Source organism: Mycobacterium sp., from assembly GCF_046091765.1.
Taxonomy (GTDB): Bacteria; Actinomycetota; Actinomycetes; order Mycobacteriales; family Mycobacteriaceae; genus Mycobacterium.
In genome coordinates this window covers 1-40,940 of sequence record NZ_JBJTCF010000055.1, presented here as the reverse complement: position 1 = coordinate 40,940, position 40,940 = coordinate 1, and the positions used below count along the sequence as shown (strand labels likewise).

Here is a 40,940-nt window from a genome sequence, read left to right as displayed (position 1 = left end):
CGGCAGCGGCGGGGGAGGCGGCGGCGTGGAGGGCGGCCCGGGCACCAGTTCGGGCGGCGTGGTGAACGGCTGGGACACCGCATTGTCGAACTGCGCGCAGCCGGGCGCGGCCAGCGCCATCGACACGACCAGCACCGCGGCTGCCAGCCGGCGCCGTCTGGTGGTCGGACCCATGATCGCCAGGTTACGGATCGGGCGAGCGCCGGCGCCACACGGGTGCGGGCGCGCCGGAGCCGATGGGGGGCCGATCCGAGACAATCCGGGGCCAGCCGCCAGCAATCCGGGGTTTTGCGCCGCCCACCCCCTACGCTGGCGGTCATGACGAGCCAGAGCGCCGATTCCGGCTGGCAGCGACCCGAGGACGACGCGGGCCGTCCGGCGTCGGCCCGCCTGGTCGATCCCGAGGACGACCTCGCCGGTCCGCCCTACGGCGGCGATCCCGAGACCACCAAGATCGCGTCCACGACGATCGCTTCGGCCCCGAGTCCCTCCACCGGCTACGGCCTGGTAAACCCGCCCGAGCCGCTGCCCTACGTGCAACCGCGTCCCGAACCCGAGCCGGTCCCCGCGGTCAGCCAGATCGCGCCCGCCGAGGCCGGCGAACGGCCGGGCCGGCGCGGCACCCAGGACCTCGGGCTGCTGGTGCTGCGGGTGGTCCTCGGGGTGATCCTGATCGCCCACGGGCTGCGCAACGCCTTCGGCTGGTGGGGCGGACCGGGTCTGGGCGGGTTCGCCGACTCCCTGGCCGAGGCCGGCTTCCAGCACTCCGGCCTGCTGTCCTACCTGGGGGCGGGCGGCCAGATCGCCGCCGGCGTGCTGCTGGTGCTGGGTCTTTTCACCCCGCTGGCGGGAGCGGTCGGGCTCGGCCTGCTGGTCAGCGGACTCCTCGTGGCGATCGACGCCCAACGCCAGGAGGGCGGTGTCGTGATCCTCGGGTCCGACCGCGTCGAGTACCTGCTGGTGCTCACCGCGGCGATGGCGGCGGTCGTCCTCGCCGGCCCCGGTCGCTACGGCTTCGATGCCGGGCGCGGGTGGGCCCGCCGGCCGTTCATCGGCTCGTTCCTGGCGCTGCTGGCCGGTATCGGCGGCGGCGTGGCGGTCTGGTTGTTCCTGCGCGGCACCAACCCCTTCGGCTGAGCCGGCCCGCGCATCAGCTCCGGTAGGGGTCGGGTACCCGCCCCCCGCTGGCGGCGGTCAGCATCGGCAGGGTCGCGAAGGTGACCGCGGGCAGTCGCAGTTCCGAGCCGTCCAGCAAACAGGCCCGCGCCCAGCGGCCCCGGGTGAACCGCAGGCCCTCGACGCGTGACCACGCCACCGTGCGGCTGCCCAGCAGGGTTCGGGCGGTGACGTTCTCGCGGTCGGCGACGGTGCGCAGCCGCTCGATCCCCACCGAGATCAGAACCGGGATGACCAGCAAAAACAGTGTCCAGATACCGAACACCCGGACGAACACCAGTAGCGCCAGGCCGAAGAACGCGGACGCGAAGTGGGCCATCGGCGAGATCCGGATGACCACCGGGGCGACGGCCCCGCCCGCGCGGGTGCCGGGGCGGTCGCTGGCCATGCCCCATGATCGCACCCGGGGGCCGCACCCGGGGAATTTGACGGCCGCGAACCGGCGAGGATAGCCTTAGCGGCGTGAATAAGGGCGGAGATCTGGTAGTAGGTCAGCGCGTTGGTGCCGCGCTCGTCCCCGCCTGGGCCTAGCAACCCGCACCAACGCGCAACCCTCGTCCAGCAGACGCTGACGGGGGTTTTTTCTTACCCGAACAACGAGACCGAGGGACAGAGGGACAGAAGTGAGCGCACCGGCCACTCGAGCGGTTCAGCCCGTGCCCGACACCGTCGCGGCAAACGGCGAGTCCACGGCGCCCAGACGCGTCGCCCCGCAGCAGATCACCGGCGCCGAGGCGGTAGTCCGGTCGCTGGAGGAACTCGGCGTCGACCTGATCTTCGGCATCCCCGGCGGCGCGGTGCTGCCGGTCTATGACCCGCTGTTCGACTCCACCAAACTGCGTCACGTCCTGGTCCGCCACGAGCAGGGCGCCGGACACGCCGCCAGCGGCTACGCGCACGCCACCGGCCGGGTCGGGGTGATGATGGCCACCTCCGGTCCCGGCGCGACCAACCTGGTCACCCCGCTGGCCGACGCGCAGATGGACTCCATCCCGGTGGTCGCGATCACCGGGCAGGTGGGCCGCAGCCTGATCGGCACCGACGCCTTCCAGGAGTCCGACATCACCGGCATCACCATGCCGTGCACCAAGCACAACATCCTGGTGCGCGAGGGCGACGACATCGCCCGCTCGATCGCCGAGGCGTTTCACATCGCCGCCACCGGCCGTCCCGGCGCGGTGCTGGTCGACATCCCCAAGGACGTGCTGCAGGCGCCGTGCACGTTCGCCTGGCCGCCCCAGCTGGAGCTGCCCGGCTACAAGCCGAACACCAAGCCGCACGCCCGCCAGATCAAGGAGGCCGCCAAGCTGATCAGCGCGGCCCGCAAGCCGGTGCTCTACGTCGGCGGCGGGGTGATCCGCGGCGAGGCCTGCGAGGAGCTCGCCGAGCTGGCTGAGCTCACCGGAATCCCGGTGGTCACCACCCTGATGGCGCGCGGCGCCTTCCCGGACAGCCACCCGCAGAACCTGCGCATGCCCGGCATGCACGGCACGGTGGCCGCGGTGGCCGCGCTGCAGCGCAGCGACCTGCTGATCGCCCTCGGCGCCCGTTTCGACGACCGGGTGACCGGCAAGCTGTCCACCTTCGCCCCGGAGGCCAAGGTCATCCACGCCGACATCGACCCCGCCGAGATCGGCAAGAACCGCAACGCCGACGTGCCGATCGTCGGCGACATCAAGGCGGTGATCCGGGACCTGGTCGACGTGCTGCGCCGCCGGCCCGCCGGCGAGGATCGGATCGGCAATGAGGGCATCGAGGATCCCGACCTGGCCCCGTGGTGGGCCTACCTGGACAACGTCCGCGAGACCTACCCGCTGAGCTACGGCCCGCAGTCCGACGGCAGCCTGTCCCCGGAGTACGTCATCGAACAACTGGGCAAGATCGCCGGGCCGGACGCCATCTACGTGGCCGGCGTGGGTCAGCACCAGATGTGGGCCGCACAGTTCATCTCCTACGAGAAGCCGCGCACCTGGCTCAACTCCGGCGGCCTGGGCACCATGGGCTACGCCATTCCGGCGGCCATGGGAGCCAAGATGGCCTGCCCGGACGCCGAGGTGTGGGCGATCGACGGCGACGGTTGCTTCCAGATGACCAACCAGGAACTGGCCACCTGCGCGGTGGAGGGCGTGCCGATCAAGGTGGCGCTGATCAACAACGGAAACCTCGGCATGGTCCGCCAGTGGCAGTCGCTGTTCTACGGCGAGCGGTACTCCCACACCGACCTGTCCACGCACAGCCAGCGCATCCCCGACTTCGTCAAACTGGCCGAGGCGATGGGGTGCGTCGGGTTGCGCTGCGAGCGCGAGGAGGACGTGATCGACGTGATCAACCAGGCGCGCGCGATCAATGACCGTCCGGTGGTGATCGACTTCATCGTCGGCGCGGATGCGCAGGTGTGGCCGATGGTGGCGGCCGGAACCGGCAACAACGAGATCATGGCGGCCCGCAACATCCGCCCGCTGTTCGACGAGGACAACTCCGAGGGGCGTGCCTGATGCCCGCTTCGTCTGATTCGAAGACCGTCACCCACACCCTCTCGGTGCTCGTCGAGGACAAGCCCGGCGTACTGGCCCGGGTCGCGGCGCTGTTCTCCCGGCGTGGTTTCAACATCCAGTCCCTGGCGGTGGGACCTACCGATCAGAAGGACATGTCCCGGATGACGATCGTCGTCACCGCGGAGGAGACCCCGCTGGAGCAGATCACCAAGCAGCTCAACAAGCTGATCAACGTGATCAAGATCCTCGAGCAGGACGAGGACAACATGGTGGCCCGCCACCTGGCGCTGATCAAGGTTCGCGCCGACTCCGGCAATCGCAGTCAGGTGATCGAGGCGGTGAACCTGTTCCGCGCCAAGATCATTGACGTCTCCACCGAATCGTTGACCATCGAGGCAACCGGTACCGAGGAGAAGCTCGAGGCTCTGCTGCGGGTGCTCGAGCCCTACGGTATCCGCGAGACCGTCCAGTCCGGTGTGGTAGCACTGTCACGTGGTCCGCGCGGGATGTCCGCCTCCAAGTAAAGGAAAGTTGAACGTGGCTGCAATCGAGATGTTCTACGACGACGACGCCGACCTGTCTGTCATTCAGGGCCGCAAGGTCGGGGTGATCGGCTACGGCAGCCAGGGCCACGCGCACTCGCTGAGCCTGCGCGACTCCGGGGTTCAGGTGAAGGTCGGCCTCAAGGAGGGTTCCAAATCCCGCGCCAAGGTCACCGAACAGGGACTGGAGGTCGACACCCCGGCCAACGTCGCCAAGTGGGCTGACGTGATCATGCTGCTCGCCCCCGACACCGCGCAGGCCGAGATCTTCAGAAATGACATCGAACCCAACCTGAAGGCCGGCGACGCCCTGTTCTTCGGCCACGGCCTGAACATCCACTTCGGCCTGATCAAGCCGCCCGCCGACATCACTGTGGGCATGGTCGCGCCCAAGGGGCCGGGGCATCTGGTGCGCCGGCAGTTCGTCGACGGCAAAGGCGTGCCGTGCCTGGTGGCCATCGAGCAGGACCCGACCGGCAATGGTTTGGCTCTGGCGCTGTCCTACGCCAAGGCGATCGGCGGTACTCGCGCCGGTGTCATCAAGACCACGTTCAAGGACGAGACCGAGACCGACCTGTTCGGTGAGCAGGCCGTGCTGTGCGGCGGTACCGAGGAACTGGTCAAGACCGGCTTCGAGGTGATGGTCGAGGCGGGCTACGCCCCGGAACTGGCCTACTTCGAGGTGCTGCACGAACTCAAGCTCATCGTCGACCTGATGTACGAGGGTGGCATCGCCCGGATGAACTACTCGGTGTCTGACACCGCCGAGTACGGCGGCTACCTGTCGGGGCCGCGGGTCATCGACGCCGACACCAAGGCGCGGATGCGCCAGATCCTGCACGAGATCCAGGACGGCACGTTCGTCAAGCGCCTGGTTGCCAACATGGAGGGCGGCAACAAGGAACTCGAGGCGCTGCGCAAGCGCAACGCCGAGCACCCCATCGAGGTCACCGGCAAGAAGCTGCGCGACCTGATGAGCTGGGTGGACCGGCCGATCACCGAGACGGCTTAGGTTCTCTCCGGGGCGCCCGCGCATCCCGGTCGGCGACCGGCGTTAGGGTTACCTAACACATGACGATCGGGGCGAAGCCGTGTCCGTGGGGGGGTCCGTCCGTTTCGCCGAAGGCTGCACCGCGCCCCGCCTAGGGCGGTACGTCGGCCGCGTCGGCGGGCTCGCCGTCGCGCTGGGTGTCGGGATCGGGATCGCGGCCGCCGCGATGCCGGAGGCCTCGGCCGACACCGCGCGGGCGGACTCGACGGCGGCCGGTGGTGCCCCGGAGCCCGGCAAGCGCGGATCGGTCCACGCCGGAGCGAGTGCGGCCGGGACCGCCGTGCAGTCGCGCGTACGGGGTCGCCCCGCGACCGGTGATGCGTCACCGCTGCCGGCGGCCGCCGCCGGATCTGGCGTGTCGCGGCTCGGCCCCGCCGCGGTGGCGCGGCCAGCCGCCACGCAGGCGCGGAACCGGGTCGTCCCCGCGGCGCGTGTCGCCGCGGCGAGCGCCCCCACGCCGATGGAGCACGTCCTCGGAGTCTTCTTCGGCAACGGCACCGCCGCGCACCCGAACGCAGGCCTTCTCGGCGGCGACGGCTACTCCTGGACCGCGGAAACCTGCAGCCAGAGCTGCAACGGCGGTCAGGCCGGCCTGCTGTTCGGCAACGGCGGCAATGGTTTCGGCGGCGGCAATGGCGGGTCGGCCGGACTCATCGGCAACGGCGGCAACGGCGGCGCGGCGGTCGCGGGCGGCGACGGTGGCGACGGCGGCCGCGGCGGATTGCTCAGCGGCAACGGCGGTAACGGGGGCACCGGCGGCGACTCCACGACCGGGCCGGGCGGCACGGGCGGCACGGGCGGTGACACCGGATTGCTGGCTCTCGGCGGCACCGCCGGTGACGGTGGTGCGGGGGGAGTCACGGCCGCAGGGGGCGCCACCGGTGGCGCCGGTGGCGCCGGCGGGGACACCGGGTTTCTGTCCCTCCGGTCGAACGCCGGCCGCGGTGGTTCCGGCGGTGCCGCCACCGGTGCCAACGGCATCGGTGGCCCCGGCGGCAGCGGCGGCAAGGCCGGACTGCTGGCTCTGGTCGGCGATGGCGGTGCCGGTGGTGCCGGCGGTGCGGGCAATGCGTCCGCCGGCAGGGCCGGTTCGGGTGGCGCGGCGGCATTCATCGGAATTGGCGGTGCCGGTGGAACCGGCGGCTGGATGCAGCCGGGCGGGACCGGCGGGCGCGGCGGCTTGTTTGTCGGGACCGGCGGCGCCGGCGGTGTCGGCGGCCCGGGTGATGTCGGCGGAACCGGCGGTGCTGCAGGCTTTTTCGGGACCGGCGGGGTCGGCGGCGCCGGCGGCGCGGCCGGACCCGGGGGGGCAGGTGGCGCGGGCGGACGTATCGGCGGTGCCGGCGGTGACGGCGGCGCCGGTGGCGTGGCGGGCGTCGGGGGGCCCGGCGGTGCCCCCCGGCTGTGGGGATCGCCAGGCGCGCCGGGTGCGCCAGGCGGCGCCCCGACCATTCCGCTGATCTACGACGTGGACACGAACCGGCCGATCGCCACGATCAACGTCTTCGGCCAGACGGTCGACCCCCTGGTCGACACCGGCGCCCTGGGACTCGTCATCCCCTACACCCTGCTCGAGGAGGTCGACCTCGGACCGTCGACCGGTCTGACCGGGTTCATCGAGTACGGCGTGGACCCGACCTACCAGAAGAACTACTACGACATCTATTACGTGCCGGTCAATCTGGGAAACGGGATCATCACCCGCCCGTGGGCCATCGGAGTCATCACCGACGTCGAGTACCTCGAAGACGGGCAGTGGGTGTCGATTCCCCCCGAGGAATGGGCGAAACCCAAGTACAACGTGATCCCGGACCTGGGTGTAGGCATCGGACCCTCATTCGCGAACATCCTCAGCCCGGTCTACGGGCTCCCCGATCCACTCGACAGCGGACTGCTCATGGACGTGTCGGTGGTCGGTCCGTCGATCACCTTCGGCGACAACCCGGTTCCGGGAGTGGCCGAGGTTTCAGGCGGTTGGCGCGGGACGACGCTGAAATACCAGATCATCAGTCCTGACGGCGTACCCGGCAGGCTCGTCACGGCGACGAACACCTATATCGACAGCGGGGGTCTGGGTGGAGCGGTGACATCGGAGGCTCTTCCTCCGGATCTCCCCGGTGTCGCGACTCTGCCCGTGGGCAGCAGCATCGACGTGTACACGGCAGACGGGCAACTGCTCTACCGGACGACGGTCATCCGTTCGGACACCAACGGCGAGACCCTTGTGGATTCCGGCGACGCGACGTACATGAACACCGGCCTGGCGCCGCTTCTGCTGGGGCCGCTGTACTTCGACTACACGGGCCCCGGGACCGTCTGGTGGGACTATTCACCGTCGCAGTGACGGAACACTTAGCCCGAACTCCCGCGTGAGTACCGACCGCGCGGCGTAGTAGCCGCTCATGCCGTGCACCCCGCCACCGGGTGGGGTGGCCGACGAGCACAGGTACGCCCCGGGGATCGGGGTGCTCCACGGGTTGACCCGGGGCGTGGGACCCAGCAGCGCATGCCCCAGCGCGTTGCCGCCCACCCCGATGTCGCCACCGACGTAGTTGGCGTTGTGTCCGGTCATCTGTGCGGCCGGGATGGCGCGCGCGGCCACGACGACGTCGGCGAAGCCGGGCGCGAACCGTTCGATCACCGCGGTGATCGTCGCGGTCGCATCGACGGTGGATCCGGCGGGCACGTGGGCGTACGTCCAGAACGGCCGACGGCCACGGGCGTCGATACGACCCCGGTCGGCGGTGAAGGACTGGGCGGCCAGGATCATCGGCCACTCGGCATGGCGTCCCCGGGCGATCTCCCGTTCGGCATGGGCCATCTGCGCGCGGGTCCCGCCAAGGTGCAGGGTGGCGGCGCCGGCCAGCCGCTCGTCCGTCCACGGAACATCCTGGGAGAGAACGAAATCCACCTTGGCCACCCCCGGCCCGTAGCGGTAGCGGCGCAGCGCGCGGGCGTAGCGGGCCGGCAGTGCATCGCCGTAGATATCCAGCAGCGCGGTGGGCGCGGTGTCGTAGAGGACCACGCCGGGCGGGGGAGAGGTGACCTCGGTCCCGGTCTGCAGCACACCGCCGTGTGCGCGCAGGTCGTCAATCAGCGCGTCGGCGATGGACTGGCTGCCGCCCACCGGGACCGGCCAGCCGACGGTGTGGCCGAGGGTGGCCAGCAGCAGTCCCGCACCCGCGGAGACCGGCGAGGGCATCGGCGCGATGGTGTGCGCGGCCACCCCGGTGAACAGCGCCCGGGCGTCCTCGCCGCGCAGCGCCCCCCAGGCCGGGGTGCCCTGCTCGAGCATCCGCCGGGCCAGCCGTGCGGCTACCGGGAGGCTCGGCGGAAGCGAGCGGCGGTCACCGACCAGGAACCCGACGACGTCGGTGCCGCGGTCGGCCAGCGGTCCCAGCAGGTCGCGCCAGGAGTCCCCGTGCGCCAACTCCGCGCAGGTGCGCTCCAGATCCCGGTAGGCGATGACGGAGCGCCGCCCGGGCAGCGGGTTGGCGTAGGAGATCTGCGGCACGGCCAGGTCGACGCCGCGCGCGCGCAGGTCGAACTCGGCGAAGAACGGCGAGGCCAGCGCCAGCGGATGGATCGCCGAGCAGATGTCGTGACCGACGTCACCGAACTCGGGGTCGGGCAGGGTGCGCGCGCCGCCGCCGAGCGTGGGCTGGGCCTCGAGCACCTGGACTCCGAGCCCGGCGCGGGCGCAGAGGACCGCAGCTGCCAGCCCGTTGGGTCCGCTGCCTACGACGGTGACGTCCATCTGTCGATTAGACCCGATCGCCCGGCCATTACGCTGTCCGCGTGAGCCTGCCCACCCGAACGCCTGTCGTGCTGATCGCCGACAAACTTGCCGAATCGACCGTCGCCGCCCTCGGCGAGGCGGTGGAGGTCCGCTGGGTCGACGGCCCGGACCGCCCCAAGCTGCTGGAAGCCGTGGCCGACGCCGACGCGCTGCTGGTGCGTTCGGCCACCACGGTCGACGCCGAGGTGATCGCCGCGGCGCCGAAGCTGAAGATCATCGCCCGGGCCGGTGTCGGTCTGGACAACGTCGATGTCGATGCCGCCACCGCGGCCGGGGTGCTCGTCGTCAACGCGCCCACCTCCAACATCCACAGCGCGGCCGAACACGCGCTGGCACTGCTGCTGGCCGCGGCCCGTCAAATTCCCGCCGCCGACGGCACGCTGCGTGAGCGCACCTGGAAACGGTCGTCGTTCAACGGCACCGAGATCTACGGCAAGACCGTCGGCGTCGTCGGGCTCGGCCGGATCGGTCAGCTGGTCGCGGCGCGGCTGGCCGCGTTCGGCACCCACGTGATCGCCTACGACCCGTACGTGCCGCCGGCTCGCGCCGCCCAACTCGGCATCGAACTGCTGCCGCTGGACGATGTGCTGGCCCGCGCCGACTTCATCTCGGTGCACCTGCCCAAGACGAAGGAGACCGCCGGGCTGCTGGGCAAGGACGCTCTCGCCAAGACCAAGCCCGGGGTGATCATCGTCAATGCCGCGCGCGGCGGACTGATCGACGAGCAGGCGCTCGCCGAGGCCGTCACGAGCGGGCATGTCCGGGCGGCCGGACTCGACGTGTTCGCCACCGAGCCCTGCACCGACAGCCCGCTCTTCGAGCTGCCGCAGGTTGTCGTCACCCCGCATCTGGGCGCGTCGACGTCGGAGGCTCAGGACCGCGCCGGGACCGATGTCGCCGAGAGCGTCAAGCTGGCGCTGTCGGGCGAGTTCGTGCCCGACGCGGTCAACGTCGGCGCCGGGGCGGTCAACGAAGAGGTGGCCCCCTGGCTGGAGCTGGTACGCAAACTCGGCGTGCTCGCCGGTGTCCTGGGCACCGAGGCGCCCGATCGGCTGTCGGTACAGGTGAGCGGCGAACTGGCCGCCGAGGACGTCGAGGTGCTCAAACTCTCGGCGCTGCGCGGCCTGTTCTCGACGGTGACCGATCAGCAGGTCACCTTCGTCAACGCGCCGGCGCTGGCCGCCGAGCGCGGCCTGGACACCGAACTGGGTACCCGCTCGGAGAGCCCCAACCATCGCAGCCTGGTCGATGTGCGGGTGGTGGCGCCGGACGGCTCGGCGGTCAACGTCGCCGGGACTCTGTCCGGGCCGCAGCTGGTGCAAAAGGTGGTGGGCATCAACGGTCGCAGCTTCGACCTGCGCGCCGAGGGGGTGAATCTGATCCTGCACTACGCCGACAAGCCCGGTGCGCTGGGCAAGATCGGGACCCTGCTCGGCGGGGCCGGGGTGAACATCGAAGCCGCGCAGCTGAGCCAGGACACCAGCGGTTCCGGCGCCACGGTGATGCTGCGACTGGACCGCGACGTGCCTGCCGACGTCCGCGCCGCGATCCGCGACGCGGTGGCGGCGACCACGCTGGAAGTCGTGGATCTGTCGTGAAGCTGGCGGTGATCCCGGGTGATGGGATCGGCCCGGAAGTCATCGCCGAAGCACTCGATGTACTCGACGCGGTGCTGCCGGGGGTGCAGAAAACCGAGTATGACCTCGGCGCGCGGCGCTACCACGCGACCGGGGAGGCGCTGCCGGACTCCGTCCTCGACGAGTTGCGCACCCACGACGCGATCCTGCTCGGCGCGATCGGCGACCCGTCGGTTCCCAGCGGCGTGCTGGAGCGCGGTTTGCTGCTGCGGATCCGGTTCGCCCTCGACCACCACATCAACCTGCGGCCCACCCGGCTCTATGACGGGGTGCGAAGTCCGCTGGCCGGGCATCCGCAGATCGACTTCGTGGTGGTGCGGGAGGGCACCGAGGGGCCCTACACCGGTACCGGCGGTTCGATCCGCACCGGCACGGCCCACGAGGTCGCCACCGAGGTCAGCCTCAACACCGCCTTCGGCGTGGAGCGCGTCGTGCGCGACGCCTTCGCGCGGGCGCAGCGGCGGCGCAAGCACCTGACGCTGGTGCACAAGACCAACGTGCTGACCTTCGCCGGCACCCTGTGGTCGCGTGTGGTCGCCGAGGTCGGCGCGCAGTACCCGGACGTCGAGGTGGCCTATCAGCACGTCGACGCCGCGACCATCCATCTGGTCAACGACCCCGGCCGGTTCGACGTCATCGTCACCGATAACCTGTTCGGCGACATCATCACCGACCTCGCCGCCGCGGTGGCCGGCGGTATCGGGCTGGCCGCCAGCGGCAACATCGACGGCACCGGAACCAACCCGTCGATGTTCGAGCCGGTGCACGGCAGCGCGCCCGACATCGCGGGTAGGGGAGTCGCTGACCCGACGGCGGCGGTGATGAGCGTGGCACTGCTGCTCACCCACGTCGGGGAGGATGCGGCCGCGGCGCGCATCGACAAGGCCGTCGCCGACCACCTCGCCACCCGCGGCGACGCCGCGCTGTCCACCCGTGACGTGGGCGAGCGCATCCGGACGCGTCTGTAGGACGGCGGTCCGCTGCAGCGGTCACCGCGGCCGGTCAGCCGGTACCAGCGGCATGGCGATCAGCGCCGAGAGCGCACACACCGCGAAGGCCGCCGGGTAGCCCGCCGCGCTGATCAGCGCGCCGAACACCGGAGCGGTCAGTCCGCCGGTGAGCAACTGGCTGGTGTTCTGCGCACCGAGTGCGCGACCGCTCCAGAACGGACCGGAGATCTCGGCGATCGCGGTGAACTCCAGCCCGTTGTCACTGACGGTGATCATCGACGCCAGCACCAGCGCCGCCACACTCCAGCCCGAACCCAGCGCGTCGGTGACGGCCAGCAGCGCCATCGACACCGCCGCGGCAGCGGCGATGACGCGCACCGGGCGCAGGCGCGAGCCGACCCGGTCCGACCAGCGGCCCGCCGCGACGCGCCCGCCCGCGCCGAGAATCTGCGCCAGGCCCACCAGCAGACCGGCCGACTCGGCCGACCAGTGACGCACGCTCATCAGCCACACCAGGGCGAAGGTCCACACCACGGCCTGCGGGACAACCAGCAGCACCGACACCAGATGAATGCGCCACAGGGTGCCCCGGCCCCGGTACGGGTTGGCCAGTTGCTCGGCGGGGGCGTCGGCGCGCGCCAGGCGCGGCGCGTCGCGCACCGCGAGCGCGCACGCCAGCGCGGCCGCCGCGCAGATCGCCGCGGGGAACAGCAGCGCGGTGTCCGGTCCGTGGGTCTCGGCCAGCTCCGGCATCACCAGCGCGCCCACGCCGACGCCCAGCGGCTGCGCGGTCTGCCGGATACCCATCGCCAGACCGCGCTGTTCGGCGGGAAACCAGCCCACCACCAGACGCCCGCTGGCGGAGTTGCTGCTGGCCGCCGCCATCCCGCCCGCGAACAGAAACGCCGACATCGCCACCAGCGAGCCGGACAGGGCCGCACCGGCGGCCGCACCCGCGGTCAGTGCCGACCCGAGCGCCAGCACCAGCCGCTCGCCGAGCCGGTCGACCAGGTATCCCCAGGCGATCAGGGTGGGCACCATCCCGAACGCCGGCATCGCCGAGATCAGACCGGCGCGCGCGAGGTCCAGGCCCATCTCCGAGCGCAACGCCGGGATCAGGAAGGCGACCCCGTTGATGAACACGTTGGCGCTCAGGGTCGCGAACAGTCCCATGCCGAGCATCGACCAGCGGCGCAGGGGGCTGATCGGTTCGGCGGCCACGGCGTTCTAGGCTGTCACGAATGCGCCTCGGTCGTGTCGCCACCCCTGACGGTGTCGCGTTCGTCAGCATCGAGTCCGATCCCGACGGCCCGGCCCGGGAGATCGCCGAGCACCCGTTCGGCACGCCGACCTTCACCGGCAGGTCCTGGCCGCTCAGCCAGGTGCGACTGCTGGCCCCCATCCTGGCCAGCAAGGTGGTCTGCATCGGCAAGAACTACGCCGAGCACATCAAGGAGATGGGTCAGCAGGCACCGGCCAACCCGGTGATCTTCCTCAAGCCCAACACCGCCATCATCGGGCCGGGCGTACCGATCCAGCTGCCCGCCGATTCCCCCCGGGTCGACCACGAGGGCGAGCTGGCCGCGGTGATCGGCCGGCCGTGCAAGGACGTGCCTGCCGCCCGCGCCGCGGAGAACATCCTGGGCTACACGATCGCCAACGACGTCTCGGCCCGCGATCAGCAGCAGGCCGACGTCCAGTGGACCCGCGCCAAGGGCCACGACACCTTCTGCCCGGTGGGCCCATGGATCGTCACCGACCTCGACCCGTCGGATCTGGAAATCCGCACCGACGTCAACGGGGAGGTGCGCCAGCACAGCCGCACGTCGCTGATGATCCACGACGTGGCTGCGATCGTCGAGTGGATCTCGGCGGTGATGACGTTGCTGCCCGGCGACCTGATCCTGACCGGCACGCCTGCGGGGGTGGGGCCCCTGGAGGACGGCGACGTCGTCAGCATCACCATCGAGGGCATCGGAACGCTGACCAACCCGGTGGTCCGCAAGGGCGCGCGATGACTGCCGCCACTCGGCCCGTGCGGGTGCGCTTCTGCCCGTCGCCGACCGGCACCCCGCACGTGGGCCTGGTGCGCACGGCGCTATTCAACTGGGCACAGGCCCGGCACACGGCCGGCACGTTCGTGTTCCGCATCGAGGACACCGATGCCGCGCGCGACTCCGAGGAGAGCTATCTCGCGATTCTCGACGCGCTGCGCTGGCTGGGTCTGGACTGGGACGAAGGCCCTGAAGTCGGCGGCCCCCACGGCCCCTACCGGCAGTCCCAGCGCGGCGAGCTCTATCGCAACGTGCTCGAGCGGCTGCGGGAATCCGGTGATGCCTACCCGGCGTACTCCACTCCCGAGGAGGTCGAGGCGCGCCACGTGGCGGCCGGGCGCAATCCGAAACTGGGGTATGACAATTACGACCGCGACCTGAGCCCCGAGCAGCGTGCCGCGTACGAGGCGCAGGGCCGCGCGCCGGTACTGCGGCTGCGGATGCCCGATGCGGACATCGGCTGGCACGATCTGGTGCGCGGCGAGACGACATTCGCCGCCGGCACGGTCCCCGACTTCGCCCTGACCCGGGCCACCGGAGAGCCGCTGTACACACTGGTCAATCCGGTCGATGACGCGCTGATGAAAATCACCCACGTGCTGCGCGGTGAGGACCTGATGCCCTCGACCCCGCGTCAGATCGCGCTGCACCAGGCGCTGATCCGCATCGGGGTGGCAGAGCACATCCCCGAGTACGCGCACCTGCCCACCGTGCTCGGCGAGGGCACCAAGAAGCTGTCCAAACGCGATCCGCAGTCCAATCTTTTCCTGCACCGCGACCGGGGCTTTCTGCCCGAGGGCCTGCTGAATTATCTGGCTCTGCTTGGCTGGGGAATCGCCGAGGACCGCGACGTGTTCACCCTGCAGGAGATGGTGCGCGCCTTCGACGTCACCGACGTCAACTCCAACCCGGCCCGCTTCGACCAGAAAAAGGCCGACGCGATCAACGCCGAACACATCCGGCGGCTCGACCCGGCGGAATTCGCCGCGCGCCTGGGCGCGTTCTTCGACACCCACGGCCACGACACCGGCCTGGACGACGCCGGGTTCGCCGTGGCCGCGCAACTGGTGCAGACCCGCATCGTCGTGCTCTCCGATGCCTGGGAGCTGCTGAAGTTCCTCGACGACGCGTCCTATCGGATCGAGCCGTCGGCAGGGGCCAAGGAACTCGGTCCGGACTCGGCCGCCGTGCTCGACGCCGCCTGCGCCGCACTCGACGTCGTGACCCGGTGGACCGCGCCGGTGATCGAGGAGGCCCTCAAGGGCGCGCTCGTGGACGGGCTGGGCCTCAAGCCGCGCAAGGCCTTCGGCCCGATCCGGGTCGCGGTGACCGGCTCGACCGTCAGTCCGCCGCTGTTCGAGTCGCTGGAATTGCTCGGCCGCGAGCGCAGCCTGCGGCGGCTGCGCGACGCACGAGGGTTTTGATAGTCTGCTCGTCGCTGTCTACAAGCCCGTGGGGTATGGTGTAATTGGCAACACAGCTGATTCTGGTTCAGCCATTCTAGGTTCGAGTCCTGGTACCCCAGCATCCAATCGAGACCGCTGACTGAGCTATGCTTGCGGTCGCCTGTTCTGGCCCCCGTCGTCTAGCGGCCTAGGACGCCGCCCTCTCACGGCGGTAGCGTGGGTTCGAATCCCATCGGGGGTACTTCCCGCCGCGGAACGCTCTGGAGTGCGGCCTTCACCGCGGCGCCGTCGAGCCGGCGACCGGCATCGCGGGCAGGCCCAACTTGCGATGGTCCCAGGACCGGACGCGGCCGGAGGCGATGCGCACCGCGACGCGCTTGTTCATCATCATGTCCACCGCGGGGCGCAAGTCGTCGGTGTAGGGCCCGTTGTAGCGCTCCCAGACGCTGACTCCGACCCGGAAGATCACGTCGGGGTCGTCGGTGATCTCGGCGGTGCCCTCGAAAGACACCCCGCGCAAGCTGTCGTAGGTCACGCCGTCCTCGATAAGGAAGCTCACCCGCGGGTCGCGGCGGATGTTGATCACCTTCTGCGACTTGGCTTTGGTCTCCAGCCAGATGTCACCGTCGAGCAGTCCGTACCACATCGCCACCAGATGGGGCTGGCCGTCGGGTCCGACGGTGGCCAGCGTGCCAGTGCGGCTGCGGGTGACGAAATCGGTGATTTCGGCGGCCGACATCACGATCTGCTTGCGCTGGTTGCCCACGGCAGTCAGTGTTACAGGCCCCGATGCCGGCCGTGACCCCGACGGTTCATAATTGGCCAACGATGAACCCCGCGACGACATCAGCCAGCAAATCAGCCAGAACCTCAGCCAGAACCCTTCCGGAGAAGGTGTGGGCCGAGCACGTGGTTGTGGCAGGCGCCGGATCCGGTGCGGCGCGCGAACCCGACCTGATCTACATCGATTTGCACCTCATCCACGAGGTCACCAGCCCGCAGGCGTTCGAGGGACTGCGGCTGGCCGGCCGCCCGGTGCACCGGCCCGACCTGACCCTGGCCACCGAGGACCACAACGTGCCCACGGCCGACATCGACAAGCCCATCGCTGACCCGGTCTCGCGCACCCAGGTGGAGACGCTGCGGCGCAACTGCGCGGAGTTCGGCATCGAACTGCACTCGATGGGCGATCCCGAGCAGGGCATCGTTCACGTCATGGGCCCCCAGCTCGGGCTGACCCAGCCCGGGATGACGATCGTGTGCGGTGACAGCCACACCTCCACCCACGGCGCGTTCGGGGCGCTGGCGATGGGGATCGGCACCTCGGAGGTGGAGCATGTGCTGGCCACCCAGACCCTTCCGCTGCGCCCCTTCAAGACCATGGCGGTCAACGTCGACGGTCGGCTGCCGCCGGGCGTCGGCGCCAAGGACATCATCCTGGCGGTGATCGCCAAGATCGGCACCGGCGGAGGCCAGGGTCATGTCATCGAATACCGGGGCAGCACCATCGAGTCGCTGTCGATGGAGGGCCGCATGACGGTCTGCAATATGAGCATCGAGGCCGGCGCACGGGCCGGGATGATCGCGCCGGACGAAACCACCTACGAGTTCCTGCGCGGCCGGACCTACGCGCCGCAGGGGCGGGAGTGGGATGACGCGGTCGCCGAGTGGGATCAGCTGCGCACGGACGAGGGAGCCGAGTTCGACATCGAGATTCACCTGGACGCGACGACGCTGAGCCCGTTCGTCACCTGGGGAACCAACCCCGGACAGGGCGTGCCGCTCTCGGCGGCGGTTCCCGATCCGGAACTGATGACCGACGACGCCGAGCGGCTCTCCGCCGAGAAGGCGCTGGCGTACATGGACCTGCGGCCGGGCACTCCGATGCGCGACATCGCCGTCGACGCGGTCTTCGTCGGCTCCTGCACCAACGGCCGCATCGAGGACCTGCGGGCGGTGGCCGATGTGCTGCGCGGGCGCCGGGTCGCCGACGGTGTGCGGATGCTCATCGTTCCCGGCTCGATGCGGGTGCGCGCCCAGGCCGAGGCCGAGGGCCTCGGCGAGATCTTCACCGCGGCCGGTGCGCAGTGGCGCCAGGCGGGCTGCTCGATGTGCCTGGGCATGAATCCCGACCAGCTCTCACCCGGCGAGCGTTGCGCGTCGACCTCCAACCGGAACTTCGAGGGCCGCCAGGGCAAGGGCGGCCGCACACACCTGGTCTCGCCGGTGGTCGCCGCCGCCACCGCCGTGCGGGGGAAACTGTCCTCGCCGGCGGACCTGGACGACTGAGGAGGCCTGGGCGATGGAAGCCTTCCGCACCCACACCGGGATCGGCGTGCCGTTGCGCCGGTCCAACGTCGACACCGACCAGATCATCCCGGCGGTCTACCTCAAGCGCATATCCCGCACCGGATTCGACGACGGGCTGTTCGCCGCCTGGCGCGCCGACCCTTCCTTCGTGCTCAATCAGAGTCCGTTCGACCGCGGCACGGTCCTGGTCGCCGGGCCCGACTTCGGAACCGGATCATCCCGCGAGCACGCGGTGTGGGCCTTGATGGATTACGGCTTCCGGGTGGTCATCTCGTCCCGTTTCGCCGATATCTTCCGCGGAAACGCCGGTAAGGCGGGTTTGTTGGCGGCGGAGGTGGCACCCGACGACGTCGAGTTGCTCTGGAAGCTCATCGAGCAGCACCCGGGTCTGGAGATCACGGTGGATCTGCACAATCGGACCATCACTGCGGCGACGGTGGTCGTGCCTTTCGCGATCGACGACTACACCGCGTGGCGACTACTCGAAGGACTCGACGACATAGCCCTTACGCTGCGCAAACTGTCCGATATTGAGGCTTTCGAGACACGCCGCCCGCCGTGGAAGCCGCGCATCACGCAGTCCTGACGGTGTGACGGTGCGGATGTTTTTCGGCACCGCGCGTGCACTGAATCAGTGGCCGATCGGCTGCACATCGCGGCACGGAACCGGTGCGCGGCGGTAAAAAAATTCCGCAAGCTCTTGTGCGAAACTGCGCGTGCCTCACCCATATCTGGTAGTAGAGGGTTTACCGTGTTGGGCAGTCGGTCCACAGGGGACCACTGTTTGGGAGGATGTGAATGAACAAAGCAGAGTTGATCGAGGTTCTCACGTCTCGGACGAACACTGACCGCCGCCAGGCGACGGAGGCGGTTGAGAACCTGGTCGACGCAATCGTGCGCGCTGTTCAAAGAGGTGACAGCGTGACCATCACCGGCTTCGGGGTATTCGAACGCCGCCGCCGGGCCGCTCGCGTAGCGCGAAACCCGCGAACAGGCGAGACGGTGAAGGTTTTACCAACCTCTGTCCCCGCATTCCGACCGGGGGCTCAGTTCAAAGCAATCGTCTCAGGTGCACAAAGACTCCCGAATGAAGGTCCCGCTGTGAAACGAGGCGCCGCAGATGGCGCAGTTAGGAAGGCTGCTGTGAAGAAAGTTGCAAAGAAGGCTCCGGCCCGCAAGGCTGCCAAGAAGACCGTGCGCAAGGCTGCCAAGAAGGCACCCGCGCGCAAGGCCGTCAAGAAGGCCGTGCGGAAGGCACCTGCCCGTAAGGCTGCCAAGAAGACGGTCCGCAAGGTGGCGAAGCGGGCACCCGCCCGCCGCGGTCGCCGCTACAACCAGGGAGACGAGAACGCCGCGGACCGCAAGGTCCGCGGCGTACTCGCGTTTGAGGCAGCGTTCAACGCGTCGAAGTGACCGCCAGCGGGCTCGGCAGATGGTCCGCCGCGACCAGTCGGCCCGCGGCCACCGACATGATCCAGGTGCTGCCCTTGCGGTTGCGCGACTTGGCCGGCTTGACCTCGTCCCGTGCGCACCACCAGTCGATCAGGTAGGGAATGACCTTGCCCTGGGTACAGATCACCGGTGTTCCGCCGTGTCCGGCGATCTCCAGGACCCGCTTGTGTGCGGCCTTCGGGTTCTCCGCGTAGGCCTCCTCGGTGAGGGCGGCCTCCACCGTGATCGGCACGCCCAGTTCGTCGGCGAGTGGCGTGACGGTTTGGATGCAGCGCAGGCGGTCGGCGGCGTAGATGTCCGTGGCCCCGAACGCCAGCAGTTGAGACACCAGCGACTCGGCCTGCGCGCGTCCGGTGGAGTCCAGCGGTCGCTTGCGGTCTTCACCGCGATACCGGGCTTTGCGGCCGGCGGTGCCGTGCCGGACGATCAGCACCGACTGGGTGTCGAAGGGTCTTTTGACGAACCGGGCGATGATCTTGCGGTCGGCGGCATACGTCAGGCGCCGGGACGCTTCGGTCGGTGGAAGCCACAGCAACTCGTCCACCTCGGGGCCGGGTTCGAACACGCCCCCCGCCGACCGCGCCGCCCAGTAGTGCACGACCTTGGTGCCGCCGGGTATCGGATAACTGACCCGGGCCAGCCGCCGGCCCAGGTGCGCGTGGTGACCGGTCTCCTCGGCGATCTCGCGCGCCGCGGCCACCGGTTCGGTCTCGCCGGGATCGACTTTGCCCTTCGGCAGCGACCAGTCGTCGTACCGGGGCCGGTGAACGACGGCGATCTGCGCTCCGGAGGAGTCCGGGTCGGGTCGCCACAGCACCGCCCCCGCCGCCAGCACCGGTTCGCTACCGGACTTCGGTTTCCTCGATGCTTTCACGGGTGCTCTCGGGTGCTGCTCGGCTGCCGGCCGCCACCATGCCGGATTCCGGCCGAGCCGGAGTCCGGGGGTGACCTCAGGACTGCCGGTGCCTTTCCATCAGCCACACCTGATGGTCGCGCACCTGCCGACCATCCTGCGGCGCGGCGGTCCAGTTGCCGTCCGGCCCCAGTTCCCAGCACCGCGTCGACGGGTGCATCGTCGATTCGAAGACGTCGTCGAGATAGGAGGTGATCCGGCGGTCCTTGACCTGCGCCATGACCTCGACGCGGCGGTCGAGATTGCGGTGCATCATGTCCGCACTGCCGATCCAGAACTCGTCGATCGCCCGGAAGTGCATGATCCGCGAGTGCTCGAGGAACTGGCCGAGGATGGAGCGCACCGCGATGTTCTCCGAGAAACCCCTGACCCCGGGGCGCAGCGCGCAGATGCCGCGGACCACGACCTCGATGCGGACGCCGGCCTGCGAGGCGCGGTAGAGGCCATCGATGACCTGTTCGTCGACCATGGCGTTGGCCTTGATCCGGATCCGGCTGTCGCGGCCCTCGCGATGGGCGGCCACCTCCCGCTCGATCCGCTCCAGGATGCCCTTGCGGATCCCGTGCGGTGCCACGAGCAGATTGCGGTAGCTCACCTTGCGCGAGTACCCGGTCAACGAGTTGAACAGGTCGGTCAGGTCGGCGCCCAGGTCGGGTGCGGCCGTCAGCAGTCCGACGTCCTCGTAGAGCCGGGCCGTCTTCGGGTTGTAGTTTCCGGTGCCGATGTGGCAGTAGCGGCGGATCGTCGATCCCTCCCGGCGCACCACCAGGCAGGTCTTGCAGTGCGTCTTGAGCCCGACCAGTCCGTAGACCACGTGCACCCCGGCGTCTTCCAGGGCTCGTGCCCACTTGATGTTGGCCTGTTCGTCGAAGCGCGCCTTCAACTCCACCAGCGCGACGACCTGTTTGCCGGCGTCGGCGGCCTCGATGAGGGCGTTGACGATCGGCGAGTCGCCGGAGGTGCGGTACAGGGTCTGCTTGATCGCCAGGACGTGCGGATCGGCGGCGGCCTGCTCGACGAACCGCTGAACACTGGTGGAGAACGACTCGTAGGGGTGGTGGACGAACACGTCCCCGTCGCGCAGGGTGGCGAAGATGCTCTTGCCGCTCTCCGCGAAGGCGGGGTGGGTGGCCGGCACGAACGGCCGATCCTTCAGGGCCGGCCGGTCGACCGCGTAGACCTGCCAGAGGGCCGAGAGGTCGAGCAGCCCGGGCAGGTTGACCACGTCGCCGGGATGGACGTCCAGCTCACGCAGCAACAGGCCCAGCATGTGTTCGGACATGTTGCCGGACACCTCCAGGCGCACCGGCGGCCCGAAGCGCCGCCGGGCCAACTCGCGCTCCAGGGCCTGCAGCAGGTCCTCGTCGCGGTCCTCGACGTCCATGTCGGCGTTGCGGGTGATGCGGAAGGCGTGCTTCTCGACGATCTCCATCCCCGGGAACAGCACCGGCAGAAAGGCCGCGATCAGGTCCTCCATCGGCAGGAACCGGATCACCGAGGGCTGCCCGTCGGTGGCCCGTAACCGGACGAACCGGTCGACGTTGTCGGGCACCTTGATCCGGGCGAAATGCTCCCCGCCGTCCTCGGGGGAGCGCACGGTGATGGCCAGATTCAGGCTCAGGCCGCTGACGACCGGGACCGGGTGGGCGGGGTCGACGGCCAGCGGGGTCAGCACCGGGAAGACCTGCTCGGAGAAATAGGTGGACAGTTCGCTGCGATCGGCCTCGGTCAGCTCGGACCACCGGACGATGAGGATGCCCTCCTCGGCCAGCGCCGGGCGGACCGAGTCCATGAAGACCTGGGCGTGGCGGGTGGCCAGTTGCTGGGTGCGTTCGCCGATGAGCTGGAGTTGCTCGCGGGGGGTCAGCCCGTCCGCGGAGCGCACCGACAGGCCCATCTCGTCGCGACGCTTGAGCCCCGCGACCCGGACCATGTAGAACTCGTCGAGGTTGGACGCGAAGATCGCCAGGAACTTCGCCCGCTCCAGCAGCGGCAGTGAGGTGTCGGCGGCCAGTGCGAGCACCCGGCCGTTGAAGTCCAGCCAGCTCAGTTCCCGGTTGAGGTAGCGATCCTCGGGCAGCGGATCGTCGATCGCCGCGGCGGTGGCAGCCGGCGGCGCCTCGGGGGCGCTGTCCTGCCGGTCGGTTTCGGGGGCGGGGGACAAGATCTCCGAATCCGTCATGGGGTCATCATCCCCCATCGGCGGGATCGGTGGATGGCCACCGGTCCAAGACACTCAGTGTTCATCTCGGGGGACGTTCATCTCGGGGAGCTGTGCCGATGGTCGCGACGGCGGCGCGGGTGGCGGGTCCGACACCCAGCCGGCGTGCCTCCTCGAGGTCCTCCGGTGTGTCGATGTCGCAGCGCAGGCCGGGCCAGGGTCCGCAGAGCTCGACCGCGCCGGAGTCGCGGTGCCGGCCCGCCGAGTGCGGTCCGAAGCGTGGATCCAGCGGTACGCCGAAGGCGAAGAGGGCAACGGTGCCGGAGCCCTGCCGGTCGGCGACAAAGCTGCGCGGGTGGGAGCGTGCCGCGGCCAGCGCCTCGCCGAGTTCGCCGTCGCGCAGGGCCGGCAGATCACCCTGGAGCACGGCCAGGGGGACGGCGGGGGCGAACCTGCGGCCGGTCGCCAGCACGGCGTTGTTCAGCGGGTCGGGATGGCGCGGCGGTGTGGGGTCGTCGAACACGTCGACACCCAGTGCGCGGGCGGCGGCCGCCGCACTGCGGTCCGGCGTCACCACCGTCACCGACGTGATCTCCGGTACCGCCTGCGCGGCGGTGATGGTGTCGGCGAGCATCGCGAGCACAACCCGTTCGCGGGCCGACCCCGGGAACAGCGCCGAGAGCCTGCTCTTGGCGAGAGCGAGATACTTGACGGCGATGATCACCGCCACCTCCGACGCGCCGCCCACGGGCGACATCCTGCCAGCGTGGCGCGGTCCCGGCGCGACTAGGTTTAACGGCGTGCGGCACGACGGGACGCCGGGACACCGGTGAGCGGCCAGAAGGACGCCGGGGGTCCCCGGTACGGCGATTCCACGCGGGCGGTGGCGGCGGTGGGCGCCGAGGCCGTCCCGGGTGAGCCGATCGGGGGCGTACCGGTTCCTGCGTCGGCGTTCCATCTCTCCGCTGACGAAGGCGTCGAGTCGCACACCTACGGCCGCCGGTCCAACCCCGGCTGGGACCGCCTCGAGTCGGCGCTGGCCCAACTGGAGGGTGCGGCCGCCGCGATCGTCTTCGGCTCCGGAATGGCGGCGGCGACTGCCGCGTTGCGCACGCTGGTCCGGCCCGGCACGGTGCTCGCGTTGCCGTCGGACGGATACCTTCATATCCGGCGCTATGCCGCCGAAAGCCTTGCCCCGCTGGGTGTCACGGTGCGCGAGGCGTCCGCCGCCGAGCTCTGTGCGGCCGCCGAGGGGGCAGACGTGGTGTGGGCCGAGACCCCGACCAACCCCGGACTGGACGTGGTCGACCTGTCCCGCCTCGCCGGGATATGCCGGCGCAACGGCAGTCGTCTGCTGGTGGACAACACCGCGGCGACGCCGCTGGGCCAGCAGCCGCTGTCGCTGGGCGCCGACCTTGTCGTGGCCAGCGCGACCAAGGCCCTGGCCGGCCACAGCGATGTCCTCGCCGGGTACGTCGCCGGTGACGACGCGGCCTTGATCGAGGCGGTCGCCACCGAGCGCCTGCTGGGCGGATCCATTCTCGGGGCGTTCGAGGCCTGGCTGGTGCTGCGCGGCATCGGCAGTTTCGGGCTGCGCTTCGAGCGGCAGTGCCACAACGCCCTGGCGCTCGCCACCGCCCTGCGCGACCAGCCCGGTGTGCGGGCGGTGCGCTATCCCGGCCTGCCGGGGGACCCCTCGCACCCGGTGGCGGCGGCCCAGATGCGCCGCTTCGGCTCGCTGTTGTCGGTGGAACTCGACGGCGCGGCGGCGGTCCACGCTCTGGTGGAGCGCAGTGACCTGCTCATCGGTGCGACGAGTTTCGGCGGCATTCACACCACGGTGGACCGCAGGGCACGCTGGGGTGACCGGGTGGCGGACGGTTTCGCCCGGATCTCGGCAGGTATCGAGGACACCGACGACCTCGTGTCGGACGTCGGGCGCGCTCTGCAGGCCTGCGCAGGGCTGTAGCCTCTCTAGGTTGTGACTCCCCGGGTCCGCGTCGCGGTCGTCTATGGCGGGCGCAGCTCCGAGCACGCGATCTCGTGCATCTCGGCGGGCAGCATCCTTCGACACCTCGACCCGCACCGGTTCGACGTCGTCGCCGTCGGCATCACCCGCGATGGTGCCTGGCTGCGCACCGACGCCAGTCCGGACGAGCTGGAGATCGTCGACGGGCGCCTGCCGGAGGTGACCGGCGATTCGGTCACCCCGATGGGGCTCGCCGCCGAGGTTCTGGCTTCGGTGGACGTGGTGTTTCCGGTACTGCACGGGCCCTACGGCGAGGACGGCACCATCCAGGGACTGCTGGAACTGGCGGGCCTGCCCTACGTCGGCGCGGGGGTGTTCGCCAGCGCGGCCGGCATGGACAAGGAGTTCGCCAAGAAACTTCTCGCCTGCGCGGGGCTGCCCATCGTTGACCATGTGGTGCTGCGGGCCCACCAGAATTGCGCCGACCCCCGGGACCTCGAGCGGCTCGGCCTTCCCCTGTTCGTCAAGCCCGCCCGCGGCGGATCCTCGATCGGCGTCGGCCGGGTGACGTCGGCGGCAGAGCTTCCCGCCGCGATCGCCGCGGCCCGCGAGCACGACCCGAAGGTGCTCATCGAGGCCGCCATCGACGGACGCGAACTGGAATGCGGCGTGCTGGAGTTTCCCGACGGCTCGGTGCGGGCCAGCACACTCGGGGAGATCAGGGTGGCCGGTCCGGGCGGTGACCGCGAGAGCTTCTATGACTTCGACACCAAGTACCTCGACGATGTCGCCGAGCTCGACGTGCCGGCGACGGTCGACGACGCCATCGCCGATGAGATACGGCGCATGTCGATCCGCGCCTTCAACGCGCTGGACTGTCAGGGTCTGGCGCGGGTCGACTTCTTTCTCACCGGGTCCGGGCCGGTGGTCAACGAGATCAACACCATGCCCGGCTTCACCACGATCTCGATGTTTCCCCGGATGTGGGCGGCCAGCGGGGTGGACTATCCCGCCCTGGTCGCCACCATGGTCGACACCGCGCTGGCCCGCGGAACCGGCCTGCGGTGAGCCTCAGCCCGGCGGACCCGGCCGGATCGGGATCGCCGGCATGCTGCGCTCGATGACCCCGGAGAGGGTCTGGATCGGTGCCGGCCCCGAACCGGTCGGCAGCGTCAGCGCGACGTAGACCGGCCGGTCCACGCTGACCCAGGTGCTGCGCCCGGTGTCGGCGTCGTCGAGGCGAAACCACTGCACCTGATTCACCTGCTGGATCGGCGAGCCGACGACGAACTCCGCCGGACGGCCCAGGCCGCAGCGCAGGATCACCGGATTGCCCTCGGCGCGCCAGGCCGCGGCGCCCGGCGGAGCGGGTTCGGCGACGGTCTCCCGGCGGAAGTCGCCGAGACGGTCCGGCAGGGTGGCGAGCAGCGCCCGGCATTCCGGCGACTCGGCCTGGGGGGCGGGCACCGCCGGAATGCCCACCGGGCCCGACGGGGGGCGGCGGGTGGCGGCGATCCCCAGCACGACGGCCACCGCCAGCGTCGACAGCACCAGCGCGGTGACCACGACGGTCCGGGACGGTCCGTCGGAAGGTTTCTCTGGGGGTTCCTCGGCGGGTTCCTGATCGGGATCGCCCTGCGCGCCGCGCATCTGGAGGTCTCCTCGCCGGCGGTCCTAGACTGACGGCCCCAAGCTACCGCAGGGCCTGCCGGAGGAGACAACCGTGGAAGGAGCCGTCCCCGAGGATCGCGATCCGGCTCCACCTGCGACGGTGTCCGAGGTCGGCGAGTTCGCCGTCATCGAGCACATCCTCGCCGGGCGGCCGGAGGGTGCCGGTGTGGCGGTCGGCCCCGGCGACGATGCCGCGGTGGTGGACACCCCCGACGGACGGGCCGTGCTGTGCACCGACATGCTCGTCGAAGGCCGGCACTTCCGGCTGGACTGGTCCACCCCGCACGACGTCGGCCGCAAGGCGATCGCCCAGAACGCCGCCGACATCGAGGCCATGGGCGCTCGGCCGACCGCGTTCGTGGTGGCCTTCGGCGTGCCGCCCTCGACCGCCGCGTCCCGGGTACGCGAGCTGGCCGACGGGCTGTGGTGCGAAGCGGGTCTGCTCGGCGCCGCCGTTGTCGGCGGCGACCTGGTCGCCAGCCCGCAGTGGGTGGTCTCGGTGACCGCCCTGGGTGACCTCGGCGGGCGGGCCCCGGTGACCCGCGGCGGGGCCCGCGCCGGATCGGTGATCGCGGTGGCCGGTCACCTCGGCTGGTCGGCCGCCGGATTGGAACTTCTGCGGCGCGGCATCGGGGTCACACTGCCCGAGCACCGCCGTCACCTGGTGCCCGAGCCGCCCTACGGCCAGGGTGCGGTGGCCGCCGACGCCGGCGCCGAGGCGATGACGGACGTCTCCGACGGGCTGCTGGCCGACCTCGGGCACCTCGCGGAGGCCTCGGGCGTGCTGATGGATCTCAGCCGCGACGCCCTGGCCGGTGACGTCGAGGCGGTGACGGCCGCGGCCCGGGTGGCCGGCGCCGATCCGTGGTCACTAGTACTCACCGGGGGTGAGGACCACGCCCTGGTGGCCTGCTTTCCCGGCCCGCCGCCGCCGGGATGGCGGGTGGTGGGCCGGGTCCGGCCGGGCCGGCCCGCGGTACTGCTCGACGGGCAGCACCGGTCCGGACCGTCGGGGTGGCAAGCTTTCGACCCGCAGTAGCGCGCAGTAGGTTGTCGACCGTGACGGGGCGGCCACTCGGTGACCTGGTGGACGGCGGGTGGGCCACAGCCCTGGCTCCGGTGGCCGACCAGGTGGCGCGGATGGGTGACTTCCTGCGCGCCGAGGTGGCCGCCGGCCGGCGCTACCTGCCGTCCGGCCCGAACATCCTGCGCGCGTTCACGTTTCCCTTCGATGCCGTGCGGGTGCTGATCGTCGGACAGGACCCCTACCCGACGCCCGGGCACGCGGTCGGACTGAGCTTCTCGGTGGCGCCCGATGTTCGGCCACTGCCGCGCAGCCTGGCCAACATCTTCAGCGAGTACCGCTCCGACCTCGGGTACCCCGAGCCACCCAGCGGAGACCTGACCGCGTGGGCCGCGCGCGGTGTCATGCTGCTCAACCGGGTGCTGACGGTCCAACCCGGCAATCCGGCGTCGCACCGGGGCAGGGGATGGGAGAGCGTCACCGAATGCGCGATCCGCGCCCTGGCCGCGCGCGATCAGCCGATCGTCGCGATTCTGTGGGGCCGCGACGCGGGCACGCTCACGCCGATGCTGGCCGGGCCGCGCAGCGCGGCAATCGAATCCGCGCATCCATCGCCGCTCTCGGCGAGTCGGGGGTTTTTCGGCTCCCGGCCGTTCAGCCGCGCCAACGAACTGCTGGCCGGGATGGGGGCGGAGCCGATCGACTGGCGGCTGCCCGCGGAGGGATTCAGCCCCGGGTGACCTTGCCGGCCTTGAGGCAGGAGGTGCAGACGTTCACTCGCCTGCGGTTGCCGCCGGGGCGGTCCACGGCGTGCACGGTCTGGATGTTCGGGTTCCACCGCCGGCTCGTGCGCCGGTGCGAGTGCGACACCGCCTTGCCGAACCCGGGGCCCTTGCCGCAGACATCGCACACGGCAGCCATGACTCGCTCCTCTTTAGGGGGATGGAAACTCCCAGGATACCGCCGGTGCGTTCGCAACGCCAAAACGGCCTGCACCCCTGCAGCCCCGCGGTGAGGTCCGCGCTGCATTCCGCTGTCGCCGGGTCTGGTTAGGCTGGCGCCGGAAGCCGGGTCGACTCGGAGGTGACGTGAGAGCAGTGGCGACCCTCACCGACCGGCTGGACGGCATCCTGGGCGCCAAGGCGGCGCGGGCACTCGATGAGGTGTTCGGCATGCGCACCATCGACGACCTGCTGCGCCATTACCCGCGTCGGTACAGCAACGGCATGACCGTGCTCGGCGAGGAGCGCGACCCGCCCGCCGAGGGCGAGCACGTCACCCTCGTCGACGAGATCGCGACGGCCGAGACGCGGTGGACCAGCCGTCAGCCCCGCCGGGAATACCTGGTGATCACGCTCAAGAACCGGCGGCCGAAGGTCACCGCGACCTTCTTCAACGCCAGGTACCTTAAGAAGAGCCTGGTGCGCGACACCAGGCTGATGCTCTCCGGTGAGGTGGGGTACTACCGCGGCACCATGCAGCTGACCCACCCCGACTTCCTGGTGCTCGACTCGCCCAAGGGAAGCTTCGGGACGAAGTCGCTCAAGACGATCGCCGATGCCGCCCGCTCGGAGACCGGCGAGTTGTCGATGGCGGAATTCGAGCGCGATTTCTTCCCGATCTATCCGGCCAGCGCCAAACTGCAGAGCTGGGACATCTACGCCTGCGTGCGCCAGGTGCTCGCGGTGCTCGACCCGGTCGCCGAGCCGCTGCCGGACGCCTTTGTGCGCCAGCACCAGCTGATGTCCGAGGACGGCGCGCTTCGGGCCATCCACCTCGCGGAGAACGCGGGCGAGCGGGAACGCGCGCGCGAGCGCCTGACCATCGACGAGGCCGTCGGCCTGCAGTGGGCGCTGGTGGCGCGCCGACACGGAGAGCTGGCCGAATCCGGGCCGGCCGCACCGTACCGTCCGGACGGCCTGTGCGCGGCGCTGACCGCCCGGCTGCCGTTCGAGCTCACCGCGGGTCAGCGCGAGGTGCTCGACGTGATCTCGGCCGAACTGGCCGCGAGCAGGCCGATGAACCGGCTACTGCAGGGCGAGGTGGGTTCGGGCAAGACCATCGTGTCGGTGCTGGCCATGCTGCAGATGATCGACGCCGGCTACCAGTGCGCGCTGCTGGCGCCCACCGAGGTGCTGGCCGTCCAGCACGCCCGATCGATCCGCGATGTGCTGGGTCCGCTGGCGATGGCCGGCCAGCTCGGCGGGGAGGAGGGCGCGACGCGGGTGGCACTGCTCACCGGGTCGATGTCGGCCGGCCAGAAGCGCCAGGTGCGCGAGGAGGTCGTCGCCGGGCAGGCCGGCATCGTGATCGGCACCCACGCGCTGCTGCAGGACGCCGTCGAGTTCGATCGCCTCGGGCTGGTCGTGGTCGACGAGCAGCACAGGTTCGGCGTCGAGCAGCGCGACCGGCTCCGCGCGAAAGCCCCCGCCGGGCTGACGCCGCACCTGCTGGTGATGACGGCCACACCGATACCGCGCACCGTGGCGCTGACCGTGTTCGGTGATCTGGAGACCTCGACGCTGCGCGAACTGCCCCGGGGCCGTCAGCCGATCACGACCAACACCATCTTCGTCGGGGAGAAGCCGCGCTGGCTGGACCGGGCCTGGACGCGGGTGACCGAGGAGGTCGCCGCCGGGCGCCAGGGCTACGTGGTGGCCTCGCGCATCGACGAGGCCGACGGCGAGCAGACCCCTCCGGTCCCGGTCACCGTCGTCGAGCTCTTCGACCGGCTGCGCCGGGGGCCGCTGTCGGGGTTGCGGCTGGGGCTGATGCACGGGCGGCTGCCCGCCGACGAGAAGGACTCGGTGATGACCGCCTTCCGTGACGGTCAGGTCGACGTCCTGGTGTGCACCACCGTGATCGAGGTGGGTGTCGACGTACCCAACGCCACGGTGATGGTGGTGATGGACGCCGATCGTTTCGGCATCAGTCAGCTCCACCAGTTGCGCGGCCGGATCGGACGCGGTGCGCACCCCAGCCTGTGCCTGCTGGTCACGCAGTTCCCGCAGGCCTCCAAGGCCGGCGAGCGGCTCAACGCGGTGGCGAACACGCTCGACGGTTTCGCACTGGCCGATCTGGACCTTCAGGAACGCAAGGAGGGCGACGTGCTGGGTCTGAGCCAGTCCGGGCGGCCGATCACACTGCGCTTCCTCTCGCTCGCCGAGCACCTCGACGTCATCGTCGCCGCCCGCCAACTCTGTGAGTCGGTCTATGCCGCCGACCCGCGCGACGCCGGGATGGCCGCACTCGCCGCACCGTTCACCGGCAGCGACCGCATCGACTACCTGGACAAGGCGTGAAGCGCGCGCCGCTGTGGTGGATGGCGATCCTCGCCGTGCTCGCCGTGATCGTGGCGGTGCAGGTGGTCTCGGCGGCCGGTCGCGCCGACTCGTTGGTGCGCGGCGCAATGCCGACCGTCCAGCCGGGCGTCGATGTGCTGGCCGGACTCACGGCGGTCGAGACCCGGGTGCGCGGCGGGGACTACCGGCGCGCGGCCTTCGGTGACGCCTGGGACGATGCGAACCTCGCCCCGGGTGGGCGCAACGGGTGCGACACCCGCAACGACATCCTCGAGCGCGATCTGACCGATAAGACCTACGTCGAAACCCGGCAGTGTCGGCGGGCCGTGGCCCGGGGCACGCTGCGCGACCCCTACACCAACGCGTCGATCTCGTTCGTGCGCGGCAACCGGGTCGGCGCGTCCGTGCAGATCGACCACATCGTGCCCCTGGCGTACGCGTGGGACATGGGTGCGCGGGGCTGGAGCGACGCGCTGCGCAAGCGTTTCGCCAACGACCCGGCCAACCTGCTCGCGGTGGCGGGACAGGCCAATCAGGACAAGGGTGATCTGCCGCCCGGGCAGTGGATGCCGCCCAACGCGGCGTTCCGCTGCCAGTACGCCATGCAGTTCATCGCCGTGCTGCGCGGCTACGGCCTTCGGGTGGATGCGCCGTCGGCAGCTCAGCTGCGTGACGCGGCAGGCGGCTGTCCGCGACGGTGAGACCGCTGTCAGCGGATGTCAGGACCCCGCCTGCGGATTGGGCCGGAACCGGGTTCCGTCGTCGAGACCACCGAGGCTCTCCATCTCGGCATCGGTGAGGTCGAAGTCGAACACGTCGAGGTTCTCGGCGAGGCGGTCGGGGGTCGACGCCCGCGGGATCACCACGTTGCCCAGTTGGACACTCCACCGGATGAGCGCCTGGGCCGGCGTCTTGCCGTGCGCGGCGGCGATCTGCGCGACTGCCGGGTGACCCAGGAGCGTGCCGGCGCCCAGCGGGCAGGAGGCCTCGGTGACGATGCCCTGCTCGGCGTGCACCGCGCGCAACTCGGACTGGTTGAGCAGCGGATGCACTTCGATCTGGTTGACCGCGGGCGTGAAGAACGAGAGGTCGATGATGTTCGACAACTGCTCGGGGGTGAAGTTGCTGACCCCGATCGACCGGGTGTCGCCAACCTCCTTGCACTTCATGATCCCGCCCCAGGCGTCGATGTACTTGCCGTTCTCCTCCGCCGGCCAGTCGATCAGGTACAGATCTAAATAGTCCACGCCGAGTCGGGCCAGGCTGGCCCGGCAGGCGTCCTGCGACGCCTGGAAGCCCTGGTCGGCGGTGGCCAGTTTGGTGGTGAGGAAAATGCGGTCGCGCGGTATCCCGGACTTGGCGATGGCTCGGCCGACGGCCTCCTCGTGGCCGTCGGCGGGCGACGTGTCGATGAGGCGATAGCCCGCCTGCAGGGCTGCGGTGACCGCCGCCTCGACCTCCGCCGGCGCCACGCCGACGGCGCCGAAGCCCAGCACGGGCAGGGTGTGGTCGTCGTTGAGAGTGACGGTCGGAACCTCAGCCGTCGGCGTCATGTCACCTGCCTGTGATTGCGCGTTCGGTGGGAGGTCACCGACCCGACGATAGTAGCGATCGGGTTCGCACCGGACGCGTAAGCTGCCGCAAGACGCGCACGGCGGCTGCGCACGACGAGGGGGCAGGCGATGACGGCAGGTGCGCAGCGCACCGCGAGTGCCGCGGGAGCAGGGCGTCGAGTTCCGGGGCGTGCCGCTGCCCGGCAGCGGATCCTGGCCGCGTCCAACCGGTTGGGCGTCAAGCTGATTCCCCGGCTTCCCGAGCGTGCCTCGCGACTGCTCTCCGGCGGCCGCACGATCACCATCGACGGCAACACGCTGGATCCGGGACTGCAGGTGATGCTCGCCGCGCAGCGGTTGACCGGTCTCGAGGGCCTGGTCGTCGCCGACGACGTCGCGGCCACCCGCACCGCCAGCCGCGAGCTCACCGATGCGCTCGACGAGCCGGGGATCCGGGTCGCCGAGATCACGTCGGTGAGCATTCCGGGCCCGGCCGGCGCTCTTCCCGCGCGGCACTATCGGCCGCCACACCCCCCGGGCGCAGCGGGCGGCGGGCCGCCCGCGCCGCTGCTGGTCTTCTACCACGGCGGCGGCTTCGTCTTCGGCGACCTGGAGAGCCACGACTCGGCCTGCCGGATGATCTGCCGGGATGCCGGCGTGCATGTGCTCGCCGTCGACTACCGCCTGGCCCCCGAGCACAAGGCCCCCGCCGCCGCCGACGACGCCTACGCCGCCTACCGCTGGGCGAGGTCGCACGCCGAGGAGTTGGGCGCCGACCCACACCGGGTTGCGGTCGGCGGCGACAGCGCGGGCGGCTGTCTGGCCGCGGTCGTCACCCGGCTGGCCCGGGCCGCGGGGGATCCGCTGCCGGCGCTGCAGTGGCTGATCTATCCCGCCACCGACCTTCGGGGCGGCACCCGCTCGCGCACCCTGCTGGCCGACGGCTTTCTGCTGACCAAGCACGACACGGACTGGTTCCGGCGGCAGTACGTCGACGGGTCGGATCTGGACGTCACCGACCCGCTGGTGTCCCCGCTGCTGGCCGAGGACTTTTCCGGGCTGTCGCCGGCACTGGTGGTGACCGCGGGATTCGACCCGCTGCGGGACGAGGGTGGCCAGTACGCGGACAAACTGCGCGATGCCGGGGTGAGCGTCGACCACCGCCGGATGGACTCGATGATCCACGCATTTCTCAACCTCAACGTCCTCGGCGGCGGTGTCGCCCGGGCGAACGCCGAGATGATCTCGGCTCTGCGGGCGCACTTGACCCGCACCTGAGGCGGGATCCGACACCGGATTGCCGGGGCGCGCCGGTACTCTGGAAGCGCCGATATCACCGACAGCGAGGACCAGTCCAGCCGTGGCCAGCAAGAAGAAGAGCACACCCCGCTACGACCTGAAAGCCCAGGACCGCAAGCGTGATCTGGTCGTCCGGCTCGGATTGACCGCCCTGGTGGTGGTCTTCGCCGTCGGGCTGGTGCTGTTCATCGTGACCAACAACGACAAGAAGAGCGAATCGGACGTCCAGGCCGTGCGGATCACCTCCGGCGCGCTGATCAAGAAGGACGGCACCGAGGAACCCAAGGCCGTGCTGTCGATCTACGAGGACTTCCAGTGCCCGCACTGCCGGGACTTCGAGAAGGCCTTCGGGCCGACGATCAACAAGATCGTCGAGAGCGGTGCCGCGGCGGTCGACTACTACGCCCTGTCGATCCTCAACGCCACCAATAAGGGGTACTCCGCGCGCGCGGCGAACGCCGCCTACTGCGTCGGCGACGAGAACAAGGAGGCGTTCGTTCGCTTCCACTCCGCGCTGTTCGCCCAGCAGCCGATGGAGGGCTCGGGTAGCGGACCCGACAACGCCGCGCTGATCGAGACCGCACGGCAGGCCGGTGCGTCGGGCGGCGTCGCCGACTGCGTGGACAAGAACAGGTACACCGACATGGTCAAGGGGCTGGCGGCCGCGACCAAAGTCAAAGCCACCCCGACGATTCGGCTCAACGGCGAGGACATCAGCCCGGCGACGCCGCAGGAACTGCTGGCCAAGATCCGATCGGTCGTCGGACCGGTTCCGGCCCTGATGCCCACCGCCGCGCCGCCGGCTCCGGGCGCACCGGCCACCGCGCCGTGAGCGTCACCGCGCCCGCCGCACCGCAGCCGGCCCCGGTCGAGGCGGCGGCGCCCGGCGGGGTCGTCGTCCCCCGGCCCAGCGCGTGGTGGATTCTCATCGCCGGCGTCATCGGCTTGGCGGCCTCGGCCACCCTGCTGATCGAGAAGATCGAGATGCTGACGAACCCCGGCTACGTTCCGTCCTGCAGCATCAACCCGGTTCTGTCGTGCGGATCGGTGATGGTCCGGCCCGAGGCGTCGGCGTTCGGGTTCCCCAACCCGATCATCGGGGTCGTGTCGTTCACTCTGGTCGTGGTCACCGGAGTGCTGTCGGTGGCGCGGGTCCCGCTGCCCCGCTGGTACTGGGCGGGCCTGACGGCCGGCACCACGCTCGGCGTGGTTTTCGTGCACTGGCTGGTCTACGAAACGCTCTACGAGATCGGGGCGCTGTGCCCGTACTGCATGGTGGTGTGGGCGGTGACCGTGCCGCTGCTGGTCGTGGTCGCCGCGATCACCTTGCGCCCGCTGGCCGCCCACCCCGCCGCCCGGGCGCTCTACCACTGGCGCTGGCCGCTGGTCACGCTGTGGTTCACCGCCGTGCTGCTGCTGATCCTGGTCCGTTTCTGGGACTACTGGTCGACCCTGATCTAGCCCGGTGACCCGGATCGTCGCCGGAGCAGCGGGCGGCCGTCGGCTGGCCGTCCCCGCCCGGGGAACCAGGCCCACCACCGACCGGGTGCGCGAGGCGCTGTTCAACATGCTCGCGGCCCGCCGAGACTTCCACGGCCTGCGGGTGCTCGACCTCTACGCCGGGTCGGGGGCGCTGGGGCTGGAGGCCCTGTCGCGCGGGGCGGCCTCGGTGATCTTCGTCGAGTCCGACCGGCGTGCGGCAGAGGTCATCGACCGCAACATCGCCGCCGTCGGTCTGCCCGGGGCGACCGTTCGCCGGGCCGCGGTCGCGGCGGTGCTGGCGGTGGCGGCCTCCGACCCGGTGGACCTGGTGCTCGCCGACCCGCCCTACGACATCGCGCCCGCCGACGTGACGGACGTCCTGGCCGCCCTGGACCGCCACGGCTGGGTCCGCCCCGGCAGCGTGGTGGTGCTGGAGCGTCCGGCGTCCGGGCCGCCGCTGTCCTGGCCGGCCGGGTGGACCGGCTGGCCGGAGCGCCGCTACGGCGATTCGCGCATCGAGGCGGCCGTGGTGGGTGCCTGCTAGCGTCATCAGCCATGAGCGGCGCAGTGTGCCCCGGGTCGTTCGACCCGGTGACGCTGGGGCACCTCGACGTCTTCGAGCGCGCCGCGGCCCAGTTCGACGAGGTGATCGTGGCGGTCCTGGCCAATCCGCAGAAGTCGGGGATGTTCAGTGTCACCGAGCGCATCGCGATGATCCAGGAGGCCACCGAGCACCTGCCGAACCTGCGGGTCGAGGCCGGCCACGGACTGGTCGTCGACTTTGTCCGGGCCCGCGGGTTGACCGCGATCGTCAAGGGCCTGCGCACCGGGACCGACTTCGAATACGAGCTGCAGATGGCCCAGATGAACCGGCACATCGCGGGCGTGGACACCTTCTTCGTGGCGACCACCCCGGAGTACGCCTTCGTGTCGTCGTCGCTGGCCAAGGAGGTGGCGGGCCTGGGCGGAGACGTGTCGGCGCTGCTTCCCGAGTCGGTCAACCGGCGGCTTCGGGCCAAACTGCCGCCACAGTAAGTTCGGGGATGAGCGCGGGGATGAGTGCGGGGTGAGAATGCACGGGGTTTGCGACACACCGCGCCAGCACCGTAGTCACAGGCGTAACAGCAGGCACACTAGTTACCTATAACCGCCGAGTCGGGAGGATGGCACCGTGTACCGAGTTTTTGAGGCGCTCGACGAACTGAGCGCCATCGTCGAGGAGGCCCGCGGCGTACCGATGACGGCGGGCTGCGTGGTCCCCCGGGGCGACGTGCTGGAGTTGATCGACGACATCAAGGATGCGATCCCCGGCGAACTGGATGACGCCCAGGACGTGCTCGACGCCCGCGACTCGCTGCTGCGCGAGGCCAAGGAGCACGCCGATTCCAGCGTCTCGACGGCGAACACCGAGGCCGAATCGGTGCTCGGGCATGCCCGCGCCGAGGCCGACCGGTTGCTCGCCGACGCCAAGTCCCAGGCCGACCGCATGGTGGCCGAGGCCCGCCAGCACAGCGAGCGCACCATGGTCGAATCCCGCGAGGAAACCATCCGGCTGGCCGCCACGGCCAAACGCGACTACGAGGCCGCGACCAGCCGGGCCAAGGCCGAGGCCGACCGCCTGGTCGAAAACGGCAACATCTCCTACGAGAACGCCGTCCAGGAAGGCATCAAGGAGCAGCAGCGGCTGGTCTCGCAGACCGAGGTGGTGCAGGCCGCCCAGGCCGAGGCGACCCGGCTGATCGACGCCGCACACGCCGAAGCCGACCGCCTGCGCGGCGAGTGCGACATCTACGTGGACAACAAACTCGCCCAGTTCGAGGAGTACCTGAACGGCACCCTGCGCTCGGTCAGCCGTGGTCGCCACCAGTTGCGCACCGCAGCGGGCACCCACGACTACGTTCAGCACTGACCGCGCTCAGCGGGCGTCGGGCGTCTCGGGCCGCGCCGTAGGATCGCCCCATGGCCGATCCGCGGCAACCGCTGGTGCTTGACGTTTCCCGGCTGGGCCGGCGCCCCGGGGCCATGTTCACCGTCCGCGAGACGGTCCCCAGCCCGTCCCGGATCGGCCTGGAGCTGATCGCGATCGAACCGGGCGCCCAACTTGACCTGGACCTTCGCGTCGAATCGGTGTCCGAGGGCGTCCTGGTGACAGGCACCGTGCGCGCCCCCACCAGCGGCGAGTGCTCGCGGTGCCTGGGCCCGGTGCACGATGACGTCGGGATCACGCTGGCCGAACTCTTCGCCTATCCCGACAGCGTCACCGAGGCGACCACCGAGCAGGGCGAGGTCGGCCGCGTCGTCGACCAGACCGTCGACCTTCAGCAGCCGATCATCGACGCGGTCGGTCTGGCGCTGCCCTTCGCGCCGCTGTGCTCCCCGGACTGCCGCGGGCTGTGTCCGCAGTGCGGGATTCTGCTTGCGGCCGAACCAGACCATCACCACGAGCAGATCGATCCGCGGTGGGCCAAGCTCGCCGACATGCTGCCGCCCGAGACCCCCGCGCCATGACGTCGCCCACACCGCCGGCACCGCCCACACCGCCGGCACCCCCGACACCTGCGCGGCAGAACCTGCTCGATGCGCTCGGCGTGGAACTGGACGAGGAGCTGCTGACGGTGGCGCTGACCCATCGCAGCTACGCCTACGAGCAGGGCGGACTGCCGACCAACGAACGGCTGGAACTGCTCGGCGACGCGGTGCTCGGCCTGGTGATCGTCGAGGAGCTCTTCCGCCGGCACCCGGAAAGCTCCGAGGGAGACCTGGCCAAGTTGCGCAACAGCGTCGTCAACAGCCGCGCCCTGGCGGGGGTGGCGCGCGGTCTGACCGAGGACGGGCTCGGTGAGTACCTGCTGCTGGGACGCGGCGAGGTCAACACCGGCGGGCATGCCAAGCCGTCCATCCTGGCCGACACGGTGGAATCGCTGCTCGGAGCGGTCTATCTGCAGCACGGACTGCACCGCACCCGCGAGGTGATCCTGCGGCTGTTCGAGGGCCTGCTCGAGACGGCACCGACCCTGGGCGCGGCGCTGGAGTGGAAGTCCAGCCTGCAGGAACTGACCTCGGCCCGCGGTCTGGGGGTGCCCCGCTACGAGGTCAGCTCCCGCGGCCCGGATCATGACCGGCGGTTCTCGGCGGCCGTGTACGTCAACGGGGTGTTGTACGGACGCGGGCAGGGGCGGTCGAAGAAGGCCGCCGAGACCAGGGCGGCCGCGGAGGCGTGGACGGCGCTGGATGCCGAACTCTCCCCGGCCGACGAGTCCGCCGAACGGGATGCCTGAACTCCCCGAGGTCGAGGTCGTGCGTCGCGGTCTGCAGGCGCACGTCGCCGGCAGGCGGATCGCCGCCGTGCAGGTGCTGCATCCGCGCGCCGTCCGCCGCCACGAGGCCGGAGCCGGCGACCTCGCCGCCCGGCTGAGCGGGGCGCGGGTCACCGGGACGGGCCGGCGGGGGAAATACCTGTGGCTGACACTCGACGACGAGCGCGGCGCATTGGTCGTGCACCTCGGCATGAGCGGTCAGATGCTCGTCGATTGCGACGGCCGGGATTCGCTGCGCTCCGATCATCTGCGCATCGCCGCCGAACTCGACGACGGTACCGTGCTGAGTTTCATCGACCAGCGCACGTTCGGCGGTTGGCAACTGGCCGACATCGTGATAGTCGATTCGAGTCCGCTTCCGGCCCCGGTCGCGCACATCGCCCGCGATCCGCTGGATCCGCTCTTCGACCAGGCGGGTGTGGTGAAACGGTTGCGGCGCAAGCACTCTGAGATCAAACGCCAGCTGCTTGATCAGACAACGGTATCCGGAATCGGCAACATCTACGCCGACGAGGCACTGTGGCGGGCAGGCATCAACGGTGCGCGTCTGGCGGACAAAATCAGCCGGCGCAGCCTGGGCGAGCTGCTCGACGCGGCAACCGGGGTCATGCGCGAAGCCCTGGAGCACGGTGGCACGTCCTTCGATTCGCTCTACGTCAACGTCAACGGGCAGTCCGGGTACTTCGACCGGTCGCTGAACGTCTACGGCCGCGCCGACCGCAACTGCCGGCGCTGCGGAGCGGTGATCCGGCGGGAAAGGTTCATGAACCGGTCCTCGTTCTACTGCCCGGTGTGCCAGCCCCGGCCGCGCATGGGTAGAAAAAGCGCATGACCGAGCCAACTGAGCCGCCGCATCCGACAGCGCCGCGGCATCCGACAGCACTCTGGGTGGAACGCACCGGGGTCCGCCGCTACACCGGGCGCAGCAGCCGCGGAGCCGAGGTGCTTCTCGGCTCGGAGACCGACGAGGGTGTCTTCACCCCGGGGGAGCTGCTCAAGATCGCCCTCGCCGGATGCAGCGGCCTCAGTACCGACCAGCCCCTTCGCCGCCGGCTCGGCGACGACTACCGCGCGGTGGTCCGGGTCTCCGGGCCCGCCGACCGGGATCAGGAGCGCTACCCGCGGCTCGCCGAGAAGCTCGAGGTCGACCTGTCCGGGCTGACCCCCGAGGAGCGGGAGCGCCTGCTGGTCGTCGTCCACCGCGCCATCGACCAGGTGTGCACGGTCGGGCGGACGCTCAAGGCGGGCGCCGAGGTGGCCCTCGAGGTGGAAGGCTGAGGTGAGCGACCAGGCCCGGCTGACCGCCTGGGTGCACGGGCACGTCCAGGGCGTCGGTTTCCGCTGGTGGACCCGGTCGCGGGCGCTGGAACTGGGACTGGACGGCTACGCCGCCAACCAATCCGACGGCCGGGTGCTGGTCGTCGCGCAGGGCCCGCGGGGCGCCTGCGAGCAGCTTCTGGACCTGCTGCGCGGCGGGTCCACGCCGGGGTCGGTGGACACCGTGGTGGCCGACCTCAGCGCGCCCGGCGAACCCCTGACGCCGGTCGGGCCGGGCTTCCGCGAACGGTGAGGGTTCCGCCGGTACGCTCCACGACGTGTACCTCAAGAGTCTGACGCTCAAAGGGTTCAAATCCTTCGCGTCACCGACGACTCTGCGCTTCGAGCCGGGTATCACCTGCGTGGTCGGCCCCAACGGGGCGGGCAAGTCCAATGTCGTCGACGCGCTGGCCTGGGTGATGGGCGAGCAGGGTGCCAAGACGCTGCGCGGCGGCAAGATGGAGGACGTCATCTTCGCGGGCACCTCGTCGCGCCCGCCGCTGGGCCGGGCCGAGGTGACGTTGACCATCGACAACTCCGACCACGCGCTGCCCATCGAGTACTCCGAGGTGTCGATCACCCGGCGGGTGTTCCGCGACGGGGCCGGCGAGTACGAGATCAACGGCAGCAGCTGCCGGCTGATGGACGTCCAGGAACTGCTCAGCGACTCCGGCATCGGCCGCGAGATGCACGTCATCGTCGGGCAGGGCCGGCTGGCCCAGATTCTCGAGTCGCGCCCGGAGGACCGCCGGGCCTTCATCGAGGAGGCCGCCGGGGTGCTCAAGCACCGCAAGCGCAAGGAAAAGGCGCTGCGCAAACTCGAGGCCACCGCGGCGAACCTGGCGCGGCTGACCGATCTGACCACCGAGCTGCGCCGTCAGCTCAAGCCGCTGGGCCGCCAGGCGGAGGTGGCCCGACGCGCGGCGACCATCCAGGCCGACCTTCGCGACGCCCGGCTGCGCCTCGCCGCCGACGATCTGGTCGCCCGCCGCAGCGAGTTCGCCAGTGCCGAGGACATCGAGGCGGCACTGCGCCGCGAGCACGACGACCTGTCCGCCCGGCGGGAGCGGGCCGCCGAGCAGCTGGCCGCCGACGAGGCCGCGGTGGCGACGCTCTCGGAGCGCACCGAGGCCGCCCAGCAGACCTGGTTTCGGCTCTCGGCGCTCGCCGAACGGGTCAGCACGACGATTCGGATCGCCAGCGAGCGCGCGCAGTACCTCGACGTCGAACCCCCTGCCACCGGCGGCAGTGACCCCGACGCGCTGGAGGCCGAGGCCGCCGAGGTGGCCGAGCAGGAGCGGCTGCTGCTCGCCGAGCTGGCCGAGGCCCGCGCCCGGCTCGACGTCGCCCAGGCCGAACTGGCCGAGCGTGAGGGCGCGGCCGCCGAAGCCGAGCGGGCGCACCTGGCGGCCGTGCGGGCCGAGGCCGATCGCCGGGAGGGGCTGGCCCGGCTGGCCGGTAAGGTCGAGACCGGCCGTGCCCGGGTCGAGTCGATCGACGACGGGGTCGCGCGGCTGACCGCGGCGATCGAAGACGCGGCCTCCCGCACCGAGCAGGCCCGCGCGGAGTTCGAGACCATCCAGGGTCGGGTGGGTGAACTCGATCAGGGTGAGGTCGGCCTCGACGAGCACCACGACCGCACCGTGGCCGCGCTGCGCCTCGCCGACGGGCGGGTGACCGAACTGCAGACCGCAGAGCGGGCCGCCGAACGTCAGGTGGCCTCGCTGCGAGCTCGCATCGAAGCGCTCGCGGTTGGCCTCGACCGCCGCGACGGCGCGGCCTGGCTGGTCGAAAACCACAGTGGCGCGGGACTTCTCGGCACCGTCGCCACACTCGTCAAGGTACAGCCCGGCTACGAGACGGCGTTGGCGGAAGTGCTGGGCGCGGTCGCCGACGCGGTCGCGGCCGATGACTTCGGCGCGGTCCGCTCGGCGATGCGGGCGCTCAAGGAGGCTGACGGCGGGCGGGCGGCGATCGTGCTGGCGGACTGGCCGTCTCCGGCTCGCTCGGCGGCGCCGCTGCCGGACGGTGCGCGCTGGGCGGTCGACCTGATCGACGCT

Annotated in this window: 40 protein-coding genes, 2 tRNA genes and 2 pseudogenes; 33 read left to right on the top strand and 11 right to left on the bottom strand. The window is 70.6% G+C overall.

Annotation, left to right across the window (positions count from 1 at the left end):
* Positions 1-120: pseudogene (locus tag ACKOB8_RS05540) on the bottom strand (PQQ-dependent sugar dehydrogenase); the annotation flags it as partial.
* Positions 121-318: 198 nt separating this feature from the next.
* Here ACKOB8_RS05540 and ACKOB8_RS05535 point away from each other — a divergent pair.
* Complete coding sequence (locus tag ACKOB8_RS05535; RefSeq protein WP_526376212.1) at positions 319-1,137, top strand: DoxX family protein; 819 nt, start codon at positions 319-321, stop codon at positions 1,135-1,137.
* A gap of 13 nt (positions 1,138-1,150) precedes the next feature.
* On the opposite strand, the gene ACKOB8_RS05530 is transcribed toward ACKOB8_RS05535, so the two are convergent.
* Positions 1,151-1,564: a PH domain-containing protein gene (locus ACKOB8_RS05530; RefSeq protein ID WP_526376211.1), complete on the bottom strand. Its 414-nt coding sequence runs from the start codon at positions 1,562-1,564 to the stop codon at positions 1,151-1,153.
* 268 nt (positions 1,565-1,832) lie between these two features.
* Here ACKOB8_RS05530 and ACKOB8_RS05525 point away from each other — a divergent pair, with 268 nt between their 5' ends.
* The 4 genes from ACKOB8_RS05525 to ACKOB8_RS05510 all read left to right on the top strand — a co-directional run bounded on the left by ACKOB8_RS05525 (position 1,833) and on the right by ACKOB8_RS05510 (position 7,608).
* Entirely contained in the window at positions 1,833-3,671 is a 1,839-nt protein-coding gene (locus ACKOB8_RS05525) for an acetolactate synthase large subunit (RefSeq protein WP_526376210.1), read from the top strand.
* Positions 3,671-4,195: an acetolactate synthase small subunit gene (gene ilvN / locus ACKOB8_RS05520; RefSeq protein WP_526376209.1), complete on the top strand. Its 525-nt coding sequence runs from the start codon at positions 3,671-3,673 to the stop codon at positions 4,193-4,195. The genes ACKOB8_RS05525 and ilvN overlap by 1 nt, the downstream gene beginning before the upstream one ends.
* 28 nt (positions 4,196-4,223) lie before the next feature.
* Positions 4,224-5,225, top strand: a complete 1,002-nt coding sequence (gene ilvC / locus ACKOB8_RS05515) for a ketol-acid reductoisomerase (protein ID WP_526376216.1) — start codon at positions 4,224-4,226, stop codon at positions 5,223-5,225.
* Positions 5,226-5,310: 85 nt separating this feature from the next.
* Positions 5,311-7,608: a hypothetical protein gene (locus tag ACKOB8_RS05510; protein WP_526376208.1), complete on the top strand. Its 2,298-nt coding sequence runs from the start codon at positions 5,311-5,313 to the stop codon at positions 7,606-7,608.
* Here the strand turns inward: ACKOB8_RS05510 and ACKOB8_RS05505 are convergent.
* Positions 7,594-9,021 (bottom strand): phytoene desaturase family protein, encoded by a 1,428-nt coding sequence (locus ACKOB8_RS05505; protein WP_526376207.1) that lies wholly within the window; start codon positions 9,019-9,021, stop codon positions 7,594-7,596. The genes ACKOB8_RS05510 and ACKOB8_RS05505 overlap by 15 nt on opposite strands.
* Before the next feature lie 47 nt (positions 9,022-9,068).
* On the opposite strand from ACKOB8_RS05505, the gene serA reads away from it, so the two are divergent.
* Together serA and ACKOB8_RS05495 are read left to right on the top strand one after the other, a co-directional pair.
* Positions 9,069-10,661 (top strand): phosphoglycerate dehydrogenase, encoded by a 1,593-nt coding sequence (gene serA, locus ACKOB8_RS05500; protein WP_526376215.1) that lies wholly within the window; start codon positions 9,069-9,071, stop codon positions 10,659-10,661.
* Positions 10,658-11,668, top strand: a complete 1,011-nt coding sequence (locus ACKOB8_RS05495) for a 3-isopropylmalate dehydrogenase (protein WP_526376206.1) — start codon at positions 10,658-10,660, stop codon at positions 11,666-11,668. The genes serA and ACKOB8_RS05495 overlap by 4 nt, the downstream gene beginning before the upstream one ends.
* 21 nt (positions 11,669-11,689) lie before the next feature.
* Here ACKOB8_RS05495 and ACKOB8_RS05490 read toward each other — a convergent pair whose 3' ends face one another.
* Positions 11,690-12,871 carry an MFS transporter gene (locus ACKOB8_RS05490; protein ID WP_526376205.1) on the bottom strand — a complete coding sequence of 394 codons (1,182 nt, stop codon included), beginning with the start codon at positions 12,869-12,871 and terminating at the stop codon, positions 11,690-11,692.
* 20 nt (positions 12,872-12,891) lie between these two features.
* Between ACKOB8_RS05490 and ACKOB8_RS05485 the strand changes: the two genes are divergently transcribed.
* From ACKOB8_RS05485 to ACKOB8_RS05470, 4 genes are all read left to right on the top strand, one after another.
* Positions 12,892-13,668: a fumarylacetoacetate hydrolase family protein gene (locus tag ACKOB8_RS05485; protein ID WP_526376204.1), complete on the top strand. Its 777-nt coding sequence runs from the start codon at positions 12,892-12,894 to the stop codon at positions 13,666-13,668.
* Positions 13,665-15,128, top strand: coding sequence for a glutamate--tRNA ligase (gene gltX / locus ACKOB8_RS05480; protein WP_526376203.1), 1,464 nt, complete (start codon positions 13,665-13,667; stop codon positions 15,126-15,128). Before ACKOB8_RS05485 ends, gltX begins: the two co-directional genes overlap by 4 nt.
* A gap of 29 nt (positions 15,129-15,157) precedes the next feature.
* Positions 15,158-15,229 (top strand) — tRNA-Gln (locus tag ACKOB8_RS05475).
* A 49-nt stretch (positions 15,230-15,278) separates the two neighbouring features.
* A tRNA-Glu gene (locus ACKOB8_RS05470) sits at positions 15,279-15,351 on the top strand.
* Positions 15,352-15,384: 33 nt separating this feature from the next.
* Here ACKOB8_RS05470 and ACKOB8_RS05465 read toward each other — a convergent pair.
* Complete coding sequence (locus tag ACKOB8_RS05465; protein ID WP_526376214.1) at positions 15,385-15,849, bottom strand: pyridoxamine 5'-phosphate oxidase family protein; 465 nt, start codon at positions 15,847-15,849, stop codon at positions 15,385-15,387.
* An 89-nt stretch (positions 15,850-15,938) separates the two neighbouring features.
* Here ACKOB8_RS05465 and leuC point away from each other — a divergent pair, with 89 nt between their 5' ends.
* From leuC to ACKOB8_RS05445, 4 genes and pseudogenes are all read left to right on the top strand, one after another.
* Positions 15,939-17,399, top strand: a complete 1,461-nt coding sequence (gene leuC, locus ACKOB8_RS05460) for a 3-isopropylmalate dehydratase large subunit (protein WP_526376202.1) — start codon at positions 15,939-15,941, stop codon at positions 17,397-17,399.
* A 13-nt stretch (positions 17,400-17,412) separates the two neighbouring features.
* Complete coding sequence (leuD, locus tag ACKOB8_RS05455; protein WP_526376201.1) at positions 17,413-18,006, top strand: 3-isopropylmalate dehydratase small subunit; 594 nt, start codon at positions 17,413-17,415, stop codon at positions 18,004-18,006.
* Between the two features lie 212 nt (positions 18,007-18,218).
* Positions 18,219-18,425, top strand: a pseudogene (locus tag ACKOB8_RS05450) (HU family DNA-binding protein); the annotation flags it as partial.
* A gap of 138 nt (positions 18,426-18,563) precedes the next feature.
* Positions 18,564-18,833 (top strand): hypothetical protein, encoded by a 270-nt coding sequence (locus ACKOB8_RS05445; protein ID WP_526376217.1) that lies wholly within the window; start codon positions 18,564-18,566, stop codon positions 18,831-18,833.
* Here ACKOB8_RS05445 and mutT1 read toward each other — a convergent pair.
* The 3 genes from mutT1 to cofC form a co-directional block, all read right to left on the bottom strand.
* The gene (gene mutT1, locus ACKOB8_RS05440; protein ID WP_526376200.1) at positions 18,817-19,746 is read right to left on the bottom strand and encodes an 8-oxo-(d)GTP phosphatase MutT1; all 930 of its coding nucleotides are present in this window, start codon (positions 19,744-19,746) and stop codon (positions 18,817-18,819) included. The genes ACKOB8_RS05445 and mutT1 overlap by 17 nt on opposite strands.
* 76 nt (positions 19,747-19,822) lie before the next feature.
* Complete coding sequence (locus ACKOB8_RS05435) at positions 19,823-21,967, bottom strand: RNA degradosome polyphosphate kinase (protein ID WP_526376199.1); 2,145 nt, start codon at positions 21,965-21,967, stop codon at positions 19,823-19,825.
* A gap of 61 nt (positions 21,968-22,028) precedes the next feature.
* Entirely contained in the window at positions 22,029-22,703 is a 675-nt protein-coding gene (cofC, locus tag ACKOB8_RS05430) for a 2-phospho-L-lactate guanylyltransferase (RefSeq protein WP_526376198.1), read from the bottom strand.
* A 72-nt stretch (positions 22,704-22,775) separates the two neighbouring features.
* Between cofC and ACKOB8_RS05425 the strand changes: the two genes are divergently transcribed.
* Both ACKOB8_RS05425 and ACKOB8_RS05420 read left to right on the top strand, forming a co-directional pair.
* Entirely contained in the window at positions 22,776-23,915 is a 1,140-nt protein-coding gene (locus ACKOB8_RS05425) for a cystathionine gamma-lyase (protein WP_526376197.1), read from the top strand.
* A 12-nt stretch (positions 23,916-23,927) separates the two neighbouring features.
* Positions 23,928-24,983, top strand: coding sequence for a D-alanine--D-alanine ligase family protein (locus tag ACKOB8_RS05420; RefSeq protein WP_526376196.1), 1,056 nt, complete (start codon positions 23,928-23,930; stop codon positions 24,981-24,983).
* A 3-nt stretch (positions 24,984-24,986) separates the two neighbouring features.
* Here ACKOB8_RS05420 and ACKOB8_RS05415 read toward each other — a convergent pair whose 3' ends face one another.
* The gene (locus tag ACKOB8_RS05415) at positions 24,987-25,565 is read right to left on the bottom strand and encodes a DUF3515 family protein (RefSeq protein WP_526376195.1); all 579 of its coding nucleotides are present in this window, start codon (positions 25,563-25,565) and stop codon (positions 24,987-24,989) included.
* A 73-nt stretch (positions 25,566-25,638) separates the two neighbouring features.
* On the opposite strand from ACKOB8_RS05415, the gene ACKOB8_RS05410 reads away from it, so the two are divergent.
* Positions 25,639-26,625 carry a thiamine-phosphate kinase gene (locus tag ACKOB8_RS05410; RefSeq protein ID WP_526376194.1) on the top strand — a complete coding sequence of 329 codons (987 nt, stop codon included), beginning with the start codon at positions 25,639-25,641 and terminating at the stop codon, positions 26,623-26,625.
* A gap of 20 nt (positions 26,626-26,645) precedes the next feature.
* The gene (locus ACKOB8_RS05405; RefSeq protein ID WP_526376193.1) at positions 26,646-27,350 is read left to right on the top strand and encodes a uracil-DNA glycosylase; all 705 of its coding nucleotides are present in this window, start codon (positions 26,646-26,648) and stop codon (positions 27,348-27,350) included.
* Here ACKOB8_RS05405 and rpmB read toward each other — a convergent pair.
* Positions 27,337-27,531 carry a 50S ribosomal protein L28 gene (rpmB, locus tag ACKOB8_RS05400; RefSeq protein WP_526376192.1) on the bottom strand — a complete coding sequence of 65 codons (195 nt, stop codon included), beginning with the start codon at positions 27,529-27,531 and terminating at the stop codon, positions 27,337-27,339. The genes ACKOB8_RS05405 and rpmB overlap by 14 nt on opposite strands.
* Before the next feature lie 176 nt (positions 27,532-27,707).
* Between rpmB and recG the strand changes: the two genes are divergently transcribed.
* Positions 27,708-29,912: an ATP-dependent DNA helicase RecG gene (gene recG, locus ACKOB8_RS05395; protein ID WP_526376213.1), complete on the top strand. Its 2,205-nt coding sequence runs from the start codon at positions 27,708-27,710 to the stop codon at positions 29,910-29,912.
* A complete protein-coding gene (locus tag ACKOB8_RS05390) occupies positions 29,909-30,613 on the top strand; it encodes a GmrSD restriction endonuclease domain-containing protein (RefSeq protein ID WP_526376191.1) in 705 nt (234 codons plus the stop codon). Before recG ends, ACKOB8_RS05390 begins: the two co-directional genes overlap by 4 nt.
* An 18-nt stretch (positions 30,614-30,631) precedes the next feature.
* Here the strand turns inward: ACKOB8_RS05390 and ACKOB8_RS05385 are convergent, their stop codons facing one another.
* Positions 30,632-31,465, bottom strand: a complete 834-nt coding sequence (locus ACKOB8_RS05385) for an aldo/keto reductase (RefSeq protein ID WP_526376190.1) — start codon at positions 31,463-31,465, stop codon at positions 30,632-30,634.
* 129 nt (positions 31,466-31,594) lie between these two features.
* Between ACKOB8_RS05385 and ACKOB8_RS05380 the strand changes: the two genes are divergently transcribed.
* From ACKOB8_RS05380 to smc, 12 genes are all read left to right on the top strand, one after another.
* On the top strand, positions 31,595-32,743 hold the full coding sequence (locus ACKOB8_RS05380; protein ID WP_526376189.1) for an alpha/beta hydrolase: 1,149 nt from the start codon (positions 31,595-31,597) through the stop codon (positions 32,741-32,743).
* A gap of 82 nt (positions 32,744-32,825) precedes the next feature.
* Complete coding sequence (locus ACKOB8_RS05375) at positions 32,826-33,596, top strand: DsbA family protein (RefSeq protein ID WP_526376188.1); 771 nt, start codon at positions 32,826-32,828, stop codon at positions 33,594-33,596.
* Positions 33,593-34,225 carry a vitamin K epoxide reductase family protein gene (locus tag ACKOB8_RS05370; protein WP_526376187.1) on the top strand — a complete coding sequence of 211 codons (633 nt, stop codon included), beginning with the start codon at positions 33,593-33,595 and terminating at the stop codon, positions 34,223-34,225. Before ACKOB8_RS05375 ends, ACKOB8_RS05370 begins: the two co-directional genes overlap by 4 nt.
* A 4-nt stretch (positions 34,226-34,229) precedes the next feature.
* Entirely contained in the window at positions 34,230-34,790 is a 561-nt protein-coding gene (rsmD, locus tag ACKOB8_RS05365) for a 16S rRNA (guanine(966)-N(2))-methyltransferase RsmD (RefSeq protein WP_526376186.1), read from the top strand.
* 11 nt (positions 34,791-34,801) lie between these two features.
* Positions 34,802-35,281 (top strand): pantetheine-phosphate adenylyltransferase, encoded by a 480-nt coding sequence (gene coaD / locus ACKOB8_RS05360; protein ID WP_526376185.1) that lies wholly within the window; start codon positions 34,802-34,804, stop codon positions 35,279-35,281.
* Between the two features lie 136 nt (positions 35,282-35,417).
* Positions 35,418-36,155: a cell division protein SepIVA gene (gene sepIVA / locus ACKOB8_RS05355; protein ID WP_526376184.1), complete on the top strand. Its 738-nt coding sequence runs from the start codon at positions 35,418-35,420 to the stop codon at positions 36,153-36,155.
* Positions 36,156-36,205: 50 nt separating this feature from the next.
* Complete coding sequence (locus tag ACKOB8_RS05350; protein WP_526376183.1) at positions 36,206-36,754, top strand: YceD family protein; 549 nt, start codon at positions 36,206-36,208, stop codon at positions 36,752-36,754.
* A complete protein-coding gene (gene rnc / locus ACKOB8_RS05345) occupies positions 36,751-37,524 on the top strand; it encodes a ribonuclease III (protein WP_526376182.1) in 774 nt (257 codons plus the stop codon). The genes ACKOB8_RS05350 and rnc overlap by 4 nt, the downstream gene beginning before the upstream one ends.
* Positions 37,517-38,395, top strand: coding sequence for a bifunctional DNA-formamidopyrimidine glycosylase/DNA-(apurinic or apyrimidinic site) lyase (gene mutM / locus ACKOB8_RS05340; RefSeq protein WP_526376181.1), 879 nt, complete (start codon positions 37,517-37,519; stop codon positions 38,393-38,395). Before rnc ends, mutM begins: the two co-directional genes overlap by 8 nt.
* Positions 38,392-38,841 carry an OsmC family protein gene (locus tag ACKOB8_RS05335; protein WP_526376180.1) on the top strand — a complete coding sequence of 150 codons (450 nt, stop codon included), beginning with the start codon at positions 38,392-38,394 and terminating at the stop codon, positions 38,839-38,841. Before mutM ends, ACKOB8_RS05335 begins: the two co-directional genes overlap by 4 nt.
* Position 38,842: 1 nt before the next feature.
* Entirely contained in the window at positions 38,843-39,133 is a 291-nt protein-coding gene (locus ACKOB8_RS05330; RefSeq protein WP_526376179.1) for an acylphosphatase, read from the top strand.
* A gap of 25 nt (positions 39,134-39,158) precedes the next feature.
* Positions 39,159-40,940, top strand: a 1,782-nt coding sequence (smc, locus tag ACKOB8_RS05325; protein ID WP_526376178.1) for a chromosome segregation protein SMC, incomplete at its 3' end; no start/stop codon positions are given.

Bases quoted from the DNA above. Each gene is read 5' to 3' on its own strand.
- leuD (WP_526376201.1), top strand. From the start codon at position 17,413: ATGGAAGCCTTCCGCACCCACACCGGGATCGGCGTGCCGTTGCGCCGG.
- ilvN (WP_526376209.1), top strand. From the start codon at position 3,671: ATGCCCGCTTCGTCTGATTCGAAGACCGTCACCCACACCCTCTCGGTG.
- rnc (WP_526376182.1), top strand. From the start codon at position 36,751: ATGACGTCGCCCACACCGCCGGCACCGCCCACACCGCCGGCACCCCCG.
- ilvC (WP_526376216.1), top strand. From the start codon at position 4,224: ATGTTCTACGACGACGACGCCGACCTGTCTGTCATTCAGGGCCGCAAG.
- leuC (WP_526376202.1), top strand. From the start codon at position 15,939: ATGAACCCCGCGACGACATCAGCCAGCAAATCAGCCAGAACCTCAGCC.
- ACKOB8_RS05415 (WP_526376195.1), bottom strand. From the start codon at position 25,565: ATGCGCGGCGCGCAGGGCGATCCCGATCAGGAACCCGCCGAGGAACCC.
- ACKOB8_RS05380 (WP_526376189.1), top strand. From the start codon at position 31,595: ATGACGGCAGGTGCGCAGCGCACCGCGAGTGCCGCGGGAGCAGGGCGT.
- ACKOB8_RS05505 (WP_526376207.1), bottom strand. From the start codon at position 9,021: ATGGACGTCACCGTCGTAGGCAGCGGACCCAACGGGCTGGCAGCTGCG.
- ACKOB8_RS05350 (WP_526376183.1), top strand. From the start codon at position 36,206: ATGGCCGATCCGCGGCAACCGCTGGTGCTTGACGTTTCCCGGCTGGGC.
- ACKOB8_RS05385 (WP_526376190.1), bottom strand. From the start codon at position 31,465: ATGACGCCGACGGCTGAGGTTCCGACCGTCACTCTCAACGACGACCAC.
- ACKOB8_RS05530 (WP_526376211.1), bottom strand. From the start codon at position 1,564: ATGGCCAGCGACCGCCCCGGCACCCGCGCGGGCGGGGCCGTCGCCCCG.
- ACKOB8_RS05485 (WP_526376204.1), top strand. From the start codon at position 12,892: ATGCGCCTCGGTCGTGTCGCCACCCCTGACGGTGTCGCGTTCGTCAGC.
- rpmB (WP_526376192.1), bottom strand. From the start codon at position 27,531: ATGGCTGCCGTGTGCGATGTCTGCGGCAAGGGCCCCGGGTTCGGCAAG.
- coaD (WP_526376185.1), top strand. From the start codon at position 34,802: ATGAGCGGCGCAGTGTGCCCCGGGTCGTTCGACCCGGTGACGCTGGGG.
- ACKOB8_RS05435 (WP_526376199.1), bottom strand. From the start codon at position 21,967: ATGACGGATTCGGAGATCTTGTCCCCCGCCCCCGAAACCGACCGGCAG.
- gltX (WP_526376203.1), top strand. From the start codon at position 13,665: ATGACTGCCGCCACTCGGCCCGTGCGGGTGCGCTTCTGCCCGTCGCCG.
- ACKOB8_RS05465 (WP_526376214.1), bottom strand. From the start codon at position 15,849: ATGTCGGCCGCCGAAATCACCGATTTCGTCACCCGCAGCCGCACTGGC.
- ACKOB8_RS05335 (WP_526376180.1), top strand. From the start codon at position 38,392: ATGACCGAGCCAACTGAGCCGCCGCATCCGACAGCGCCGCGGCATCCG.
- ACKOB8_RS05535 (WP_526376212.1), top strand. From the start codon at position 319: ATGACGAGCCAGAGCGCCGATTCCGGCTGGCAGCGACCCGAGGACGAC.
- cofC (WP_526376198.1), bottom strand. From the start codon at position 22,703: ATGTCGCCCGTGGGCGGCGCGTCGGAGGTGGCGGTGATCATCGCCGTC.
- mutM (WP_526376181.1), top strand. From the start codon at position 37,517: ATGCCTGAACTCCCCGAGGTCGAGGTCGTGCGTCGCGGTCTGCAGGCG.